We start from the raw sequence: 56752 nt of genomic DNA, 5'->3' as shown, positions 1-56752 counted from the left end.
CAGGTGACGTCCACTTTCACTGGAGCGGTTACGTCAACGGCCGGCCCCGGCGTCGAACTTTTTGACGTTCCCGTGCGGTTCGACGTTGGCGGTATCCGCTGGAACCATTCGCCGCTCACTTTCACGGTGGAGGGGCCGGCGAGAGTCAGCTGGCACTGCCGCTGGACCGGCCACGATGACCACGACGCCGCCGTGACCCTGGACGTGAACGGCGTACTCGACGCCGACGGCACGGTGCAGTTCTCGCTGCAACTGGCGTCGGACGCGCCTCTGGAAGTGCCCGATGTCGGCCTGCAGCTCGGGTTTCATGAGGCAACAGTGCCGTTCGCCATGGGCCTGGGCATCCCCGGTGGCCGGAGACCCGAAAGCATCGACTGGACCTGGGACGTTGCGGACAGGAATCAGGACGCATTATGGCTGGGCGGGGTGAACGCCGGAGTCCAGCTGGCACTCCGGGACGAGCACTACGAACGCCCGCTCAACACCAACTTCTACAAGGAAAAACCACTGGTGGAGCCGGTGTCGTGGGCCAACCGCCAGGCAGGGGAAGGGGTGGTTCGTGGTGGTGTGGGCCTGCGGACCGGCGAGGGTAAGGTGACGGTGCGCGCCTACAGTGGCGCCCGGACCCTGCAGCCCGCCCAGCCGCTCCATTTCGATTTCAGGCTCCTGCTGACGCCGTTCAAGGTGATCGAACCCGGCAAGCACCTGTCCAAGCGCTATTTCCATGAGCCGGCCGGGCCTGCGCACATCAAAGCCGCCGGAGCCACTGTGGTGAACATCCACCACGCCACGGCCCCCGCTCCGTACATCAACGACCCTCTGTTAACGGAGGACTCGCTCCGGGCGTACATCGCTAAATGCCACGAGCAAGGGCTCAAAGCCAAGGTCTACAACACAGTGCGTGAACTCACCTTCCATAGCCCCGAACTGCTTCCATTGCTGCAGCTGGACCATGAGATTTTCAGCGACGGGCCAGGCAAGGGCCATATGTGGCTGCAGGAGCACGCAGGCAGCGGCTACGTCTCGGCGTGGTTCGCCCCCAATGTGGACGACATCGCCGTGGTCACCACGGGCCAGTCCCGCTGGGAGAACTTCTACGTGCGCAGCCTCGCCGAACTTGCCAAGGGGGAGGACGGCATTGACGGCATCTACCTGGACGACATCGCCTATGACCGCCACGCAATGCTCCGGGTCCGCAAAGTCCTGGAGAGAGCCTGCCTGGACCGGGGGACCGAGGGCCCGGAAATAGACCTCCATTCCGCCAACCAATTCACGGCCCACGACGGTTACGCCTCTTCGGCCAACCTGTACATGGAGCAGTTGCCCTATGTGGACCGGCTGTGGCTGGGGGAGTACTTCGACTACGACGGCACAGGCCCGGACTATTGGCTGGTGGAACTGTCCGGGATCCCGTTCGGCCTCATGGGCGAAATGCTCGAAGGCGGCGGCAATCCCTGGCGCGGCATGGTGTTCGGCATGACGGGCAGGGCTCCGGCCGTGGACAACCGTGCCTTGTGGGAGTTCTGGGCAGAGCACGGGCTCGAGCAAGCGCAGATGCATGGCTTCTGGGATTCCCAGGCGCCGGTGAGGACCAACCATCCCGATGTCCTGGCCACCACGTGGATTTCCGGGGACAAGGCAGTGGTGGCGTTGGCTTCCTGGGCCGAGGAGACTGTGCACGTGAGCTTGAACTTCGACGCCGGATCGGCCCACCTCGCGTCCCTGCCCATCGAGGCCCCGGCGATCCGTGGCTTCCAATCCGCAGCGAGCCATGGGCCCGCCGAAACAATGACCATCGAGCCGCAGCGCGGCGTCCTCTTGACGATCGGATTCTGACGTGCCAAGCACCGCAACCTCCACCCTCACCGTCACCACCATCGCCCTGACCATGGCCGAACTCGGTCCGCTGAACCCGCTTCCCGTTGTCGCAGCCGAACTCGACCAGCCCTACACCGTGGGAGACGGCGTGCCGGAGGCACTCCAGGCCTCGACCCGCTATGGAGTCGTGCCGAACGTGTACCCGTACCTCATGCAGGACGGCTACAGCCGCGACGCCGCACCCAGGGAGGTGCCCGCCGTCGTGCTTGAAAACAGCAAGCTCAAGGTGACGGTCCTGCCGTCGCTGGGTGGCCGTATCTGGGAGATCTTCGACAAGGCGACCGGCAAGCAGCTCCTGCACACCCACGATGCTCCGCAGCTGGCCAACATCGCACTGCGTAAGGCCTGGTTCGCCGGCGGTTTGGAGTGGAACATCGGCACCCGCGGGCACTCGCCCACCAGTTGCGACCCCCTGCACACGGCGATCGTCCACACCCCGGACGGCAAACACGTCCTGCGCATGTGGGAGTACGAGCGGCTCCGGGAGGTTGTGTTTCAGGTGGACATCTGGCTGCCGGTGGATTCTCCCGTGGTGTTCGCCGCGGTCCGGATCCGAAACCCAAACGACCACGATGTGCCGATGTATTGGTGGAGCAACGCCGCCATCCCGGAAACTGACCGTACCCGCGTGATCGCCCCGGCGCAGGAAGCGTTCGGCAGCGACTACGCCACCGACATCACCCGCGTCCGGCCCACCGCCCACGAGGGCTATGACGGCACCTGGCTGGTCAACAACCCGCATGCGGCGGATTTCTTCTTCGACATCGACCCCTCCGAGCGCCGCTGGGTGGTGGCAGGGGACGACGACGGCGACGGGCTGGCGATGCTGTCCACGGGGCTCCTGCGGGGAAAGAAGCTCTTCGTGTGGGGCCAGGGCCAAGGCGGCAAACGTTGGCAGGAATGGCTGAGCCCGGGAGCCGGTCCCTATGCGGAGATCCAGGCCGGCCTGGCGCAGACCCAGTTCGAGCATTTGGTGATGCCGGCGGGGGCGGAGTGGGCGTGGGTTGAGGCGTATGGCAACGGACATCTGGATGCCGGGACCTCGCACGGCACCGATTGGGATGCTGCCGTCGCCCACGCCGGGGAACGTCTGGAGGACCTCCTTGCCCACGCCGAACTTGAGGCAATGCTCCCTGCAGCGACCAGCAACGCAGACGTGCCGCCGTCGAAAATGCTGTTGCTGGGAAGCGGCTGGGGTGTTGTGGAGCGGGCGCGGCGCCGGCGCCTGGGCCGGGAATGGGTGGATGAGAGCGGGACGCCGTTCGTGGACGAAAGCATCACAGGGGATCAGGAACCGTGGCTCGGGCTGCTGAAGGGACAAGCGTTCGACGGCGCCCCCAGTTACGTTGCGGGGGTGGACTGGGAAGAGTTGCTCGCAACGCAGGACAACCCTGAGGGGCTTTTCCAGCTGGCCACCATGCGCCATGCCAGGCAGGACCTTGCCGGCGCCGAGGAAGGCTACCGGGAGGTCCTGGAAGCCAAGGGTGTCCGGCGTCGGACCCGGGCTTTGGCGCACCGCGGACTGGGCTTGGTCCTGCTGGCGTCGGGGCAGGGCGAAGAAGGCCTCGCCGAACTCCGGACAGCCGTTGAAACCGATTCGACTGCCACTGCCTTGCTTCTGGAAGCGGTGACGCTGAGCATCCGGCACGGCGACCCCGTCATGGCGCTGGACCTGGTGGAGTCGGCACCCAGCGGGGGACCCGCCGTCGGGCGCTTGCGGTTCCTCAGGGCGCTGGCGCTCGCCAGGGGCGGGCACGGAGCCGAGGCCGCAGCAATCCTGCGTGAGGGCCTCGAGGTCCCGGATCTCCGTGAGGGAGAGGATGCCATCGCGGCACTCTGGCAGGAAGTGTGCCCGGAGGAGCCGGTGCCTGCGGCCTACCAATTCGGGATGCATTAGCACGGAAAGCTTGTGGATATCCAGATGCTTGGTTAAACCAAACAAGGTAAGTTGGCAGGGTGATTCCCTCCTTGAAACCTGCCATTGACCGCGCCCCCGGAGTCTCCAAAGAGATCGAGGACGCAGCGTGGTATGTGCTCGGTCCGGCGCTTCACGGCAAACCCTCGGCGCTGGACGGCCGCACACTCACCTGGACTGCGGATGCTGCTGCCGAGCTGCTGGAAAGGCTCGAGCGCGGCGTTGAGGATTCCAAGGCGCCCATGATGACCAACCTGCGGCAAAACCTGGAAGGCGCCTCCCGGGAAGCCAAGCTGTTGGCCGTGGAATTGTTGTTCCTCCAGTCGTTGCCGCTGGCCCACGAGGTCAAATCGCTCAGGGTCAAACGCGCCCGCGTGGCCGAGGCGGCGTCCTGGGTTGAGCCACCCATCGAGCTTCCGGAAGAGCTGTACCAGGGCATGACGGACCACGGCGTGATCCGTGACCGCACTGCCGAGTTCAACTGGACCATCTGGGACCACCTGAAATGGCTGTGCCGCTTCGTCGCCCACGTGGACAGCCAGAGCACGGAGACCATCAACCGGGCACTGAGCGACCCGCACGCATTCCACGAACTCGCAGCCGCCACCCCGGACGACCAACCTGCCCTGCGCCGCAGCATCGAGTACCTGGTGTGGCCCAGCTACTTCGAGCCCGTGGTGGCCGATGTGGAACGCCAGGAAATCCGGGACGCCTTTGCTTCGTTGGTGGGCGGTGCCAAGGGTGACACGGACGAGGACATCACCGCCGACATCCACCGCATCCGCCTGCACCTGGACGAGCAAGCCGGGCAGCGCATCGACTGGTACGCCCGCCAGTTGGTCAGCCAGTGGCGCAAGGTGGGGGACCCGGGGCGCCGGTCATGGCTGTTGCGCACCCACCACGACAACGCGGAACTGCTCGCCTCCTGGGTTGCCGAGGAAAAGGCCACCCTGGATGTCCAGCACCTGCGTACTTTGACCGCGGGAGTCACCGCCGGGGTAGTGCAGCACGCAGTGGACGAGGACTACAAACACCTCGGCTATGTGGAACGCGAAGACACCAAAACGGCTGTGTTCGCCTTCCTCACGGTCATGAAACCGGGCGACCTGACCTTGTACCAGCACGCCGGCCGCGTGCGTGTGGGAGTGGTCCTTGGCGAGCCCGAGCACGACGAGGACAACCGCCGCATCCGCCGCAAGGTCCGCTGGTTCGATGACAGCTACGCCATTCCGGAACTGCCACGCCACGCGCAGCGGCAGCTGTCCACCCCCGGCATCCTCGTGGACGTCACCAGGGTCATACAGGCACTCCAGGAACTGCTCCCCGTGGAGGCCGAAACCGACGGTGAGGACGAGGCCCCGCCGACGGTCGCCGTCGAGGTCGTCCAGCAAGGGTTCCGGCCGCTCACGGAAGAATTCGCGGCCTCGCTGCACATGGACCTGGAGCCGCTTCAGGAGATCGCGGAACTGCTCGAGGAGAACCGCCAGCTGGTCCTTTACGGCCCTCCGGGTACCGGCAAGACCTACCTCGCCAAGCACTTGGCTGCGGAGCTTGCCGGCGACCATACGGACGAGCGCGTGAAGCTGGTGCAGTTCCACCCTTCGTACGCCTACGAGGACTTCTTTGAAGGGTACCGGCCCGACAAGACCGACGACGGCCAGGTCTCCTTCAAGCTCGTGGCCGGACCCTTGAGGCGGCTCGCGGAGGAGGCCGCCAAGCCGGAGAACGCCCACAAACCGTACTTCCTGATCATCGACGAAATGAACCGTGCCAACCTGGCCAAGGTCTTCGGCGAGCTGTACTTCCTGCTGGAGTACCGGGACGACCGCATCTACCTGCAGTACAGCCCGAATGAGCCCTTCAGCCTGCCGGACAACCTGTACATCATTGGCACCATGAACACCGCTGACCGCTCCATCGCCATGATGGACGCGGCCATCCGACGCCGCTTCGCTTTCATTGAACTGCACCCGAAGGTTGAACCGGTCCGCGGCTCGCTGCGCCGTTTCCTGGAAGCCCGCGGCTTGGACACGCTGAACGCGGACCTGCTGGATGCCCTCAACGACGCGATCGACGACTGGGACCGCGACCTCATGATCGGACCGTCGTACTTCATGAAGAACGCCGCGCAGAACCCCGCCGGCCTGCGCCGCATCTGGAAGTACGAGCTCATGCCACTGCTGGAGGAGCACTACCACGGGCAACTGAACCGCGCCCAGTTGGAAGAACGCTTCGGCCTTGACCAGTTGCTGGGACGTCTTGGCGACCGCTAACGCCATCCCCCCGAGGCCGGCAAGGGCACCGGCCAGTGCCAGGAAACCCACCACCGGGCCCCGGCATATCGTCATGGACGAGCTCTCCGGCGGGGTGGTGGAAAAACTCGATCCCGAGTCCGCGGCCTTCATCAACACCAGTGGGCTGGCCAAGGCCTCGCCGATGGGCATGGGCCTGTACCGCATTGAACCCGCGGGCAAGGTGGGCTCCGTGCGGACCGCCACCATCCAGTTGGAGGTCCGTCCCAAAGACCGGCTGGGCCTGAACCGCCTGCTGTTCCTGCTCAGCTACGCCGGCGACCAAGGCTTCCGCGACCACTCCGTGGAAGCTGTGGAGCACCCGGATCTGTGGAGTGCGCTCGCCGAGTCCCTGGCCCAGCTGGCGGACAAAGCCCTGAGCCGGGGAGTGCTGCAGGGCTACCTCAACGTGGAGGAATCGTTGCGGACCGTCAAGGGCCGGATCCGCATCTCGGACCAGATCTCCCGGCGGCCTGGAATGCTGGTGCCACTGGAGGTCTCCTACGACGAATTCACCGAGGACATCGCCGAAAACCGCATCCTCCGAGCCGCCTTGGAACGCATGGGACAGGTTCCGGGGGTCCGGCCCGACGTCTTGAGCCGCCTGCGGCAGCTTAAGGGAAAGCTCGACGCCGTCACCCGCCTCCAGCCCGGTGCGCCGCTGCCGCCGTGGCGGGCCAGCCGCATGAATCTTCGTTTCCATGCAGCGCTTCGATTGGCCGAAGTCATCCTGCGCAACGGCTCCGCGGAGGCGGGCCAAGGCAAACAGCGCACGGCATCGTTCGTGGTGGACATGGCACAGGTGTTCGAAGAGTTCGTGGGGACCGCCCTCCGGAGCGCCATGAGCGCTTATCCGGGGGAGATGCGACTCCAGTACGGCGCCCTGCTCAACGAAGCCGTCCGGGATTCCGACCGGTTGACCGTGCGGCCTGATGCCGTGCATTTCCTGGGCGGCCGCCCCGTGGTGGTGTACGACTCAAAGTACAAAGCGGCGTCCGACGCCGGGGCTTCCCTCAGCGCGGACCACTACCAGTTGCTGGCCTACTGCACGGCCCTGCGGGTTCCCACGGCCTGGCTGGTGTACGCGGGAGCCGGGGAAGTGAAACTGCGGCGCATCCTGAACACCGACATCGACATCGTCGAGTATCCGCTGGACCTGTCCCGGCCGCCGTCGGAAATCCTGGCAGCCGTGGCTGACCTCGCGGAACAGTCGTGGGGCGAAGTAGTACGCCAGGCTGTGGCGGGACGCTCGGCGTCGGACTAGCCTGAGAAGTACACCGTTCGCCGATAGGAGGCACTATGGCCGGCAAGAAGTCGTGGCGGGATATGAGCAAGGGGCAGCGCGTATCCGTGGTGCTCAGTGGTGCAGTGAACCTGGCGTTGCTGGTTGCCGCCCAGCGCAGCCTCGGCCGGACTCCCGACTCACAAATCCGGGGCAAGAAGGCGCTGTGGCGTGCGGCGTCGTTCATCAACTTCTTTGGCCCGGTCAGCTACTTCCTGTTTGGCCGGCGTCGCGAATCCGGGCTGGTAGGCGGTACACCCGCCACACGGTAGGGCTACGCGGGCATTTTCACGGTGAAGGTGGTTCCCTGTCCGGGCACACTTTCCAGGGTGATGGTTCCGCCGTGGGCTTCGACAATGGCTTTGCTGATGGGCAGGCCCAGCCCGACACCGGGTATGGCGCTTTTACGGACACTTCCGGCGCGGAAGAATTTGGTGAAGGCCTCAGCCTGTTCTTCTTCGCTCATGCCCATGCCAGTGTCGCTGACCCGGCAGAAGATAAAGTCGTCATCCTCCCAGGCGGCGACTTCAACATCGCCGCCGTCGGGGGAGTATTTGATGGCATTGGAGACCAAATTGTCCAGTACCTGGGCCAGTCGGGAAGAGTCCACGCGGGCTTCGAGGGCCTCGGGAAGGTCCATCGAGAGCTTTATGCCGGCTTTTGCTGCACGGGGTTCGGCGGAGGTGACACTGCCGCGCACCAGTTCAGCGACGTCTGCCGTGTGCCGTTGAATGACGATTTGGCCTGACCGCACAGCCAACAGGTCGGACACCAGGGTGAGCAGCCGCTCCGCATTGCGCTTGACGATGTCGAGTTGCTTGCGCGAATGGCTGTCCAAAGTGTTGGCGTCGTCCAGGATCAGCTCGACGTAGCCCAGGATGGATGTCAGCGGGGTGCGGAACTCGTGGGAGACGTTGGCGACGAACTCGTCCTTGGCTGCCAAAGCGTTTACGAGGTCGGTGACGTCGCTGAAAACAACCACGGAGCCGGCGAACTTGCCGTCGTCGTCGAGCATGGGGCGGGCGCTGGTGGTGAAGGCCCGCTGCTCGGGGCCAGTACCAAGCCACACCAATTGGTCGGTGAAGCGTTCGCCCAGGACAGCCCGCCGTACCGGCCGCCGATCCGGGGGGAGGGGCGTCGTCCTGTCCGTGTCGAAGACCAACAGCTCGGACTCGTTGGGATCGGCATTGTCCGCCGGGGTGGCCAAGGCGTGGCTCTGGCGCTGGCGCCGGTTCATGAGGATGTCGTGCCCGTCGCCGTCAACAGCCACCACCCCCAGGGGCAGGGCTTCCATGACCGTGTTCAGCAACCGTTCCTGCTTGGTGCTGATGTCCAGGGCTTCCTTCAAAGCCTCATCTTTTTGCTCGAGCGCCCGCTGCTGACGGACCATGCTCAGGGTCAGGACACTCACTGAGACTCCGATGCCAAGGATCAGGATCGGGAAGAGCAATGGTTTGGTGAGTGCCTGCTCGCTGACCTGGTCATGGACGAACACCGGGATCCAGACAATACCCAGCGGACCCAAAAAGGACAGTGCTATTGCCAGCCGCGGGTACAGCCCGGAAGCACACAGCCAGATGACGGGCAACACCACCAGCACGCTGAGGCCCGTGAGCGCTTCCTGCCCTCCCTCACGGCCGAAGCCGATGGACACCATGTCCAGGATCGGGATGGAGAGGAAGCTGGCAAAGGGCAACCTGTGCCAGGGAATCGCAATGCACAGGCCCAAAAGAAGGGCCTGGCTCAGCAGGAAGACCAGGAACAGCGGGTTCTCAAGGGTGGCGGGGAAAAACAGCCACACCAGAATGGCCGAGATACAGACACACACCGATAACGGCAATTGGCTGAGGACAACCCGCATCCGCAGGGTATGTTCATGGAACGAGCGCTGAAAAACCAGCAATTTCTTCTTTTCACCAATATCCCACGCTGAGGGTTGGGTCATGGCACAACCACCACGCGTGCGGAAGAAATTCGGTTCATGAGATCAGCCTAACCATAACGGATATACTTCTGAGGTTATCGAAGGGGCTGAGGGGCAGCGATGAGTGAAGTACGTGTGGGGCTGGTTATCGAAGATGACCAGGATATTCGCGAATTGGTACGGGTGGTTCTCTCCCAGGCGGGCTTTGACGTTCACACTGCGTCGACGGGTTCGGCGGGCGTGACCTCTGCCCGTGAATTGAATCCGGACGTTATCACCCTGGACCTTGGCCTTCCTGACATTGATGGTTTCGAGGTTGCACGGCAGATCCGCAAGTCCTCGGATGCTTACATCATCATGCTCACGGCCCGTGCCGAGGAACTCGATACGCTCATGGGCTTGGAAGCCGGTGGCGACGACTACCTCACCAAGCCTTTCCGGCCGCGCGAGTTGCGCGCCCGCGTGGAGGCCATGATGCGGAGGCCGCGTTCGTCGTCGGACGTCAAGAGCGCGCCGGAAGCAGCCGATCCCGAGCTGGTGCACAACGGCCTGGTCGTTTCCGCCGGTTCACGTACCGCGACGCTGAACGGCACCGAGCTGAAGCTCACCCGCACGGAATTCGACCTCCTGCTGGCGCTGCTGGAAACCGGCCGGATCGTGCGGACCAAGGCCGATCTTGCACGTCGCCTCCGCAATGAACCGTACGACGTCGGCAGTTACGTCAGTGATGCGGACGAACGCGCCGTCGAGGTGCACATGGGCAATCTGCGCAAGAAGCTCGGTGACAGCATCCAAAACCCGCGCTGGCTGGAGACTGTCCGCGGTGTTGGCTACAGGCTCGCGCCCTCGATCCAGAGCAACTAAACCCGGGTGGGTTCGGCCTGGACGACCGGGTGGTCCGTCCCGGGCAGCGAGCGCCCGGGGCCGTCGTCGAAGAATTCCGCATTGGCCCGGACGTAGTCTGACCATTCGTCGGGGACGTCATCTGAGAAGTAGATGGCTTCCACAGGGCACACGGGATCGCACGCCCCGCAGTCCACGCATTCGGACGGGTGGATGTAGAGGGAACGCGCGCCCTCGTAGATGCAATCGACAGGGCATTCATTGATGCACGCCTTGTCTTTCACATCCACGCAGGGCTGCGCGATCACGTAACTCATACTTGTCTACACACCCGTGTAGACGGTCTTGCCCCACGTGAAGAAGTCCAGGGCGGACCGACCCTGTTCGCGGAACGTGTTGGTGGAGGAGTCCTTGACCCCGCCAAACGGTACGTTGAGATCCAAACCTGCGGTGGGCCGGTTGACCTTGACTACGCCGGCCTGTGCGCGTGCGGCGAAGTCGGTTGCCAGCGCAAGTGAGTCCGTGCAGATGCCTGCTGTCAGTCCATAGCGGGAGTCGTTAATGGCGGCCAGGCCCGCTTCGTAGTCGCGTACCTCGAGCACAGCCACTACGGGACCGAAGATCTCCTCGGTCACTGCTGCGTCGTCAAAGGGCAGGTCGGTGAGCACCGCCGCGGGGAAGAACAACGCGCCGGTCGGGTCGCCGTCGTAGTTTCCGTGCAGGAGGGTGGCGCCCCGTTCGACGGCGGTACGCACCGCTGCCTGGTCCTGCTCGAATTGCTGCCTGCTCACCACTGCGCCCATCCGGGTGCCCTCCGAGAGCCCGTCGCCGGTACTGTACGCGACCGCTTCGGCCACCAGCGCGTCAAGGAACGCCGCACGGATCCCCGGGGTCACGTACACCCGGGAGGTTGCCGTGCAGGCCTGGCCAGTCAGCCCGAACGCTCCGGCGGCCACTACTTGCGCGGCCTTGCGGGGATCGGCGTCGTCCAGCACCAGCACGCCGTTCTTGCCGCCCATTTCCAGCTGCACCCGGGCCCGCCGGGCGTTCAGGATCTCCTGCAAACCCAGGCCCACGTTGGTGGAACCGGTGAAGGACAGCCCGGCGATACGGGGATCGCGCGCAAGGGCGTCACCCACAACGCGGCCCTTGCCATGGACCACGTTGAACACGCCCGCGGGGAGGCCTGCGTCCTGCAGGGCACGGGCCAGGTGCGCTGCGGACAGCGGAGTCAGCTCTGCCGGCTTGATGACCACGGTGTTGCCGCTGATCAGGGCCGGGGCGCTCTTCCAGGCGGGAATGGCGATAGGGAAGTTCCACGGGGTAATCAGGCCAACAACGCCCAGTGCCTCGCGGCGGGTGGTGATGGTGGTGTCCGGGAGTCCGCTGGGCAGGACTTCGCCGGTGGCTGCCCAGCCGAGGGAGCCGAAGAAGCGCAGGACGTCCGAGGCACGTTTCACTTCGCCCATCGCTTCTGCCAGGGTCTTGCCTTCCTCGCGAACCAGGTCCTCGGCGATAGCCGCCTGACGTTCGATCAACAGATTCCCTGCGGCAATGAGGATGCCCCCGCGGGACGGGGCAGGCAGAGCGGCCCAGCCCGGCTGGGCAGCAGCGGCAGCTGTGATGGCGGCATCCACGTCCTCGGCGGTGCCGCTGGGGGAGAGGGCGGCCAACTCGCCGGGCCGCGCCGGGTTCATCCGTTCCGTGTCCGCTGACCCAAGCCATTGGCCATTGATGAGGTGTTGGGCGGTGAGGGTAGTGATGTTGGTGTCCAAAGTTGTGGAAGTCATGGTGGTCCTTAAAGGGTTAGAGGCTTCGGATCAGGCCGCCGTCGCACCTGAGTGCGACTCCGGTGATGTACGACGCCGGCGCGCTGCATAGAAAGGCGGCGGCGGCGCCGAACTCGGCGGGTTCTCCATACCGGCGGGCGGGAATGGTCTTGCGGGATTCGAGCTGGATGTCCTCCAGGGTGGTGCCGCGGCGCTTGGCAGCGGCTTGGTCCAGCTGTGTCACGCGGTCGGTGGCAATACGACCGGGTAGGAGCAGGTTCACGGTGACCTCGTCCAACGCGACCTCGGCAGCGAGGGTCTTGAGGTAGCCGGCCAAGGCAGCGCGTCCGGTGTTGGAAACGGCCAGGTTGGGCAGGGGAGCAGTCACTCCGCTGGAGCCGATCGCGAGGATGCGGCCCCAGCGGCGTTCCCGCATGCCGGGCAGCACCCGCGAAACGAGCGCATGGTGTGGCTTGACCAGGAGGTCGAACGCAGCGGCCATGTCCTCCGAGGTCAGGGTTGCGGCCGCGCCCGGCTTGGGTCCGGGCCCGTTGAGGACCAGGATGTCGATCGGCCCGAGGTTGGCTACGGTTTGGTCCACGGCGGATTCGATGCCCTCCGGTGTGCCGAGGTCCGCTTCGATCGCGACCGCGTCAAAGCCGCTGCTTCCCAACGATCCGATGCCCAACGTTCCCGTCCCGTAGGCTGCCTGAAGTTCGGCAACAATCTCCTTGGCACGGTCCCGGCGTCGCCCGACCACCGCCACCCGAACGCCTTCGGCAGCGAGCGCCCGCGCCACGGCCAGTCCCAGTCCGCCAGTGGATGCGGCCACGAGTGCTGTCTTTCCTGCAATTCCGAGGTCCATCAGAAACTCCCTGCCGTTGCACGGGCATCCAATGCAGACGCCGCTTCCTTCAAGTGGACTGCCATTGAGCCCCGCAGGGCTTCGGGGAACAGTGCAGCCGGTGCCCGGACCCCGGAGTCCTTGATGAGTCCGCGCTCGCGGAGGCATTCCTTGCGGATGGCGAGGGCTACCTTGGCTTGCTGTTCGAAGTTGATGAGCGGCAGGTAGGGCTGAAGTTCGCGTTCGGCGGCTTCGTATCCGCTGTCCTGCCACGCCCGGACGCACGCTATGAGGGCTTCGGGGTAGGAGAAGCCGGTCATTGCGCCGGAGGCGCCTGCCATGAGTTCGTCCAGGAGGCCCAGGCCGCCCAGCCCGCCGAAGATGGAAACCCCGACGGCGGCGCTCAGGTCGGCGATGGCCACGCTGGTCGGCGGGGCCTCGGCTTTGACGGCGATGACGTATGCACAGGCATTCACCACTGAAGCCAAGGTTGCCGTGGAGATGGAGACGCCGCTGGCCAGCGGGTAGTCCTGGAGGACCACCTTGGCCCCGGTTGCCCGATGGATGGCGTCGAGGTGGGCGATCACCGCTTCTGCCCGGGCGGAGTTGGCTTGCACCATGACCGCCGCCAGGCGTGGTCCGGCAACTGCCTGCGCTGCCATGACCTCTTCGATGGCTGGCCGCGTGGCGAGCACGGTCACACCCACTACCAAGGGGAGGGCAGTGGACTCGACCACGGTTTCCAGGAGGTCCCGGCGTTCCTGCGGAGTGAGGGCGGCTGCTTCGCCGAACACGCCAAGTACCGTGAGGCCGGTTGCCCCGATGCTCTCGTAGTGCTCCACGAGTTCGGCGAGGCTGTCCAGGTCCACGTCAAGGGTGCTGCCTTGGAACGGCGTGGCCACGACGCCCCAGACGCCGGCCGGCAAACTGTTCCGGGAAGCGTTTTTGGGCGCAGAAGACTGCGGCATGGTTGGTTCCTTTCGGTGCTGAAGTGCTGAAGTGCTGGAATTGCTAAAGGGCGGAGGCTGACGGGGTCAGCGGCCAGGCCACACGGGTTGGCGCTTCTCCTGGAACGCCCGGACACCTTCAGCGGAGTCTTCGCTGTCGAGCGCGGCCATGAGGGCGGGCAAGCGAAGACCGCGCGCCTCCTTGGCCGTCAAATGCGATGTCTGCGTGACCATTTGTTTGACGGCCCGGACGGACGTGGGGGCGCAGGCCAGGATCTTGTCCACCCAGCGTTGTACCGCGGCATCGAGTTCATCGGCGGGAACCACCTCGTTGACCAAGCCCATGGACTGCATCTCCGCGGCATCGGCTTTTCGCCCGGTCAATAACATGCCCATGGCCTGCGTGTACGGGACCCTACGCACCAACTGGTGGATGCCGCCGTCGAGCGCCAAACGCCCAACACGGGGCTCCGTAAGGCCGAATTTTGCGCTGGATGCGGCGACCACGATGTCGGCACCTAGGACGATTTCCATACCGCCGCCCAGGGCATAGCCGTTGACGCGGGCAATAACCGGAACATCCAGGGTGGTGCGGAGGCTGAGGCCGCCGAAGCCGTTGGGGTCCAGGCCCGCCCAGTATTCCAGTCCAGTCTTGTCCACGGCGTCGGCGGACATGTCGGCGCCGACGCAGAAGGCACGGGAACCGGAACCGGTGACCACCACGGCCCGCACAGACGAATCGCTCTCCAGCTGTGCCCAGATCTCATTGAGCCGTGCGTGCGCGGCGCCGTCCACGGCGTTCAGGACGTGCTGGCGGTCGATTGTCACCGTTGCGACGCCGTCGGTGATGTCCAGGGCGACCTCGTCCACCCTTTCTTCCACAATGATGCTCATCGGAGGACTCCCAGCTGCTGCAGGCGTACGATGGTTTCCTTGTCGAAGCCGTTTTCCAGCAGTACCTCCACGTTGTGTTCTCCCAGGCGCGGTGCCACCCGACGGATGGACGGGGGAGTGGCGGAGAGCCGGATGGGTGCGTTCAACATCTTCACGGTGCCCACGGAAGGATGTTCGGCCTCGACGATCATGCCGTTGGCTTCAGTCTGGGCGTCTGCGAGGGCCTGCTCCAGGGTGTGGACGGGAGCGTTGAGCACCCCTTGTTCTTCCAGTTTTGCCGTCCAGTATTCGGTGGTGTTGGTGGCAAAGTGTTCACGGAAGATGGCCTGGAGGGCAGGCTTGTTCTTGAACTGCTGCTCCAGGGTTGCGAAGCCCGGCCGTTCGGTGAGGTCCTCATCGAGGTCCAGTGCATCGGAAATCCGGGCCAGGGGATCGGGCGTGAAGCCGCCCACCATGCACACGGCGCCGTCGGTCGTTTCGAAGACGCCGCTGAGGGGCATGGCTCCCCAGTTGACCTCGTAGCCGCGGTTGAGCTGCATGCAGGCCTCCTGCATCTGCAGGTGCAGCATGGAGTCGTACATGGTCACTTCCACCTTCTGGCCGAGGCCGGAGGATTCGCGGGTGCGCAGGGCCAGCAGGATGCCCTGCATGAGATGCATGCCGGTGATGTAGTCGCACAGGGTGGTGGGGTAGATGGCAGGCTTGGTGTCCTCGGACTCGCGCCGCCACATCACGCCGGAGTAGGCCTGCGCGATTGCGTCCTGTCCGCCTTTGTGGGAGTAGGGTCCTTCAGGGCCGAAGCCTGTGCCGGAAGCCCAGATGATGCCAGGGTTCTTTGCGCGCAGCTCCTCATAGCCGAAGCCCATGCGTTCCATGACGCCGGAGCGGAAGTTGCTGACCACGACGTCGGCGTCGGCCATGAGCCGGTGGAGGACTTCGCGGCCTTCCTCGGTTCGGGTGTCAACGGAGACGCTGCGCTTGTTGCGGTTGATGGAGAGGAAGATCGGATTGTCCTGGCCGTCCTGGTCCGGGAAGGAATTGCGGGAGATGTCGCCGGCGCCAGGACGTTCCACCTTGATGATGTCCGCGCCGTAGTCGCCCAGGAGTTGGGTGCAGGACGGACCCATGAACACCTGGGTGAAGTCGACGATCTTGATGCCCTCCAGCGGGAGGGCTGTTGGTTCCGGAGCCGCGGCGGCGCGGGCCGCCGTCGTGCTTTCCGTATTTTCTGCAGTCATGAGGCTCATGCCGTCACCACAGCATCCGCATCGATGGTGGCATTCGACGACGGGATGTCACCCGGGTCGGCACCTTGCCGGCGCATGCCCAATTGGATGTCCGCTGCCGCGACATCGCGGACCAGGATGTTGCTCTGGACGGCGAGGGCTGCTGCCACACCGACAGCCTGGCCCATGGCCATGCAAGGCGGAATTTCGCGCGACATCTTCTGGGCTTCGGGGGTGGCGGAGTAGTGGCGGCCGGCCACCAGGAGCTGGTCGACTTCCTTGGGCAACAGCGAGCGGTACGGGTAGTAGTAGTCGCGGCCGCGGGCCACGGTGTCGGCAAAGTGGCGGCGCTGGGTGACATCGTCCTTGGTCATGACGTACTCGCCTTGGAGAAGCCGGGTTTGCCGGACACCCATCTGGGAGGCGACATCCAGCATGTATGCGTTTTCGAAGCCGGGGAGGTTGGCCCGGACGTAATCCACGGCCTCGGAGATCCGGTCGCGGGCGGCGAACTCGGCCGCGGTCATGTCTGCCGGGTCCACGCCGTCGAAGCCGGTCATGTGCGGGGCGTTGCACCACACGACGCCTTCAATGGGCGTCTTGAGCCACCAAAGTTCCCAAGCGCCGCCGAGGATGCGCTTGATCTTGCGGTTGATGGCTCGGGCTTCCTTGGGGTTGGCCTGTTCGAAGGCTTCGGCTGCGTTGGTGTCCACGTTGCCGAGGCGGAAGACGAGGGTGGTGAGGTAGTTGTCCTTCGCGTAGCTGGCGCCGGCACGGGAGGCGACGTCGATGTCGCCGGTGGTGTCGATCACGACGTCGGCCATGAAGGCCTGCGGACCCAGTTTCGTTTCGCAGATGACGCCCTTGATCACGCCGTTGTCCACGATGGGGCGGGAGAACCAGGAGTGGAGGCGGAGGTCCACGCCGGCCTCGCGGACGAGGTCGTTGGAGACGCGCTTCCAGCCGTCGGGGTCGAACGCCGCGGCGTAGCAGATGGGCTTCGGGTTGGTGTGGGAGTGGAAGTCGAAGGTGCCGTAGCGTCCCCACTTGTTCCAGAGTTCCTCGGAGGTCTTGCGGTCATCGGCCGGCGGGACAATGGCCAGGCCCAGTTTCTGCAGGCGTTCGACGTACTCGGAGACGATGCCGGTGACGGTGATTTCCTGGCCGTTGATCATGTCGTCGAGCACCAGGACCATGCCGCCGGAGGCGAGTCCACCCAGGGATGAGTAGCGTTCCAGCAGCGTGACTTTCGCGCCGGAGCGGGCTGCGGTGACGGCAGCGGCCACACCTGCTGGGCCACCGCCAACCACCAGCACATCGGAACGGGAGATAACAGGGGCGGTGAGGTCCGCCGTCGTGGTGCTGAGTTCAAGCGAGTTCATAGTGAAGTCCTTACTTGCCGACGAAGATGCCGTTGGAGCGGCGCGCGGCGATGTAGAAAACGATGCTGAGGATGGACAGGACGGCCACGTAGACCGGGAAGATCCAGGTGAGGTTCAGAGATTGGAACCAGACCAGGAGGTAGGAGGCGGTGCCGCCGAAGACAGCCACGCCGATGCCGTAACCGAGGGCGACGCCGGTACCGCGGATGTTCTTGGGCATCAGGGAGGAGCTGACCACGTTGTAGAGGGTCATGTTGAGCACCAGGATGATCGAGCCGCCCAGGAGGACCGCTGCGAAGCCGCCGATGCCGGGCTGTACGTAGAGCAGCATGAGGAAGACGGACGGGATGGCCAGGATGCGGGTCACGAGGAACCAGCGGGACATTGCCTTGCCATCTGCGAGCTTGCCGATGACCCAGCTGCCCACCACCAGGATGACGCCGAGCACCGTGGTGAGGGCGAAGACGGCGGTGGGGTCTTCCTTGAACCCGCTGCGGGCTGCGCTGGGGAGTCCTACGTTCCACGCGTAGTTGTAGGCCTGTGCCGCGCCCACGACGAACACGATCGCCAAGACAGAGAGCCAGTGCTTGCCGACGCCCCTCCACACCGCGCGGGGAGTGTTCGTGGCCATTTCCTCTTCTTTGAGGGTCTCCGGAAGGGAGCGCCGCAGGTAGAGGACCACGAAACCGAACAGCGCGCCGATGATGAACGGAACGCGCCAGCCCCATTCGCCCATGGCGGCGCCGCCGATGACCAGGCTGCAGAGGAAGCTGACGAGGGAGGCCATGAGGATGCCGATGTTGACGTAGAAGGACATGATGCCGGCTACATAGCCTTCGCGGCCCTCGGGTGCCAGTTCAACGGCGTGGGAGGTGGAAAGCGGGGCTTCGATGCCGGTGGAGATGCCTTGGAGGACGCGGCAGGCCACCAGGATGATGCCGGCCGCTGGGCCGATGGTGGCGTAGCTCGGTGTGATCGCAATGACCAGGGTGGTTCCGGCCATGAGCATGATGGACAGGAGCATCACACGGCGCCGGCCAATGCGGTCTGCCAGCGTTCCAAGAAGGATGCCGCCGAGGGGCCGGAAAGCGAATCCGACGGCGAACACGGCCAGGGCGTTCAGCGTGGCTGACAGCGGTTCAGTGTTGGGGAAGAAGTTCGGCCCAATGAAGGCTGACAGGAGGCCGAAGACCATCCAGTCGTACCATTCCAGGGCGTTGCCGAGGCCCAGGCCCAGGAGGCCCTTGCGGACTTCGGGGCTGAACCTGCTGCGGTCAGGCGTGGTGGCTTTTGATGAGGGGACGGCATTGTCCGTTTGGATGTCCAGCATGGGATTTTCCTTACGCTTACGCCCCGGAGGGCGTGAAAGGGTATGACGCAGGAACGCCCGTTGAAGGAGGCGTCGGATGCGAAAGTGGCAAGGAGTGTCAGCGGCCACGATGATCGTGTCCGGACAGTTAAGGGAAAACGCCCAGGCCGCCTGAGGGCGGCTGCGTTACCACGCGTGTGGTGCGTTGACCCAGATGGCTACGCATACCTCTTCGTAGCTGTTCTTGTACCAGTGTGGGATCTCTGAGGAGTAGGTGATTGAGTCGCCCTCTTCAAGGCTGTAGCAGACGCCGTCCAAATAGACGTCCTTACGGCCGGAGATGATGTAGCAGAACTCTTCACCGCTGTGGGTAAAAGGGGTCGCGCTGGTGTCGTGCCCTGGGGGCGTACTGATCCACTGCGCTTCGATGCTTCCGTCCCGGTTGGGGGTGAGCAGTTCGTGGACCGCCTCACCCACCGATTCCCGGGTGACGTTTTTCAAGTTACGCCGTTCGGACCTTCTGACCACGGGTGACCTGGACTCGTCCTGGCCAATAAAGAACCTCCCTACGGGGGTGTCCAGACCGTGGGCCAGCTGCGCCAACGTGGTGAAGGAAGGGTTTGCCATGCCGCGTTCGATCTGGCTGACGATCGCTTGGCTCAGGCCGGTGATGTCCGAGAGTTGGGCCAGGGTCAGGCCCTTTGCCTTGCGCATGGTGCGCACCTTGTTCCCGACGGTTGCCAGCATTTCGCTGGTGGCCGCTGGGGCAGGAGTCTCGGTGGTCATTGCCGCGTCCTTCGTTGGGTGAGCTGACTCACACAACTATAGTGAAGATCTTTAGCGAGTCAATGGTTTTCTTCATTAAGGTGAAGAAATTTACCAAATCGGGGATTCCAGCTCGCGGGTCGTCCCGAAAACGCACTGGTCAATCTCGTTCACCTGCGGCCTAAGTTCAAGCAGATGATCGGCGTTCGGCAGCAGGCGGATGCTGATTTCCAGCTCCGTCGCCAAACGTTCCATGCAGACGGCGCCCACCATGTGGCTGGACGTTTTCAGGCTAAGGACGGCATCCATTGCGTCGTCGATGTCCACGTTGTCCAAGGCCCGATGCAGACGTGATACCCGCCAAGGCAGCAACGATACGTAGTTGCGGACGAAGGCGTCGATGATGGCCGGGTCTCCGCCGAGCTCGGCCTGGAGTCCAGCGAGGACGGTGAGATCCACCAGGGCGTCTGTGCACTCGTCATACTCAGACACCAAATCCCTCCCGCCTCGGAACAATAGATTCACGATTCAACAGTAGGACCCGTGGAACTGCCTCAGTGCCAATAATCCAAAGCTTGATGCAATCTTGAGCGGACTCAGAGGCAGTCTTGATTCCCGGACCGGAAAGTAGCTGGGAACAGAAGAAATCCCGGACCTGGAGAACCTCCAGCCGCGAATCAAGGAGAGGGAGACAGCATGGACAGTGGTGCCCGCCCGTCACCTGGGCTGATGGTGATCATCGTCTTTTGCATGACCGTCCTGCTGGGTATCGGCGGGACGGCGGCCTACTCTTTGTGGGAACAGGGCGCGCACAGTGCGGGCTCCGATCATCCCGTTGAGTCGGCCCCCTCCACTACTTCCAAGCCGTAACTGGCCGGGGATTCGAGGAAAGCCGTCAACCGGTTTTCGAGAATGGACACGTCCTTCATTTCGCATTCCCAGACCGTCAGGACCTCCCAGCCGGAAGCGCAAAGTACCGCCCGCTGTTGAGCGTCCCGTTCCCGGGTCCTGGTGCGCTTGGCCTCCCAGAACGCCGCGTTCGCTGCAGGAGCATGCCGGCCAACCTTGCAGTCATGGAAGTGCCAGAAGCAGCCGTTGACGAAAATGACCTTGCGGCGGCCGGCGAACACCAGATCGGGACGGCCGGGGAGCTTCGTCGCACCGGACTGCCCGTGCAGACGGTACCTGTAACCCTTGGCGTGCAGCAGCCTGCGGACCAGCAGCTCCGGCTTGGTGTTCTTGCCCCGGATTCTGGCCATGTTGCGGCTGCGCTGTTCCGGCGTCAGCAGATCCCGGCTCCCGCCCATAAGACCACCCTACCCAGGGAGTTTTGTACAGATAATGGGCTTATGTAGCACTTTTAGGAGCATTATCTGAACAAAAACCCGCGAGGGGGTGGCGTGAACACTCGGCCGTCCACCCCAGCGGCGTGACCTGGACCTTCATGCGCCTCCGACACGCCGGGCAATAGCGCGGCGGCTCCATCACCAACTGCTGTCGGCAGCTTTGGTGAGCGTCCGACGTCGGGCCCTCACCTCCGCAGTGGCCGCAAAAGGCGGCGTTCACAGCGTCTTCTGGAGTTCCTTGATGGGCATGTTCAGCTCCACCAGGAGGTTGAGGTCGGCGTCGGCGGGGCGGCCCAGGGTGGTGAGGTAGTTCCCGACAATCACGGCATTGATACCGCCGAGCAGGCCGTCGCGGGTCCCCAGGTCGCCGAGGGTCAGCTCGCGGCCGCCGGCGTAGCGCAGGACGGTCCGTGGCATCGCCAGTCGGAACGCCGCGATGGCGCGAAGGGCGTCCTTGCCGTCCATGATCCCCTGGTTCTCCAAGGGGGTTCCCGGACGGGGGTTGAGGAAGTTCAGGGGAACTTCGTGCGGCTCCAGGGCCGCGAGCTGGGCAGCCAGTTCGGCCCGCTGTTCCAGGGATTCCCCCATGCCGATCAAGGCACCACAGCACAGTTCCATGCCGGCGGCCTTGACCATGGCGCAGGTTTCCAGCCGTTCCTCGTAACTGTGGGTCGTGACCACCTCGGGGAAGTAGCTGCGGGCTGTCTCCAGGTTGTGGTTGTACCGGTGGACGCCCCACTCCGCCAGCTGGTCCACCTGGCGCTGGGTGAGCATACCCAAGGAGCAGGCGATATTGATGTCTACTTCCTCGTTGATGCGCTCGATCGCGAACTTGATCTGGTTCATGAGCTTGATGTCCGGGCCACGGACGGCGGCGACGATACAGAATTCGGTGGCACCCGTTGCGGCTGTTTCCTTGGCTGCTTTGACCAGTTCCGGGATATCGAGCCACACGCCGCGGACGGGGGAGTCGAACAGCCCGGATTGGCTGCAGAAGTGGCAGTCTTCGGGACAGCCGCCGGTCTTGATGGAGATGATGCCTTCCACTTCCACGTCCTCGCCGCAGTGCCGCAAGCGGACCTCGTGCGCGAGGCCAAGAGCCGCGGGGATGGCGTCGTCCGGGAGTCGCAAGATTTCGATCAGTTGGTCTTCCTCCAGGCCTTTACCGCGTTCCAAGACCTGTTCACGGGCGGTTTCGAGGATGGCGTAGCGGGCAAGTTCATGGGGCGTATGGGTCATGTCCTCGACGGTATCGGCGCAGGTGAGCGGCCGTTTTGTGGGGTGCGTACAAAGGGTGATCCGGCTTTTTGGCGCCGACGGCACGGGACGGGTGATGCAGAAGTTACAGCTGCGAAACATGGCCGTGACTGAATTGACGCGCTGCGTGACTAGCGTCGTGGACGAAGCACCCTCCCCGGACGAAAGCGACCGACGCATGAGCGACGACAAGACGAGTACCGCAATACTGGAGCCGACGACGGCGGCAAGCACCGCCGTCGGAACCGGCGCCACCGGCACATCGCCGCAAGGCAACGCCGACGCATTGAGTGCAGCGAAGGAGAGCCTGGAGGACTACACGCTCCGGTTCGCTCCGCGTTCCTACCGCAAGTGGAGTGCCGGCGTGGTGGCGACGAGTGCCCTGGGTGGCATCGCCTACTTGGCCGACTTCTCCATCGGTGCGAACATCGGGATCTCCTATGGAACGGTGAATGCGATCTTCGGCATCATCGTGGCCGCCGTGATCATCTTCGCAACCGGCTTCCCTCTGGCCTACTACGCTGCCCGCTACAACATCGACCTGGACCTCATCACCCGCGGCTCGGGCTTCGGCTACTACGGCTCGGTGGTCACCAACATCATCTTTGCGACGTTCACGTTCATTTTCTTCGCCCTTGAAGGTTCCATCATGGCCCAGGGCCTGCAACTGGGACTGGGCATCCCGCAGTGGATCGGCTACGCCGTGTCCACCATCATCATCATTCCCCTGGTGATCTACGGCATGAAGACCCTCGCCACCCTGCAGGTGTGGACCACTCCTTTGTGGCTGCTGCTGATGGTTGTTCCGGTGGGCTACCTGCTGTTGTCCCACCCTGAAAGCATCGATGCGTTCTTCGCGTTCACCGGAGCTTCGGGTGACGGCGGCCCGAACCTGGCCTCGGTGATGCTGGCGGCCGGTGTCTGCCTGTCCCTCATGGCCCAGATCGCCGAACAGATCGACTACCTCCGCTTCATGCCGCCCAAGACCGCTGAGAACAAGGGCGCCTGGTGGCGCGCGGTGATCCTCGCCGGCCCGGGCTGGGTCATCTTCGGTGCCATCAAGCAGATCATTGGCCTGTTCATCGCCATCTACCTCATCGCCAAGCTCGATCCCGCAGCCGCAGTCCACGCCAATGAACCCGTCCACCAGTTCCTGGGCGTCTATGAAGAGATGATGCCGGCCTGGTTGGCCATGACCCTGGCCGTGGTGCTGGTGGTCATCTCGCAGATCAAGATCAACGTCACCAACGCCTACTCGGGTTCGCTGGCCTGGACGAACTCCTTTACGCGTATCACCAAGAGCTACCCTGGCCGGATGGTGTTCGTGGTGGTCAACCTGGTGATCGCGCTGATCCTCATGGAGTCGAACATGTTCGACTTCCTCAACACCATCCTTGGCTTCTACGCCAACTGCGCCATGGCATGGGTTGTCACTGTGGCTTCGGACATCGCGATCAACAAGTACCTGCTGAAGATCTCGCCCAAGGTTCCAGAGTTCCGCCGCGGCATGCTCTACGCCGTGAACCCCGTGGGCTTCGTGTCGATGCTGGTTTCGGCCGGTGTCTCCATCGCAGTGTTCTTCGGGGCGTTCGGCGTCTCGGTCCAGCCGTATTCGCCCATCTTCGCCGTGGGCCTGGCACTGGTGCTGCCGCCCATCCTGGCGGTTGCCACCCGTGGCCGCTACTACCTGCGCCGCACGGACGATGGCATTGACCTTCCGATGTTCGACGCCGACGGAAACCCCAGCGACGCGAAGCTGCTGTGCCACGTGACGGGCATCGAGTTCGAACGTCCCGACATGCTTCGCTCGGCCCAGGACGGGCCCGACGGCGAACCGCAGTACATCTCGTCCCTCGCCTTGTCCACGGACAAGTCGGGCGGCCTGGTGCTCCCGGCGCAGAAGTAGCCCCCCATTCCCAACTAGGGGACAGCACATGTCCTACTGACGGGTCATTGGGACAAGAGCTGTCCCCTAGATGGGTGCACGCAGGACGCCCCGGTTCCCTTGGATGGGAGCCGGGGCGTTTCGCTGTGTTCGTTTGGTGCTGGAGGCCTACTTGTCGAAGGCGTCCTTGGCTGCATCCTTGACGTTTTCGCCAGCCTGCTTGGCCTTGGCGGCTGCCTGGTCAGCTGCACCTTCGGCCTGCAGTTTCTCGTTGTTGGTGGCGTCGCCCAAGGCTTCCTTGGCCTTGCCGGTGACTTCCTGTGCCTTGTTGCTGATCTTGTCTCCGAGTCCCATGGGATCTCCTTCGATGTAGTACCAACGCTGACAATTGCTAGGCTATCGAGCAATTCTGGGTACTTCCTGAATGTGCGCTGCTCAGGGCTTGAGGACCACTTTGATGCATCCATCTTGCTTCTTTTGGAACTTCTCGTAGAGTGCCGGCGCCTCGTCCAGGCCCCCGGTATGGGTGACCAGATGCATGACTCCCAGCGGATCGGCGTCGTCCTCCACCAGGGGGAGCAGGTCGTCGATCCAGCTGCGCACATTGCATTGACCCATGCGGAGCTGGATCTGCTTATCGAACATGGTCATCAGCGGCATGGGATCGGCCTGGCCTCCGTAGACGCCGCTAAGGGAGAGTGTGCCACCGCGACGTACTGTGTCGACGGCGGTATGGAGGGCCGCGAGCCGGTCTACGCTCATGGTCTCCATGGCCACCTGCGCCGGCTTGTCCGGTAGGAGGGACACTGCCTTATGCAGGAAGGAAGCCACCGGCGAACCGTGTGCTTCCATCCCGACGGCATCCACCACAGAGTCAGGTCCCCGGCCGAGCGTTTCCTCCCGGATCTGGCTGGCGACATCAGAACTGTAGTCCATGGTCTCCACGCCGTGGGACTCCGCCATCGCCCGGCGTTCGGGGACCGGATCGACTCCGATGACCCGGAAGCCCTTCTGGAGGCCGATCCTGGTGGCAAACTGGCCAACAGGTCCCAAGCCCAGCACCGCGAGGGTCCCACCCTCAGGAACATTGGCGTACTCCACGGCCTGCCACGCGGTGGGGAGGATGTCGGACAGGAAGAGGTAGCGTTCGTCGGGCGCATCCGAGTCGATTTTCACGGGGCCGTAATCCGCGAACGGCACCCGCAGGTACTGGGCTTGGCCTCCCGGGACGGAGCCATACAGTTCTGAATAGCCAAACAGCGCCGCGCCGGATCCCTTGGCCTTGACCTGCGTGGTTTCGCATTGGGACTGAAGCCCGCGGTTGCACATGTAGCAGTGCCCGCAGGAGATGTTGAAGGGGACCACAACCCTGTCGCCCTTTTTGAGGCGGTGCACTTCCGGGCCTACTTCTTCGACGATTCCCATGGGCTCGTGCCCAATGACGTCGCCCTTGTGCATATAGGGGCCGAGGACCTCATACAAGTGGAGGTCCGAGCCGCAGATGGCGGTGGAAGTGATGCGGACAATCGCGTCCGTGGGTTCCTGGATGGAGGGTTCGGGTACGTCGTCGACGCTGAGCGTGCGCCGGCCTTGCCATGTCACTGCTTTCACGTGTGGATCTCCCTGCTGTTGATGCCGGGGCCGGTCCCGCTCTGCTGGAGACCTTTCCAGCGAAGCAGAGATCATGTCCTCTTACAAGGCCGCCGACCCTAGACTCGATCCCGGGTGGTGCCTAGATTGAGGCCATGAGCAACGAACCCAACAAGACCGACGCGGCACCTTCGGAACCGTCCGAACCTGGGGCGACTGACGCCGTCGAACATGACAAGGGAACCGGCGACTTCACCACCGAACTGGACCCCACGTTCATCCCTGATGAGACCGGTGAAACCCCGGAAGAAAAGCGTGCCCGTGAACACCCGGAAGAGACGGGCAGCTAAAACTAGTAAGTAACCTGATAACTAGCTACCATACAAGAAGAGGCGGGACCGGAATCGTTTTGGAATGACCCGATTGGGGTACACCTCGGACACCAAGCACAGCGCGGGCTGCGAGCGGCGCCCACGGAAGTCCGCTCACCAGGGAGGTAATCCTCGTGGACACAGGACAACTGGTACTGATCATCGTCGTGGCCGTGGTGGTCATCGCAGCCGTGATCATCGCGGTGGTTGTTGGACGCCGTAAGAAGGCCGAGGTCAATCGTCGCCGGGCGGGGGAGTTGCGCGAGAAGGCCCAAGAGGAAGCCATCGGCGCTCACCAAGCCAAGGCTGAGGCTGCCCAGGCCGAGGCAAACGCCCTCCAGGCCGAAGCCGAAGCGAACCGGCTCCGGAAAGAAGCTGAACGGCACTCCGAAAAAGCCGAGGAAGCGCACGGACGCGTCGAGGAGCACCTCCGCCATGCCGACAAGCTTGACCCGAATGCCACGGCAGACCGATCCGCCGACGACGGTCACGGCACCCATGCCGGCCGCGGCCACATGGGGCGCGACGACGCCGACCGCACCAGTGACGCCGACCGCGTCAACGTCGCGGAGGGTGAGCGGCTGACGCGTGACCGCAGCAGGCGTGACGGCTCGACGCGAGAGGGTGACAGGAACCTGTAGTTTCAACGACGAAGCGGAGGTAAGGAAGTGAGTATCGTGGTGAGGCGGACAGGCCAGTCAATCCGTGCGACTGATTCGAAGATCAACCGTCATGCAGTGGACGTTGTCCTGGGTCACCTAGGCGAGATCGGACCCGCAGTGGCGGCCCTGCGTCGGGAATCGTCGCGGCTTGCCGAATGGGGCGAGGAACTGGCCAGGGCCAGGCTTCGTGGCGGCCGGGTGTTCGCCGCCGGAAGCGACGGTTCCGCCCATGAAGCACAACGCTTCGCCTCTGAACTCACCGCCCACGATGCCGCCCATGATCACGGTGGGAACCCCGGCTCCTTTAAGGCCATCGTGGCCAACAAGGATGCCGGGGAGACCATCAGCAGCCAGATTCCGTCGGTGGTCAAGCGTGGAGACATTGTGGTGCTGCTGGCTGCCAAGGGAATCACGGATGACCTCCGCGACGCCGCTGCCGCAGCCAAATCCGCAGGCGCCAAGGTGTGGGCACTGACCGGACGGGAGTCCAAGGACCTGGCGCAATCCGTCAATGAAGCAATCAACATCAACACGGACCCGCCGCACGCCGAGGAGGCGCACCTGGTGGCAGTCCTTGCCCTGTGCGAATGCTTCGACGAGTCAATGAGGGAACTGACGAAGTAGGGTGTGATCTGCACCTCACCCGGAATAGTTGCAGACGCGGCACAGTTACGCATGGTGAACCTGATTCATCCTGAAAGGAATCGCGCATGCTGTTTTCCCCCTTGGCCCTTGGCGAGCTGGAGCTTTCCAACCGATTGGTGATGGCCCCGTTGACTCGCCTGCGCGCAGGCCAGGATGGCGTTCCGAACGATCTGATCGCTGAGCACTACCGCCAGCGCGCCTCCCTGGGCCTGATCGTGAGCGAAGGAACCTACCCTGCCCGTGCCGGTCAGTCCTACCCCGGCCAGCCCGGTCTCGTCACAGATGAGCAGGTCGCTGGCTGGAAGAAGGTCACTGACGCAGTCCACGCCGAGGGTGGCCGCATGTTCGCCCAGATCATGCACGGCGGACGCGTGTCGCACGCCGACATCACCGGTGGCCACGAAATTGTCGGCCCCAGCGCCGTCGCCATCGATGGCGAGGTCCGCACCCCCAACGGCAAGCAGGCCTACCCGGTGCCGCGCGAACTGCGCACCGACGAACTGCCCGGAGTGATCCAGGAAATCGTCACCGCCTCCAAGAATGCGATTGAGGCAGGCTTCGACGGCGTTGAACTCCACTCCGCCAACGGCTACCTCCTGCATGAATTCCTTGCCCCGAACTCCAATGTCCGTACCGACAGCTACGGTGGTTCCCCGGAAAACCGTGCACGGTTCGTCATCGAGACGGTCAACGCCGTGGTGGAGGCCTTGGGCGCCAACCGTGTGGGTATCCGGATTTCCCCGGAGCACAACGTCCAGGGAATCGCCGAAACGGATGCCGCTGATGTCCGGGCCACGTACGAGGTTCTGGTGGACTCCATTGCACCACTCAACCTGGCGTACCTGAGCATCCTGCACCACGAGCCCAAGGGATCCCTGGTCCAGGACCTCCGTGAACGTTTCAACGGAACTTTCCTGGTGAACACCGGCTTCAGCGAGATCACCACCCGCGACGACGCCTTCGCCATCATCGAAGAAGGCCTCGCTGACGCCGTCGTGGTTGGCCGCCCGGCCATCGCCAACCCCGATCTGGCCCGTCGCTGGCGTGACAGCCTGCCGCTGAACGAGCCCAACCCGGCCACGTTCTACGCTGACGGCGCCGAGGGCTACACGGACTACCCGTTCTACGCGAACTAACAGCAGCAAAAGCACGACGTCGGCGCGCCTTTTCCCGAATGGCGACTGCCGACGTCGTGCTTTAACCTCCCAAGCCGGGCGGAATGTGACGTCGTCTCCTTACCGGCCGACGGCCAGCGTTCCTATAGGATTTGTGGCATGTCTGAACCTTCGCCGGCAGTTGCCCGCCCCGGCTTTCCTGTCAGTCGCCAAGTTCTGGCGGACCACGTGTATGAAGCGTTGCTCGAATGGCTCATGGATGGCCGTTTGAAACCGGGAGCTGCCGTCAGCATCGACGGGATGGCGCGGGAACTGGATGTCTCGCCGACACCAGTGCGGGAGGCGCTGGCCCGGCTGGAGCACACGGGCATGGTTCGTCGCGTCGCACTCAAGGGGTACCGGGTTGCTCCGGTTTTCACTCGCGAGGACTTTGCTGAACTCATGGAAGCGCGGCTTTCGATTGAACCAGTGAATGCCAGGCTGGCATGTTCGCGGATGACGCAGGAGGGCCTCGATGCCCTGAAGCAGGCTGTGGAGGACTTGAAGACGGCTCCGAGGGGTGGAACGTTCGCCGAATACCGGAGCTATCTCGAGGCGGACGAACGGTTTCACCAGCTCATCGCCGCCCAGGCCAACAACCAATTCCTCCTGGCGGCATACAACACCCTGGGCGGGCAGGTCCAGCGTTTCCGCTTGTTCGGGGGAGTGGGCATTACTGATGCCGAGCAGGCGATCTCCGAGCATCAAGCCGTGCTGGACGCCCTGACGGGCGGCGATCCGGAAAAGGCGGCACAGGCAATGGTCGCCCACGTGGAGAACGTCCGGGGGCGGGCAATGGCTGACGCGCCCGAGGAATAGTCATCTGCCAAGCAAGGCTCGCCGGACACACCGGCGGGCCTTTTTTGTGACCCTCTTCACGAACATATGTAAGACATATAGGATGCAGGAAGTTTCCGAAAAGGCTTGACAGTTCCTTCGTGTTCGTAAATCCTATAGGAAACAGGATTCCACGAAGGAGTGATCATCATGGCGTATACCGCCGAGAATTGGCCCATCACCGCGGCCCTCCTGCAGTTCCCCGGCACCGACCACACGGGCAAGGACATCAACGACGCCGATGCTTCCGTCTGGGCCGACGTCCTCCAGGAAGTCAAGGACGCGGGTTTCGCCAACGCAGACCTCACCGACAGCTGGGTGCGTCCGGGCGATCTCAGCAAGGAACGCCTCGCAGAGTTCAAGCAGACCGCCGAGCACGTAGGCATCGGGACGCCGGTCATCTCAGCCATCCGCCGCAGCGTCATCCACACCACGGATTGGGCCGGGAACCTCGCCTACAGCCACCGGACCATCGACGCCGCCGCCGAACTCGGCTGCGAGGTGGTCTCGATCGGCCTCCACCAGGCCATTACGCCGGAGCAGCAGAAACAGCTGTGGTTCTGGACCGTGGAGGGATACAAGGACCCCGTGGGGGACAAGGAAGCATGGGGCAACGCCGTCTCCCGCATCCGTGAGCTCGGCCAGCACGCTGCCGAGGCCGGGATCCTGCTGTCCCTGGAGATGTATGAGGACACGTACCTCGGCACCTCCGACTCTTCCGTCCAATTGGTACAGGACATCGGCCTGGACAACGTTGGCCTCAACCCGGACCTTGGCAACCTCATCCGACTTCACCGGCCCATCGAGGACTGGCGCGAAATGGTGGCCAAGACCCTGCCATATTCCAACTACTGGCACATGAAGAACTACATCCGCGATGAGGACGTAGCCCGCGACAGCTACATCACCATGCCCGCCCCCATGGAAAGCGGACTCATCAACTACCGTGAAGCCTTCAAGTTTGCGCTGTCCGTGGGCTTCCAGGGCATCCTCTGCACCGAACACTACGGTGGCGACGGGCTCAGCGTGACGGCCAGCAACCAGGAGTACCTCCGCCGCCACGTCCTGCCCAAGACCGAGGGCTACGCGCTGGGCACAAGCCAGGTCGCACAGGGTCGCCAGCAGCCGGCTGCAGAGTTGGCAGGAGCGGTGAAGTGACGCGGATTTTCGATAATGCGGCGGACTTTGCCGACGAAGCCCTGGATGGTTTCGTTGCAGCCAACCGCTCGTACGTAGCCAGGGTGGACGGCGGCGTGGTGCGCTCCACTGAGGTACCTGCAGGCCAGGTAGCGCTGGTGGTTGGTGGAGGGTCCGGACATTACCCGGCCTTTGCCGGGCTCGTCGGTCCGGGCCTGGCTGCAGGCTCGGCGTGCGGGAACATGTTCGCCTCTCCCGCAGCAGGCCAGGTGTACCGCGTGGCCAAGGCCGCCAATGCAGGCGGCGGTGTGCTGCTGAGCTACGGTAACTACGCCGGCGACGTCCTGCACTTCGGCCAGGCGCAGCTTCGGCTCAATGCCGAGGGCATCGAAACCCGCACCGTCACCGTTACGGATGACATTGCCAGCGCTCCGATCGAACAGCTGGAAAAGCGCCGCGGCATTGCCGGAGACCTCACCGTTTTCAAGATCGCAGGAGCCGCCGCAGAAGCGGGACTGGACCTTGACGGCGTCGAGCGTTTGGCCATCAAGACCAACTACCGCACGCGCTCCCTCGGCGTGGCCTTTGACGGCTGCACGCTGCCGGGCGCCAAGGACCCGCTGTTCCACGTTCCCGCGGGGCAGATGTCCCTCGGCTTGGGCATTCACGGCGAACCCGGGATCTCTGAACACCCCATGCCCACGGCATCCGAACTCGCCGAACTCCTGGTGTCGAAGCTGCTGGCTGACAAGCCCGAGGACGCAGGAGACCGCGTGGTGGCCATCGTCAACGGGCTTGGAACCGTCAAGTACGACGAACTCTTCCTGCTGTTCGGCAAGATCGAGAAGCTCCTGGCAGCTGCCGGGCTGACGGTCGTCGAGCCCGAGTGCGGGGAGCTGGTGACCAGCCTGGACATGTCAGGCCTGTCGCTGACGCTCCTGTGGCTGGACGAGGAACTGGAACAGTACTGGTCCGCGCCCGCCGACACCCCCGCTTTCCGCAAGGGCAGCATGGCACCCCGCGCGGCGCGCACCACGGCGTTGACCGACGCCGCCGAAGCCTCCGACGTCGAGCAGACCACCCGGGCCGCGGCGGAACTTGGGGAGCAGGCCGTGGCGATCCTCGCCCAGGTGAGGGACGTCGTCGTCGAGCATGAAGAAGAACTCGGCAAACTGGACGCCATTGCCGGCGATGGCGACCACGGTATCGGCATGCGCCGCGGGGTCGACGCAGCCGCTGCTGCTGGGAAAGCCGCCGGCGGTTCGTCGGTGGCGCGGGTGCTGGCCAGTGCCGGCGAGGCCTGGAGCGAGCGTGCCGGCGGCACCTCGGGAGCCTTGTGGGGTTCGGCCGTCATTGCGGCCGGGCAAGCGCTCGGAAACCGGGACTTCTACAACGCCGAGGACGCAGCCGCTGCGGTGAAAGCCTTCGCCGGTGCCATCACCGAACTCGGCAAAGCGGAGCCGGGCGACAAAACCATGGTGGACGCGCTCCTTCCGTTCCGCGATGCCTTCCTGGCAGAGCTCGACGGCGGTGCTCCCGTTGACAGGGCGCTGGCAGTTGCGGCTGCGGCGGCCGAGTCCGCTGCCGCGAAAACCGCGGAGCTCCGGCCACTGAAGGGCCGGGCACGTCCCCTTGCCGAGAAGAGCCTCGGCCACGCGGATCCCGGCGCTGTGTCCTTCGGACTGATCGCCGCACGGATCTCGCAGTTCATCGATTCACAACTTGCCGCTGCAACCACCGCTGCACCGGCTGGAAACGGAGCCTAAGAATGAGCAACACCCAAGGCTGGCGCATCGTCGTCGGCAATGACGAGGCCGGCGTGGAATACAAGAATGCCCTCCTGGCGCTGTTGGAAGCTGACCCGCGTGTTGCGTCGGTGACCGACGTCGGCGTGGGCCCGGACGATTCCACGGCCTACCCGCACGTCGCCGTCGATGCCGCCCGCAAGGTGGCCGAAGGCGAAGCAGACCGGGCGCTGCTGATCTGCGGCACGGGACTTGGCGTAGCCATCGCGGCAAACAAGGTTCCCGGCATCCGCGCCGTCACGGCCCACGATTCCTACTCCGTGGAACGTTCCGTCCTGAGCAACAATGCCCAGGTCCTGACCCTCGGCCAGCGCGTCATCGGACTGGAATTGGCCAAAAAGCTGGTGGGCGAATGGCTTGGACACCGTTTTGACGAGAATTCCGCCTCCGCCGCAAAGGTGGACGCCATCTGCTCTTACGAACCCGACTACACAAAGGCGGTCTGATCAATGACTACACCAGAAAACCAAGCCCGGAAGATCGCCGTCGTCGGCTCCGGCTACATGGGCGGCGGCATCGCCCAGGTCCTGGCGCTCGGTGGCGCCCGCGTTGCCCTGGCCGACGTTTCTGCCGAGGTAGCGCAGAAGAACTACGAGCGTTTGCTGGAAGAGTCGGAGCAGTTCATCGCCGACGGCCTCTTCCCGGAGGGTTCCACGGAGATCCTCAAGCAGAACCTGTGGGCTGCAAAGGACATCGAGGAAGCCGTTGCGGACGCTGACTTCATCGAGGAGTGCGTTCCCGAGGTCCTGGAAATCAAGCACCAGACCCTCGCCCGGATCAGTGCGGCAGCCCGCCCGGACGCCCTGATCGGCTCCAACACGTCCACCATCTCCATTGCTGCCCTGGCCGAGGCCGTCACCAACCCGGAACGCTTCCTGGGCGTGCACTTTTCCAACCCCTCGCCGTTCATTCCCGGCGTCGAGGTCATCCCGCACGCGGGCACCTCGGCCGCTACGGTCTCGGCGTCCTGTGACTTGGTCCACGCCGCCGGCAAGCAGACCGCCGTCGTCAAGGATGTCACCGGTTTCGTGCTGAACCGCCTGCAGTACGCGTTGTTCCACGAGGCGGCGCAGCTGGTGGAGCAAGGAATCGCAACAGCGGACGACGTCGACACCCTGGTCCGTACGACGTTCGGCTTCCGCCTGCCGTTCTTCGGGCCGTTCGCCATCGCCGACATGGCTGGACTGGATGTCTACAACTTCTGCTACAAGTCGCTGCAGACCGGCTTCCCGGAGCGTTTTGCGACGCCGAAGATCCTCTCCGACCTGGTCGAGGCCGGCAAGCTCGGCACGAAGACCGGCGCGGGCTTCCTCAACGTTCCCGCCGAGCGGACCCCGGAACTCATCGCCTACCGCAACAAGGCCTACGTCGCCATGCAGAAGCTCATTGAAGAGCTCGGCCCGGCACCCATCAACTAACAGGAGAAACACATGACTTTCCCCGCATCACGGACGGCAATCGTTACCGGAGCTGTCTCCGAACGTGGCATTGGCCGCGCGACCGTCAACTACTTGGCCGCCCAGGGCTGGAACATCGGTATCATCGACCTCGATGATGCCGCCTGCAAGGCCGCTGCCAAGGAAATCGCCGCAGAATACGGAGTCCAGGCACACGGCGTAGGCGCCAACGTAGCCAGCGAAGCCGAGGTCCGCGCAGCCATCGACGAGTTGGAAAACGAGCTGCCGCAGATTGTGGCCTTGGCCAACGTTGCCGGCGTCAGCTCGCCCATCGGGTACCTGGAACTCGAACCCGCCGAATGGGAGCGGGTCCTGAGCATCAACCTCAACGGTGTCCATTACGCCACCCGGCGCGTGGCTGAGTCAATGGTTAAGAACCGCGTAGGCCGCATCGTCAACATCTCCTCCGTTTCGGCGCAGCGCGGCGGTGGTACCTTCTCGAAGACCCCGTACTCGGTTGCCAAGGCAGGCGTTATTGGCCTCACCCGCGCGACAGCCCGCGAGCTGGGGGAGTACGACATCACCGTCAACGCGATTTCGCCCGGCCCCATCGACACCGACATCATGGGCGGCACGTTGAGCGAGGAGCGCAAGGACGAACTGGTCAAGGACCTCGTGGTGAACCGCGTCGGCTCCACCCGTGACATCGCCGCAGCCATCGCCTTCCTCATCAGCGAGGACTCCGGATACATCTCCGGCCAGACGCTGAATGTGGACGGCGGGTTGTACATGCACTAGGGCCTTCGTCGATGAAGACCTGGACCCGAGAACGGAAGATCTACCTTGCCGTGGGCGTGCTCGCCTGCGCCGTGGGCCTGGTGCTCATTCTCTTCCCGCGCTGATAACCCGCTTTGGTTATCCCCAACTGACTACTCAAAGAGGAGTTTCAATGTCCGTCGCATCAACTTCCACCAAGGAGTTGCTGGATTCGCCGGTTTTGAAGTCGGCAATATCCAAGGCTTCATTCAGGCTGATGCCCATGCTGGTCATTCTGTACGTGGTGGCCTTCCTTGACCGCACCAACGTTGGTTTTGCCGAAGCCGCCCTTGGGGTGGACAAGGGCATCACTGCCGGGGCCTACGCGCTCGGTGCCGGTATCTTCTTCATCGGCTACGCGTTGTTCGAGATCCCCAGCAACCTTCTGCTCACCAAGTTTGGTGCCAAAATGTGGCTGGCACGCATCGCCGTCACGTGGGGCATCGTGTCGGCCTGCTTCGCGTTCGTGCAAGGCGAAGTCTCGTTCATCATCCTCCGCTTCCTGCTTGGCGTGACCGAGGCCGGATTGTTCCCGGGCGTGATCATGTTCCTGGCGGCCTGGTTCCCCAACAAGGTACGCGTGAAGATGTTCGCCATCTTCTACCTGGCACAGCCGTTCTCGCAGATGATCGGTGCGCCGCTGTCCGGTTGGCTGATCAACATCGGCGACCAGGTTCCGGGCGTAGCTGGTTGGCAGGTCATGTTCTTCGTTGAAGGCATGCTGGCTGTGCTGGCCGGTATTGCGGCCTTCTTCTTCCTGATCAACAGCCCGCAGGACGCGAAGTTCCTGAGCAAGGAAGAAAAGGGAGCCCTCACCGATGTCATGGCCCTCGAGGACACGGTGAAGGAAGAATCCGGTCCCCGCGGCGTCCTGGCCTCGATGCGGAACGGCAAGGTCTGGTACTTCACCATCATCTACTTCTGCCTGCAGATCGCGGTGTACGGCGTGACGTTCTACCTTCCGCAGCAGGTGTCCCAGCTGACCGGCCAAAAGGTTGGACTCGCCGTCGGACTCCTGACCGCCATCCCGTGGTTCTTCGGCATCTTTGCCTGCTTCTTCATTGGAAAGGCAGCAAACACGGTCCTGCGCCGGCGTCGCTGGGGTACGGCGTTGTTCGTCTCCACGGGCCTGTGCATCTTCGGTTCCGCTTGGGCCGGGGCCAACCACCAGCCGACGCTTGGCATCATCTTCATCACCCTGGCGGTGTGCAGCTTCCTCGCGATCGGTCCCATCGCCTGGTCCTACCCGACGGCGTTCCTCACCGGAACGGCCGCAGCGGCCGGTATCGGCCTCATCAACTCCCTGGGTAACCTGGGTGGTTTCGTCGCACCGATCCTGCGCACCTCGGTCAACGAGATGACTGCGTCGGACACCGGAACCATGGGTGTGTACGCCCTGGGTGTTCTGCCCTTCCTCGCAGCCATCATGATGTTCGGAACGCGCGCCTTCACCAACAAAGCCGATGAGCTGCTGGACAAGTGATGCTGTTGGACACTGACGCCTTGTATGTAGGAGTCAGCACCAAGATGTACATGGGCTACGCGCAATCGTTGGCGTGGCTGGAGCAGTTGGTGAAAGAAGTGGACGCCCGTCCGGCCCTCGCGGCCGGGCGGGTGGTCCCGTTTGTCATCCCTTCCTTCCCGGTTCTTCCTGCGGCGGCAGACCTTGTGGCGGAGTCGCCGCTGCTTCTGGGGGCGCAGAACTGCGGGTGGTCGGACGGTCCGTGGACCGGTGAGGTGGCTCCGTCGATGCTCGCCGAACTCGGCGTCGGGTTGGTGGAAATCGGGCACGCCGAACGCCGGCGGTGGTTCGGCGAGTCTGACGCGATGATCGCGCGCAAAGTGGACGCCGCCGTCGAATCCGGCGTGACGCCGTTGCTGTGCGTGGGGGAGAACGAGGAGTCAGCCCCGGAGGTCGCCGCCGAAATTGTCTTCGAACAGATCAGCGCCGCGGTGTCCGGTGACTGGTCCTTGGCCGCGAGGCTCGTTATTGCCTATGAGCCTGTGTGGGCGATCGGCGCACCCGAACCTGCCTCGGCAGGGTATGTCTCAGCGGTGGTTGGCGCGCTGCGCGCTGCCCTGGGGCAGCACGGCTTGTCGGGGCTGCCGGTGATCTACGGGGGCTCAGCGAAGCCGGGCCTCCTGCCGCAGCTTTCGGGCGTTTCCGGGCTCTTCCTGGGCCGCTTCGCGCACGAGGCCGCGAACTTCGGCCGGGTCCTGGACGAAGCCCTCGCCCTCCCCAACCAAGCAGCCCAACCAGGGGACAGCTAACGTCGCTATGGGCCGCCAATGGAGCACTAACTGTCCCCTAGTTGGGTGAGGCGCGTTGGCAGAGGGCCACAAAACCGCCCAGGTTTTCCAATCCCTCCGGATGCGTCGGGAGGTAGTTGGTCAGCTCAGGCGAACGGACGACGACGGCACGCCACTGGCCGCGCGACACCGCCACGTTGATGCGGTTGCGGGAGAGCAGGAACTCCATGCCCCTGGGAACCTCACCTGCAGCGGAGGCAGCCATGGCCACGATCACCACAGGAGCTTCCTGGCCTTGGAACTTGTCCACGGTGCCGACGCGGACTTTGTTCAGACCGACTGAGTGCAGTAGATGCTTGATGAGCTGGACCTGCGCGTTGTAGGGAGCTACCACCAGGATGTCGGCCTCGTCGAGGGAACGGCTTTGCGGTGATTGGGAGGGGTCCAGCCACGTGAGGCCCAAGTGCGCCTGTACTTGCCGCACCACTTCGGCCGCTTCCTCGGGCGAGCTGGTGGAGTTGCCGGTGTGCTGGACGTAGACACACGAGATTCCAGGTTCTGCACCGTCCAGCCGGCGATGCGAGGCTGCGGGAGCCGCCTCCAACCGGGAGTCATAGGACAGCTCCGAGACAGCACCGCAAAGTTCCGGATGCATGCGCCATGACAGGGCCAGGAAGTAGCCGAGCTCCGACGGCAAGGTGTTGTGGCCGTCGGACAACCAGCCCAGCGCGGACTCGTCAACCGGCTCGGGATGCGTCCCCTGGGTGACCTGCGGAAGCTGTTGGGGATCACCCAGGAGCAGGAGCCGCTTGGCCGCCCGCGAGACGGCCATGGTGTTGGCCAGGGAGAACTGGCCGGCTTCATCGATAACCAGCAGGTCCAGCGATCCTTCCGGCACTTCCTTGCCCACCATTGCCCAGGCGGTGCCGCCGATCAGGGCGCCCCCGGGCATGGACAGGGCCTCGCTGACGTCCGCCTTGCCGCAGCCGCTCCAGGGCACGGGGTCGTTGTGCCTGACCTCCTTGGCGACCCGCTGAGGGTCCACGCCGGCTTTCTCGACGGCGGCACACAGCATGTGTTCCACCACGGCATGGGATTGCGCCACCACACCGACTTTCCAGCCATCAGCCACGAGCCGGGCCAACACGTGCGCCCCCACATAGGTCTTTCCGCTGCCCGGAGGCCCCTGAACCGCAAGGTAGGAGTGGTCAAGGTCTTTGACGGCCACCGTAATGGCATCGACGTATCCGTCCGGCCCTGGTCCAACCTCGGGAAGCGCAGAAAGACTGCGTAGTCTGGGCGGTTGCCGACGGACCAGGTCAAGTGCAGGGTCCTTCGGCCACTCCGGGAGGGCAGCCCGGAGCCGCGTGGCCAGGGCTGCCAACGCTGCCCGTTGGCCGTTCGTGGGAATCGGGCTGTCCGGGGTCAGTGCCATGGGCAGTTGGCTGAACTCGGTGGAATCCTTGCGCAGGCCTTCGGCGATGGTGACGAATTCAAAGTCCCCGTCGTCGCCAACCTCGCTGACTTTCGTATTTCCCCAGCCGGCACGGCCAAGCACCGACGATTCCTTGGCCAGCAACGCATCCGGCAGCGGGGGACCGTACATTCTGAAATACGTCTTGCCCGGGTCCAGGCCCGCACCGTCCCCCGACCGTCCGAGCAGTTTGACCATCCGGACCGGGTTGCTGCGGGGGGTGGGTTTGGCCCAATCCTGCAGCAGCTCCGCGTGGTCCACAACGAAAATGTCCCTGGAGTCATCCCACTGCGAAGTGGGTTTCTCGAGACGGTCGAAGTGCCCCCACCAGTGTTGCTTGTCCTCGCGCCGGTGGTAGCCCACCCCTGCTGCGACAATTCCAATGGCCCGTGCATCAAGGCTGGAGCGTTCGTCTTCGGAAAGCTGCGCCAAGTACTCGAATAGGGCTGTCTCCTCGGGGGCAGCCTCGTAACCGGCCGCGTCCTTATCGCCGTTCCCGCGGTCATCGGGTTCTTCACTGGGCGAGCCCGGCACGATGGAGCGTTCAGCGGCCCGGGCCAGCAACCAGTTGCGCAACTCCAGCGTGGAGAGGCAGTCATACTCGTTGTAGTCCCGAATGCTCTCGAGAATCCCGGTGGCCAGGGCGGCCTTGCCACTGTCCCGGGCCGTGCAGTAGTCGGCGTAGGCAACCACGGAGGCACCGGCGTCGGTCACGTCACCGGAACGCAAGTGCTGTCCCATGTACAGGGGTTCCAGCTTCTTGATGCTGTAGGAGTTCGAAGAGACCCGGATACTGTGCCGAACGGTGTCATAGAGATCCACCAGGACGCCTTGCTTGAGGAGGTCATCGACGGCGGTTTCGCCCATCACATGCGTCAGGGACAGGTTGCGCAGGGCGGTCTTTTCGTAGGCCGCGTAGTGGTAGATGTGCATGCCCGGGTACTGTGCACGGCGCTTGGCGACGTAGTCCAGGAAGTCGACGAAGGCCTTGCCTTCTTCAGCCCGGGAGTGCGCCCAGAAAGGACGGAATACCGGTGACGCCCCCGGTTCAACGGGGTTCTCCATGACGCCGAACAGGTATTCCAAGCCCCATTTTCCCGTGACCGGGTCCTGCCACAGGGGATCGCCCTCGAAGTCGAAGAAGATGTCGCCAGGGTCAGGTTCGGGAAGCCTGCCCAGCGTGTTGTCGGCCAGGACGTTGTAACTGACGGATTTGGACTCGCCTGCCTGATCCGTATAGCTGACCGTGCCATCAGGGGACCCGACGCCGGTCTGTAGCCGGGCTTGTTCGCGCAGTCGAAGCTGGGTGTGGTCGCCCTCGGCCGGCATGGCGGCCAGTTGGTCGATGGTGGTGACTCCGGCTTCCATTAGCTTTTTGCGCCGGCTGATCCGCATGCCTGCCACCATGAGCAGGTCCCGGTGCAGAAGGACCTGCTCCGCGCAGTAATCACAACGGCCACAAGCTGTGAAGCGGGGATCTCCCCACTCCGCAGCTCCGGACTCCGCCATGTGGGTCGCGGCCAGATCCAGGAACCGCTCGCGACGTTCCTTGAACACCGGCAAGATCTGGGAGAGAGGGTGGTCACTGTGCACCCGGTTCCCCAGCACCAGGGTGACTGTGGGATCCGGTGTGATGCCGGCCTTCAGGAGTTGGTCCCCGTAAGCGGCAAGCTGAAGGAGCGCCGTAACCTTGGCATGCCGGGCCAGCTTGGTATCGAAGACCGCATACTGGCCGCCAGGCTTCTTTACCAGGAAATCCGAGCGACCATGGAAGGTGCCATCAAAGAAGGCGGCCTGGAACACCACATCCGCTCCGGCAACCAAGGCGTTGATGGATTCCGCATGCTTGGCCCTCAGGGTGGCGCGGTCCATTGCGGAGGCGGGTTCGACGTCGTAAACGCCTTTGCCTGTAGCCGGGTCCCATGGCCCAAACTCAGCCACGAACTCGTCCAGGACCTTGTGCTCGTGGACATCTCCAAGCTCGGCAGTGCGTTCCAGCATGGCATCAGTGGGGAAGTCAGGCCGTGGTGTGCGGCCAAGCTTTTCATCAAGTTTCCGCAGCAACTGGTATTCACACGTAGCGGCGATAACGAGATCGCTGGCAGAGAAGACCAGGTCCTGCGGGGCGCCAGCCAACCCCGGATCGAGAAAGAACACCGAGGGCCACCTGCCTTCCTTGCTGTGAATACCCTTGTTAGCCAAGCTATCAGCGGGCCCCGACAATTTAGCGTGCCGCAGCTTTAGACTGCCCCCATGACTGAATCGACCCATGCCACGGACGCAGCCTTTGAAGCCGCCTACCAAGCCGCACAAAAAAGCCTCAGCGAGGGCGGAATCCCCATCGGGGCAGCCTTGGCCCGCGACGGAAAAGTCATCGCAAGCGGACACAACGAGCGCGTCCAGCATGGCGACCCGATAGCCCACGGCGAAATGTCCGCGCTGCGTGCCGCGGGACGGCAGAAGAGCTACCGCGACACCACGTTGTACACCACCCTGGCACCTTGTGCGATGTGCACGGGAACCATCATCCAGTTCAAGATCCCCCGCGTGGTGGTGGGGGAGGCCGCGACCTTCCCCGGTGAGTTCGACCTCCTGCGTGCCCGCGGCGTTGAGGTGATTGTCCTGGACGATCAACGTTGCGTGGACATGATGCGCACCTTCCAGCAAGAGCACCCTGAACTGTGGGCCGAGGACATTGCCGAGGACTGAATTCCTTCTGTTCACGGCTACCTGCCGGGCGTAATCTGGCATCATCGGCGCCGGTGCCGAAGGACCCCCATCCGCAGCATTTCCGAGGACCCCGCAGCTCCCGCGTCGATGAACCCAATCGATGAAGGAGGACCCATGAGTGTCGTACGTGAATTCATGACGACCGATGCCAAGTGCGTCGTCGAGGACCAGACTCTTGAAGTAGCCGCCCGCATGATGCGGGATATGGACTGTGGTTCACTTCCCATCTGCGGCAACGACGGCAAACTGACCGGCGTCATCACCGACCGCGACATTGTGGTCAAGTGTATTGCCGAAGGAAAGGACGCCCGAGAGGTCCTGGCCAGGGAACTCGCCCAGGGCAAGCCGTACTGGATCGACGCAGATGCCAACGTGGACGAGGCCATACGGATGATGGAAGAACACCAGGTCCGCCGGCTTCCCGTCATCAGCAACCACGCCATGGTGGGCATCATCAGCCAGGGGGATATTGCCCGCAACTACACCGAGCAACGCGTCGGTGAAATGGTGGAGCACATCTCCGCCAAGGAGCACATGGCCCACTAGGATCCAGTCGCCAACATCCAGCCGCCGCGAAGCGCTCCGTGGAGGAACGCCTCGCGGCCCGTTCCTCCGCACCAACGCAGCCGCCCACACATGCCCCGACCTGAAACTGTCGGCCCAGTGAGGCAAACTGTCATGGTGACTTCACATCTCCAACACCAGTCAGCTGATTCCGCCATCCACGCACAGATCGCCGAAGAACTAGGCGTCAAAGCCTGGCAGGTCAAGGCGGCGGTGGAACTGCTCGACGCCGGATCCACCGTCCCCTTCATCGCCCGCTACCGCAAGGAAGCCACCGGGACGCTCGATGACACCCAGCTCCGCGACCTTGAAGAACGGCTCCGCTACCTTCGCGAGCTCGAAGAGCGGCGGAAGGCCGTCCTCGAGGCGATTGCCGCCCAAGGAAAGCTGACCCCGGAACTGGAAGCCGCCGTCGTCGGGGCCGATACCAAGGCCAGGCTGGAAGACATCTACCTGCCCTTCAAATCGAAGCGCCGCACCAAGGCCCAGATCGCCCGCGAAGCCGGGCTCGAGCCGCTGGCAGACGTCCTTCTCGCCAACCCGCAGCTGGACCCGGCCACCGAAGCCGCGAAGTACCTGAATACAGAGCACTCCATTGACGACGCAGCCACAGCGCTCGCCGGTGCCCGTGCCATCCTGGTGGAGCGCGTGGGCCAGGATGCCGACCTCGCCGAGGACCTGCGCGAACGCCTGTGGAAGCAAGGGCGCATGGTGTCCCGGGTCAAGAAGGGCATGGAAGCCGAGGGCCAGAAGTTCAAGGACTACTTCGAGTTCACGCAGGTGCCTTCCGGCATGCCTTCGCACCGCGTCCTTGCCCTGCTGCGCGGCGAAAAGGACGGCGTCCTTGAGCTCGACCTCGCCGAGGCAGACCCGGCCGACGACGCCGCCCTGGCCGCCGCCCGTGGCAAGTACGAGAACGCTGTGGCCAAGTGCCTTGGGGTTTCGAACCAGGGGCGCCCGGCCGACACGTGGCTGACGCAGACAGCGCAGCTCGCCTGGCGCGGGCGTATTCTGGACCGTCTCACCACGGACCTTCGTGGCCGCATGTTTGCCGATGCCGAAGACGAGGCCGTGCGTGTTTTCGCCGCCAACCTTCGTGACGTCCTCCTCGCGGCGCCGGCGGGCAACCGCGCAACGCTCGGCCTGGATCCGGGCCTGCGCACCGGCGTCAAGGTCGCTGTGGTGGACGGGACTGGCAAGGTAGTCGCCACCGACACCATCTACCCGCACGCTCCGGCGAAGAAGTGGGATGAAGCGTTGGCCACGCTTGGACGGCTCGCCAAGCAGCACAACATTGAACTCGTGGCCATTGGCAACGGAACCGCGTCCCGTGAAACGGACAAACTGGCCACCGAACTCATCAAATCCCTGGAAGCGTCAGGATCGAAGGGAATCCAGAAACTCGTGGTGTCCGAGGCCGGAGCATCCGTCTACTCCGCCTCAGCGCTCGCGGCATCCGAACTCCCGGGCATGGACGTGTCCCTCCGCGGTGCCGTGTCGATTGCCCGCCGGCTGCAGGACCCCTTGGCCGAGTTGGTGAAGATCGAACCCAAGTCCATCGGCGTCGGGCAGTACCAGCACGATGTCACGGCTGCGAAGCTCGACCGTTCCCTGGATGCCGTGGTGGAGGACTGTGTCAACGCGGTGGGTGTGGATGTGAACACGGCCTCGCCTGCGTTGTTGAGCCGCGTGGCAGGCGTCGGGCCGCTGCTCAGCGAGAACATCGTGGCCTACCGGAATGAGAACGGTCCCTTTGTCAAACGCAGCGATCTGAAGAAGGTGCCGCGCCTCGGTGCCAAAGCGTTCGAGCAGTGCGCCGGCTTCCTTCGGATCACCGGCGGAGCGGAGCCGCTGGACGCCTCCAGCGTTCACCCCGAGGCCTACTCCGTGGCCCGCAAGATCCTTGTGGCGGCCGGTGGTGGCCCGGCCACTGCCCTGGACCCGCAGGCATTCGTTGACGGTACGTTCGGCCTCCCGACGGTCAAGGACATCATGTCCGAGCTGGAGAAGCCCGGACGTGATCCGCGGCCCGCGTTCAAGGCGGCATCGTTCTCGGAAGGCATCGAAAAGATCTCCGACCTCAAACCCGGCATGATCCTGGAGGGCACAGTCACCAACGTGGCCGCGTTCGGTGCCTTCGTCGACGTCGGGGTGCACCAGGACGGCCTCGTGCACGTCTCGGCACTGTCCAACAAGTTCGTCTCCGACCCCCGGGAAATCGTGAAGTCCGGCCAGGTGGTGCGGGTCAAGGTGCTGGAATCCGATCCCGAACGTAAGCGCATCTCGCTGACGTTGAGGCTCGACGACGAACCCGGCACTGCGGGCGGCCGCACCTCAGGCGGCCGTACTTCGGCTGGTCCGCGTGAGGGGGATCGTCGCGGAAACCAAGGAAGGCCGCAGCAGGGCAACCCGCGACAGGGTGGGCCCCGCCAAGGTAAGCCGCAGCAGTCGCCGGCCGCTCCGGCCAACACAGCCATGGCCGAAGCCCTGCGCCGGGCCGGGCTCGGCAAGTAGGGAACCCCGCCGTACTACAAGCAACGCGGGGTCACTTATGGCCCATCCAGGGGTGGATTTTGGGCCATAAGTGACCCCGCGTTGCTTCTGGGCAGCCAACGTCTTATCCGCTCGAACGCTTCCTTCCTGATGGGTTCCGGCGACAGGAAGATGTCGTGGAAGGCGTTGGGCAGCCGGCTCACTGTGACGGTGTCCGCCAAGGACAACGATCGGTGGGCCACAGCGTCCACATTGAGGGCTACGTCTGCGGTGAGGGCATCGGCGGACCACTTCGGCTGCAGGTAGCTCTTATCCGAAAGCATCACAAGCACTGGCACGTCGATGCCCAGGCCTGCGGCCACCCTGGCCTGTCCGCGGAATACTGCGTCCAGGAAGGCGGGCGTGAGTGGGAATCCGCGATCGGGACGCCAATCGAGGTTGTAGTCCCATTCACCGTCCAGGGCCGCCGAGACTGCCCGGGTGTAGATCCCCGGATCCACGGGAGGCAGCGGTGTCAATGGATGGAGTTTGGCGTGCAAGCCCACTAAGGGTGCAATGGCTCGGCGTCCGAGTTCGGTGGCTTGGAACTCCAACCACGGGCTGTTGAGGATCAGTGCGGAGGCCACCCCGGGGTGACGGGAAGCCCACAGGCTCAGGGTGAGGCCGCCGGTGGAGTGGCCGAGGAGGATGAGCGGCCGGTTCTGGGTCCCGGAGCGGCCCATGGCCTCCAAAGCTGCGGCGATATCGGCGTCGTATTCGGCGAGGTTGGTCACGAAGCCCGGGACCAGGCCCGGCCTGAGGCTGCGGCCATAGTTGTGCAGGTCCAGGGCGTGGAACCGTGCGCCTGCCCGGTGCCAGAACTCGGCGAGGTGGCGTTGAAAGAAGTAGTCGGACCAGCCGTGAACGTAGAGGACATCGGCGTCGAGGCCAACGCCCTCAGAAGAGTCAGCAACCCATTCCGGGCCGGTGCCAAGGTACCTCACCAAGGTGGCGACAGCACCGCCGTCGAGCTCCAAAGTCTGTTGCTCGAAACCCTCGCCAAGAATGTCCGGTACCCACGGCTGCGTCATGGATCCGATCGTAGCGGTTCACTGGTGCCGGAGCTTTTTTCCTTCTGCCATGGCCAGCGGCCGGTGATCTCCAGCTCCAGCGAAAAGCTGAGGAAGGTCCGGATGAGCACGATGATCGCCAGGACGCCGACGCTCTCGAAGGTGGGGGTTACGGCGACGGTACGAATGATGTCGGCGGCCACCAGGAGCTCCAAACCCAGCAAGATGGAGCGTCCCAGCAATTGTCGATAGGCGCGGTACGGCGTGAACGGTTCCAGTCCCGGGGCGCGTTGGGGTTGGTAGCCACGGAGGGCCATGGGAATGGAGACCAGCGCTCCAATCACCATGACGGCCACGCCCGCAGCGTCCATGTACCTGCCAACGGACTCGATGATGTGCTGGAAATCCATAGCCCTCCCTGTGTTGGTGGAACGCTCCGCTACAGCGCCGGTGCGGGGACCGGGAAGAACACCCGGGGATCCTGCAGCAGCGCGGGGTAGTCGAAATCAGAGCGCTTGATGACGTTGGTGACCTCGAAGTTGCGGGCGAACCGGCCATCGACCGTGATGGGACGGCCATGGATCAACCCGACGGCGAAGGTGCTGCCGCCGTCGAACGGGACCGCGATCTCTGTCTTGCCGGGAAGGGTGCTGAAGGCCTTCTCCTGGGCCTGGCGCTTGCGCGTGGGCTTCTTTTCCTGCGGCTTGACGGGACGCTTCTTGGGGCCGCCGACTTGCCGCCGCGACTTCTCCTCGGCGTAAACGAACTGGTATTCCTCATCCGTTGAAGGAGCAGCCGAACGTGCCTTGCCATGGGGCGGCATGCTCACGGTGGTGAGCTCTTCGGGCCTAAGGTCCCCGACGGCGGAGCGCAGGATGAACAGGCGGTCCTCTTCGGGATCCTCCGGGTGGAATTCGTGGTTGGGCTCGGGCCACACGTATTCCAGCTTCTCCTCGGTGCCCGGGAAGAGCTGCGCGTAGTGCTTGGGACCCTTGCTGATCAGCTTGGAACGGTGGCTGATGTGCAGGTCCTCGTGTCCCAACCAAGGCGGCATGATGATCCTGGAGGCGTAGTCCGGGTGGGCCGCCTGCGGAGCGAACTCGGCAATGTTGCTGCGCGTGTTGTCCGGGTGGCCCCGTTCCATCCATTCGTCGGCCATGGCCAAGCCGTAGAGGGTGAGGGCCGGAACGTGCCCCATCCACATACGGACGGCCGGGTGGGACTGCCAACCATACTCCGGGATCACCAACGCGCGGAGGACCTGGAGGGCTTCGACGCGCTGTTTGCCGAGCCTTGAAGTGTCGAGTGCCGCGGCGCTCTCACGGAAATCGGCAAAGGGGAGGAAAGTCTGCATCCTTTCAGTCTGAGGGTGCCGGGCGTGAGAACCAAGTTGAGTGCTCCGGGACACGTGCCCGTGTTCGGGCCTAGAGTTATCGGGTGGAAACTATTGGCGAGAAAACAACCACCACGGCACCCCCGGTTGCCGAACTGCACCTGCACATTGAAGGGACTCTCCAGCCAGAGCTGATCTTTGCCCTGGCCGAACGCAACGGCATGGAACTGCCGTACGAAGATATTGAAGAACTGCGCGGGAAGTACGAATTCTCGGATCTGCAATCCTTCCTGGACCTCTACTACGCCAACATGGCTGTCCTGCAGACTGAGCAGGATTTCACCGACATGACCCGCGCCTACCTGGAGCGGGCAGCCGCCGGGGGAGTCCGGCACGCGGAGATCATGATGGATCCCCAAGCCCACATCTCACGGGGCGTGGCGCTGGAGACCTGCGTCAACGGAGTGGCCAACGCCCTGGCAACCTCCGAAGAGGACTTTGGCGTCTCTACCCTCCTGATTGCCGCGTTCCTGCGGGACATGTCCGAGGAATCTGCCCTTGAGGTGCTGGAACAGCTCCTTGCCATGCATGCTCCCATCGCGGGCATCGGCCTGGACTCAGCAGAGGTGGGCAACCCGCCGTCGAAATTCGAGCGCCTGTACCAGCGTGCCGGCGAGGCGGGGCTTCGAAGGATCGCCCACGCCGGCGAGGAAGGGCCCGCCTCGTACATCGCGGAGGCGCTGGATCTGCTGCACGTTGAGCGGATCGATCACGGCATCCGGTGCATGGAGGACACCGATGTGGTGCAGCGGCTGGTCGCCGAGCAGGTGCCGCTGACCGTTTGTCCGTTGTCCAACGTCCGGCTGCGCGCCGTGGACAAGCTGGAGGACCACCCGCTGCCGGAAATGCTGGCCATTGGCCTGAACGTTTGCGTCAATTCCGACGACCCCGCCTACTTTGGCGGCTACGTGGACGATAACTATGAGCGGCTGGTGGAGGTCTTGAAGTTCTCGGTGCCCGAGCAGGCTACGCTCGCGGCCAACTCCATCCGCTCGTCCTTTGCTTCGGACGCACGAAAAGCAGAGCTCCTGGACGAGGTGACCGAATGGGTCAAAACATCGGTGACGGGCGCCTGAACCGCTGCAGCCGATACCCGTACATCACTTGCGCCGCTTGTGATGTCACACTCAGTCACGACACACGCTGTTTACCTGCTGCAGTCGCGGGAATTAACAATTCATTGGCAAACTGCAAGGGAATATCCCCCGTAGAAGGAGAAGCATGGGCGCGAACACCGCCGAGAACACCAACCTTCGTCTGAAGGCCGTCCTGGACATCCTCGCAGAGGGCGTGTGGTCCGGGACAACGCTGAACGCCGGCGAAGTGCTGGCCGAAGCGACTGCACGCGTTCCTTTCAACGACCACGAGGCCGAGCTGCTCAGCGGCGGCATCCCGCGCGGCCACAAGACCCTCACCACTGCCTCGGCCAAGCTGGTCAAGGCAGGCTGGCTGGTCAAGGGACGTTCGGGCTGGACCATCCCCGAAGACGGCCTTCGGGCGACTGTCGCGTTCGCGGATGTTGCAGCTTTCGCCGCAGCGCTCGACGCCGGAACACCGGTACCTGCCGACGTTCCGGTTCCGACTGCCCCGCCCGCGAAGGCCAAGGCCAAGCGCGTAGCCGCTCCCAGGCGTGCCGCCGCGAAGAAGGAAACGGCGCCGAAGGTCGCGGCCAGCGAGGTGGCGGAGCCCAAGGCAGCCGCAGCCAAGGTATCGGCTCCGAAGGCAGCTGCCGCCACGAAGAAGCCTGCCAGCCGGAAGGCTCCCGCCAAGGCAGCGGCAACCACCGCCGTCGAGACCGTGCCGCAGCCGGACACCGTCGCGATTGCCGGTGACTTCAACAAAATCCTCGGCGCTCCCGAGGATTGGGCACCGCAGTATGACGAGGCGCAGATGACCTTCAGCCCCTTGGCGCAGGTGTGGACACTCACCGCCGAACTGCCGGCCGGTTTCTACACCTACAAGATCGCGCTGAACCGCTCGTGGGACGAGAACTATGGCGCGTTTGGCGCCCGTGACGGTGCGAACCACGAGTTGAACCACGACGGCGGACCCGTCACCATCACGTATAGCCACGCCACGCGGGACATCGTGGTGAGCTGATTTCGTTGGCCCCACTTTTTAAGTGGCGCAGCGCTGCCCTTGTTCGTCACTTACTCCGTTATGCGGGGGAGGGGACGGGCAAGGGCAGCGTTGGTTAAGGTTGGTCCATGAACTCTGCGGGGAAGCGACTCACTGCACGTGTCACTGGCGTCGTCCAAGGGGTGGGATTCCGCTATTGGACGGCCCGGAAGGCCGACGAATTGGGCTTGGCGGGCACCGTCCGCAACAACACTGATGGCTCGGTGGAGCTGGTGGCCGAGGGATCCGCAGGCGACGTTGACCGCATGGCTAGGTGGCTTCAGTCTTCCCAGGCACCGGGTCGCGTCGAAAGCGTTGACATCGACATCTCCGAAGGTGCCGGAGGCTTCACAGGATTCCGGATCGTCGGCTAGGGCCCGGCGAGACCTTAGGCGCCGGGTGAGACCGTCATGAGTCCGGATTCCTTCGCAGCCAGGAGCAGCTCTTCGTCGTAGGCCACCAGGGAGTCCGCCTGGAGTCTGATGGCGGTTGCCAGGTGGATGGCGTCGGCGCTGCGGAGTTGCCTGGGCAACGCGGAGGCATACATCAGATCCGAGCGCGTGACATCCACCAGGTTGATGCCCGCAAGGACATCGTTGACAAGGTCAAAGGGAAGCTTGCGGCGGCGTGCCGCGCAGTGAAGCTCGGTGTACAAAAGCATTGAGGCAACGAGGTGCCCTCCGGAAACTGTCGCATCGTAGAGGTGCGCGGCCAGGGTCTCGGATTCCTGCTCCTGCACAACGAGCTTCAAGATGGCGGAGGTGTCCGCGCAGACGATCACCGATCGCCGCGGAGGTCGGCCAATATCGCGGCAGTGGTCATATCGCTTTCGACGCGGGGCAGGAACCGGAAGTCCACGGGTGAGCCTGACGCCGGGCGAACGCTACCGGCCTGCAGCAGACGTTCAAACGGGGACGCGGAGGGCGGAATGAGCGTAGCGGCAACCTCGCCATTGTTCGTGACGTCGATGACCTCGCCATTTCTGACGCGTTCAAGGATCTTGCTGCTCTGATTGCGCAGCTCGCGATGCGGAATAGTTGTCATGTCGAACCTCCGTAGCAATCGTAGCACTGAAGCCGCGTGGCAGACTTTTGACAGAAATATATAGACTGGTCTATTTTTTTCACATGCCTTCTTCCTACCCCAAAGGACTCGCGACCCGGCAGCGTCTGGTCGAGTCCATGCTCGCCCTCATCCAGCTGAACGGCTACCACGGGACCGGGCTGAACACCGTGTTGTCGCAATCCGGGGCGCCGAAAGGCTCCTTGTACTTCCATTTCCCCGAAGGAAAAACCCAACTCGGAATTGCTGCTGTTGAATTGGCCGGCGAACAATCCGGCCAACTGGTCAGTGAGGCAACCGCGTCATCCTCATCACCGGAAGATGTCGTGGACACGCTCGTTGGTGAACTCAAGGGCATCCTCGAGAGAAGCGACTATCAGGCCGGATGTCCGGTCTCATCCGTTGCCTTGGACGCGGCCTCGGAGAACGAAGTACTTCGGGAGGCCTGCAGCCAGGTGTATGACGCTTGGATCAACGCAGTGTCCAGCTATCTTTCAACGTTTGGGCTTGGAACGGATCAAGCGCATCCTCTGGCAACATCCATGATCAGCCTGGTGGAGGGCTCCCTCATTCTGTCCCGTGCCCACAAATCAACCCAGCCATTGGACGCCGCCGCCGGCACGCTAAAAGTGCTGATGAATGCGATTCACAAGGAGGCAAGCGCATGAGCTCCCGCCATGCTTTGGTATTCGGAGCCACTGGCCATATTGGAAAATGGCTGGTCCGTGAACTCCTGATGCAGGACGTGACCGTGACGGCTGCGGTACGAACCGGGCATTCCTTCCAGAAATTGACCGATTGGCTGGCGAAACACGGTGCGGACGGAAGCCTGACGCACGTCCTGGTGGACTTCAACCGCGAAAACCTGGGCCGGGATCCGGCGTCGAGCGTCTTCCGTACGGTGACCGAAGTCCACAACCTCGCAGGGGCGTTCGCCTTTGGCATGACCGCCGAAGCGGCCTACGCCGCGAACGTCAGCAGTGCTGAGGGCGTGGTCCGCTTCGCCGCGGAACTTCCGGCGTTGACCAGGCTGGTGCACCTTTCGGGTTACCGGGTGGGTGGCCAGGACCCGTCCGGGGTGCCGTGGAGCGAATCCCGTCGCGCCAAGCTCTACCATCGTTTAGGCGCGTATGAGGGGTCGAAAGTAGAAGCCGACGCTGTCGTGCAAGCAACAGCGACGTCCCTGGGCATCCCTTTCACCATGGTCAACCCGGCCACGGTGATCGGCGATTCGGTGAACGGAGAATCCGGGCAGGTGGTTGGCCTCGCAACCACCGTCTTGGACCTTTTCCATGGAAAGCTGCCGGCGCTGCCCGGAAATGACCGTACGTTCCTCCCGGTGGTCACCGCCGACTATTTGGCCTCCTTTATGGCGCTGATTCCCGCTAAGGCCGAGGCCGAAAACGCCTCGTACTGGGTGCTCGATGAAGCCACGCCGCCGCTTCCACAGCTGCTGGCAATGCTCGGGCAGCACCTCAACGTCAAGGTTCCGCGGCTGAGGATCCCCAGCGGCCTGCTGAAGAGACTGCCCGCCAAACTCACGGGGGCAGATCCGGAAACGTTGACGTTCTTGTCTGAGGACCGCTATCCGACGACGGCGGCTCTCGCCTTGGCGGAGGCGTCCGGATTGCACCACCCGCCGGTGGAAGTTGCCCTGAAGCGCTGGGCTGACTACCTGGTGGCGACCGAACCCGCCGCGAGGGAAGGCCGTGTCGCCTCGATGTAGTGCTCAAGTGTCCGAAGTGCCGGCTGGGACGAAGAGTCGCGGACCGCATCTGCGCCAACGGCGTTCGCTACAGCCAAGGCGTGTGCGTGCTCAAGTCCATCTTGCAAGGCCAGTACCAAGGCTGCGCAGAAGGCATCGCCCGCCCCAATGGTGTTGGCGATGTCCGTGACGCGGACGGCGGGGGCTTCTGCCACCCGTTCGCCGTCCACGAAGATCGCCGAACCCTCACCGCCGTAGGTCACGGCTACCAGCGGGGCGTTCTTCAGTGCCGGGATGAGCTCGTACTCGGTCTCATTGACGATCACCAGGTCGCAACGTTCCAGCAGTTCCGGAATGATCGGTGCGGCGGGGGCTGCGTTCAGCGCGAAGAAGCCCTTGCTGGCCCGTGCTGCTTCCAGCACCACGTGCTGGTCCACCTCCAGCTGGCACAGAACGGCCTCGTGCTCCTCGAACGTGACACCGTCCAGCGACACCGCGGCGTTGGCACCCGGGCACACCACGATCTGGTTTTCGCCGTCGCTGTCCACCAGTACCAGTGCCGTCCCGGTTGCCTCGTTCACCCGGGCGACGCTGCTGATGTCGACGCCGGCGGCGGCCATTGCGTCCAGAAGTGACCGCCCGGCGTCGTCCTGGCCTACCGCCCCCACCATGCGTGAGCTGCCTGCGAGTCGGGCCGCGGCGACGGCTTGGTTGGCGCCTTTGCCGCCGGGCTGCTGGCGGAGGACGGCGCCACCCACCGTTTCGCCGGGGGAGGGGAGGCGGCTGGCTGTGGCCGTGATGTCGAGGTTGATGCTGCCGACGACTGTGAGGTTCGACGGCGAAGCGGGCGCGGCAGAATGAACGGTATTGCTCATGGGAAATCCTTTGGGGTGGGTCAGCTGTGCGTGAGCTTCAGGAGGACTGGATGACGGAGAGGTGCCCTGCCTTGGCGGCAACGAGGCATTTAGCCAGGTAGAACGGTGAGCCCTTCCGCCGGACGTACTGGGTGAGGACCAGAACGGGATCGGACGGACGCAACCCGAGCAGTTTGGCGCGGCTGGGGCCAGCGGTGCTGAGGCTGATTTCGCACTCACCCGGGCCCAAGGGCGAGCCCGGCAGTCCGCTGAGAACTTCAAGGAGCGTAGCTGCCGAAAGGGTGGGTGCTTCGGCGGCTTCTTGAAGGGCTGACGCCTCGGGGATGTCCTGGGCGACGTTTTCCTGCAGGTGTGCCACGGGTTCGCCATCGCGTATGAGCACGCTTTCCCAGAACCACACGTCCTGATCGGGCTCAACGCCAATGCCCGGAGCTACGAATTCGGAGGCCGGTTGCTTGATGGCGGCGACGCGTTTGACCTGGATGTCCTGGTCGGGACCACCGAGGAGCTGGTCGAAGGGCCGGATGTGTTCAATGCCAATGCGGGGGAGCGAGTCGGCCACGAACCTGCCAACGCCCCGGCGTGCCCGGGTGAGTCCGTCTTCTTCCAGCAGCATCAGCGCTTCCCGGATCACGGTGCGGCTGACGTCCATCATGGTGCCGAGTTCGGTCTCCGTGGGGAGCAGGGAACCCGGTGGCAGGATCTTGGTCCTGATGGCTTCGGCGATGCGGGAGTACGCGGCGACGCGGAGGGGCTGACCCGGCTGGGTTGCGATGGGTCGGGACAGGAACTGGACGGCATTGTCGGTCAAGGGTGCCTCACTTGGAATGGGTTACCGACACTGTACCCGAAGAGTGTGACAGGTTGCACAAGCTCGTAATACATGCTTGTATAACAACTCACATCTCGCGGCGCCGCCCTGCGCCCTCGGACAAAGGAGTTTGATGTGAACATCCCCAACGCCACAGGCCAGCAGACGGTAGATCCGTTGGCCCCATCCTCGGAAGACCCCAACACCACCTCGGACGAGGGCCGGATCCACGGCAAAGCCGCAGCCATGCTGATTTCCACGCTGGTGCTGGCTGTGCTGGCATTCCAGCTCAACGCCAGCATGATCACGCCCGCCCTTCCGCACATCGGCTCCTTCTTTGGCGAGACCCCCGAAGCCGTCGCGCAGGTGCAGTCGATGTTCTTCCTGGCCGGCGCCATCTCCGGGCCCGTGATTGGCCGTTGGAGCGACTTCATCGGGCGCCGCAATGCGCTGCTTCTGGTGTTGGTGATCATGGGAGCCGGAACAGTGCTCTGCATCTTCGCCCCCACGCTGCCACTGCTGGTCACCGGCCGCTTCATGCAGGGTGTCTCCAGTGCCATCTTCGCGCTGTCCTACATTGTGCTGAATGAGTACCTTCCGGCGCGGCTCTTCGGTACATCCATCGGCATCATCGCCGCCATCAACGGAGGCGTTGGCGGCGTGGATGGCTACTTCGGCGGACTCATGGCCGAGACCTTGGGTTTCCAGTCGATCTTCGTCGCCGTGCTGGTACTGGCCGCGATCGCCGTCGTCTGCGTCATCAAAGTGGTGCCGGGCGGTAAGTCGGCGGTCGCTCCGGGCCGCATGGACTGGTGGGGAGCGGGTTCGCTCTCCGTGTTCCTGGTCTTCATTACCTACTTTGTTTCCACAGGGTCCTCCGCTGGCTGGACCTCGCCGTCCGCCCTCGGTCTGCTCGCCGGCAGCATCGCGTCCTTCACTGCTTTCTGGCTCATCGAAAAGAAGCGCGACACTCCCTTGGTAGCCGTGCACCACCTCCGTTCGCGCCAGGTGTGGCCGGTCATCGCGACCACCGTGCTGACCCTCGCCGGAATCTTCGCAATCATCAACTTCACCGTGGTGCTGCTCAGCCAGGACAAGGTGAACGGCTTCGGCCTGCCGGCCTCGGTGGCGGCGCTGCTGTTCCTCACCCCTGCCGCGCTGATCGGCGTGTTCGCCGCTCCGCTGGCCGGTTGGATCGCCGACCGCCGCGGCTGGATCAAGACCGTCCGTGTCGGCACTGCCAGCAGCCTTGCCTGTGCCATGGTCGCGGCTTTGTTCGCCAACAACCAGATCGCGGTACTCATCGCCATTGCCGCGCTGGGCATCTTCTACAATGGCTTCTTCCTCACCGCCATTAATGGACTGTCCGTGCTGCTCTCGCCCAAGGAAGCACCCGCCGCACTACCGGGAATCAACGGTGCCTCCTTCGGTATCGGGGCGAGTCTCGGCGTCGTGGTCGTTGCACCGTTCGCCGGGCAGGGCACCGCAGCCGGGTACTCCGCGGCCCTCTGGATCTCGGTGTCCATCACCGCCGTCGCGTTCATCGTGAGCCTGTTCATCGCCGCGCCGAAGGGCGAAAAGATCTAAAGCACGACGCCGGTCCGCCGGTTTCGCGCGCACCCACCCTTACCCTCACCACCGCTCCACCTGAAACGAGAGACCATGACCAAGCCTGCCCCCTTCTTCCTCGACTGCGACACCGGCATCGATGACGCCCTTGCCCTTGCCTACCTCCTGGCCTCCCCGAGGGCCGAACTCGTGGGCATCGGCACCGTGAGCGGCAACGTCAGTGCGGCAGGCGGCGCGCGGAACACCCTGGACCTGCTGAAGCTGGCCGGCCATCCGGACATCCCCGTCGCAGTGGGCGCGCACGATCCCCAGGTGGGCACTTTCCATGGCGGTGCCCCGCATGTCCACGGCGACAACGGGATCGGCGGTGTTGACCTGGCTCCGTCGGACCGTGAGCCCGTGGAAGCCACAGCCGCGGAGCTCCTTGTCCAGCTGGCACATCGGCACGCCGGTGAGCTGCGGCTGGTGGCGATCGGTCCGCTGACCAACATCGCCCAGGCATTGCGGTTGGAACCGAAGCTGCCGGAACTCATCGCCGAGGTGACCATCATGGGCGGGGCCGCGCTGGCGCCCGGGAACATCACACCCGTGGCAGAGGCGAACATCGCCAATGATCCCGAGGCCGCGGCAGAGGTCCTCGCTGCCGACTGGGACATCACTCTGGTACCGCTGGATGTCACCATGACCAACGTCCTGGAAGAGAGCCACCGCCAGGAACTGCTGGCACACCAGCACCCTGTTTCCCAGGCGCTGGGCGACATGTTGGGCTACTACTTCGGCTTCTACGTGGATATCTTTGGCCGGGCGTGCTCTGCTATGCACGACCCCCTTGCCGCAGCCATTGCCGTCAGGGGAGTGGAGCTGGATGTTGCTCCGAAGGTCAGAGTAAAGGTGGACACCACTGATGGGCCGGGCCGCGGCCAGACGGTCTGCGACCTCCGTGGTCAATACGTCGGCTTCCCGGACCAGCGTGGCGCGCGGTGCCGGGTAGTGCTGTCCATCGGGGAAGAATTCGCGCCGCACTTGCTGGGAACCATGCAGGCGGCGTGGCTGAGCGAAGACCAGATGTCCGCGCCCGTCGCCTAACCCTCCCCCCACCCAACTAGGGGACAGATAACGTTGCTCTGGCACTCGGGAGCGACGTTATCTGTCCCCTACTTGGGTTAGGCGTACATGAGCGAGCCGGGAGTGGTGAGCTGCTCGCCGGTTTCGAGCCAGGTCTTCAAGCCGGACAAGATCATGGGCCAGCCGCCGTAGAGCTGGTCGTTGGCACCTTCGCGGAGTTGGTCGTGGGTCACTGTGAGATGGCAGGAATCTCCCACCGGCTCGATCTCCCATGTGATCCGGGACGTCCCTTCGGCCTTCACGTCCTCGCCCCACAAAGCGGTCATGGTCTGGACCAGCCGGCGTGGGGGATCGACCTCGATGTTCTCGCCCTCGCCCAGCGGCGCGTCAGCTTTGGGGTTGCGCATTTCGAAGCGGCTGCCCGGCGTCCAGTCGGAGGTTAACGTGTTGCCGAACTGGTACTTGCTCCGGATCTCGCTGTTGGTGATGGCTTCCCAGAGCAGTTCCGGCGTGGTCTTGATGTAAATTTCGAAGATCTTTTCCATGGGACTTTCCAATCTGGATTTGAGGTCGCTGAGGGCAGCGGCCCATGGTTCTGCGTACTTGCTCACCCAACGGTCGTGGATGAGGCGGATGGGGACCGGGTTCAGGAAGTGCAGCTTTTCACGCCCACGACGCCGGACCACCACCAGTCCTGCATCTTCCAGCAGCTTGAGGTGCTTTGCGATGCCGAAACGGGTCATCTCGAACCTGGCTCCGAGGGCGGTGGCTGACTGGCCGTCCTTAAGGAACAACTCATCCAGGAGTTCCCTGCGAGTGGGGTCTGCCAGAGCCTTGAACACGGCGTCCATGGCTTCAGAATAGGTGACTGTTTGGTCACGTGTCAACGGATTTTGGTGGGTTGCTCCGCGAGAAGGCTCCGCGAGATCGTGGAAATGCGGCGAGATCGCTGGTTCTTTGCAGGGGTGTTCGCAGGCTTCCCACGAGTTCGGCGGAGGGCTTATGCTGCTCCGAAAGTTTCCGAATTTTCATCGAAACAAACAAGCGCGCTTTGCGGCTGATTTGCGATTCCACACCCGTTCACTCCTAGCATTCGCCTGAAAGCCGCGCGCAAGCCCTGATTTGGGGCGATTATGTTACTCGCGAGTTTCCGATACTGGGCTGTTGTTATTGCTGAAACTTTACGATAGTTTCTCTCTGTGATGTGCGTCGCACTGTAAATCGGGGCGACGAAGCCTGAGTGAAGGACAATGATGACCATCCACCCTGAGGACGTGCGGACCGCAGAAACGCGGCTGCAGCAACTGCATCAGCGACTAGGCGGTATCGCCTACGGCGGGGACTACAACCCCGAGCAATGGCCACGCGAGGTGTGGCTGGAAGATGCCAAGCTCATGCAGCAAGCCGGGGTGAATCTGGTGAC

At 63.8% G+C, this 56752-nt stretch carries 55 protein-coding genes (2 of these 55 cut by a window edge); 30 read left to right on the top strand and 25 right to left on the bottom strand.

All coding sequences use genetic code 11. From position 1 onward, the window contains the following. The 5 genes from PQ627_RS15415 to PQ627_RS15395 all read left to right on the top strand — a co-directional run. Nucleotides 1–1836, top strand: partial view of a glycoside hydrolase domain-containing protein gene (locus PQ627_RS15415; protein WP_274262377.1) — the 3' portion only. The gene continues 1098 nt to the left of window position 1, outside the view; 1836 of the gene's 2934 nt are visible here — the last part of the coding sequence; its start codon lies beyond the left edge, outside the window; its stop codon occupies nucleotides 1834–1836. Nucleotide 1837: 1 nt separating this feature from the next. Further along, nucleotides 1838–3775, top strand: a complete 1938-nt coding sequence (locus PQ627_RS15410) for a DUF5107 domain-containing protein (protein WP_274262376.1) — start codon at nucleotides 1838–1840, stop codon at nucleotides 3773–3775. Between the two features lie 59 nt (nucleotides 3776–3834). Next, nucleotides 3835–6066 carry an McrB family protein gene (locus PQ627_RS15405; RefSeq protein WP_274262375.1) on the top strand — a complete coding sequence of 744 codons (2232 nt, stop codon included), beginning with the start codon at nucleotides 3835–3837 and terminating at the stop codon, nucleotides 6064–6066. 73 nt (nucleotides 6067–6139) lie between these two features. Then, nucleotides 6140–7348, top strand: coding sequence for a 5-methylcytosine restriction system specificity protein McrC (locus tag PQ627_RS15400; RefSeq protein WP_274262374.1), 1209 nt, complete (start codon nucleotides 6140–6142; stop codon nucleotides 7346–7348). Nucleotides 7349–7383: 35 nt separating this feature from the next. Further along, nucleotides 7384–7638: a PLDc N-terminal domain-containing protein gene (locus PQ627_RS15395; protein WP_144663263.1), complete on the top strand. Its 255-nt coding sequence runs from the start codon at nucleotides 7384–7386 to the stop codon at nucleotides 7636–7638. A 2-nt stretch (nucleotides 7639–7640) separates the two neighbouring features. On the opposite strand, the gene PQ627_RS15390 is transcribed toward PQ627_RS15395, so the two are convergent. After that, nucleotides 7641–9311 carry a sensor histidine kinase gene (locus PQ627_RS15390; RefSeq protein ID WP_274262373.1) on the bottom strand — a complete coding sequence of 557 codons (1671 nt, stop codon included), beginning with the start codon at nucleotides 9309–9311 and terminating at the stop codon, nucleotides 7641–7643. 99 nt (nucleotides 9312–9410) lie between these two features. On the opposite strand from PQ627_RS15390, the gene PQ627_RS15385 reads away from it, so the two are divergent. Beyond that, nucleotides 9411–10154, top strand: a complete 744-nt coding sequence (locus PQ627_RS15385) for a response regulator transcription factor (RefSeq protein ID WP_274262372.1) — start codon at nucleotides 9411–9413, stop codon at nucleotides 10152–10154. Here PQ627_RS15385 and fdxA read toward each other — a convergent pair. The 13 genes from fdxA to bioB all read right to left on the bottom strand — a co-directional run bounded on the left by fdxA (nucleotide 10151) and on the right by bioB (nucleotide 21854). Then, on the bottom strand, nucleotides 10151–10450 hold the full coding sequence (gene fdxA / locus PQ627_RS15380) for a ferredoxin (protein ID WP_274262371.1): 300 nt from the start codon (nucleotides 10448–10450) through the stop codon (nucleotides 10151–10153). The two genes, PQ627_RS15385 and fdxA, sit on opposite strands and share 4 nt — an antisense overlap. 6 nt (nucleotides 10451–10456) lie before the next feature. Continuing rightward, nucleotides 10457–11923 (bottom strand): aldehyde dehydrogenase family protein, encoded by a 1467-nt coding sequence (locus PQ627_RS15375; RefSeq protein WP_274262370.1) that lies wholly within the window; start codon nucleotides 11921–11923, stop codon nucleotides 10457–10459. Between the two features lie 16 nt (nucleotides 11924–11939). After that, nucleotides 11940–12767 carry an SDR family oxidoreductase gene (locus PQ627_RS15370; protein WP_144663268.1) on the bottom strand — a complete coding sequence of 276 codons (828 nt, stop codon included), beginning with the start codon at nucleotides 12765–12767 and terminating at the stop codon, nucleotides 11940–11942. Beyond that, entirely contained in the window at nucleotides 12767–13714 is a 948-nt protein-coding gene (locus PQ627_RS15365) for a dihydrodipicolinate synthase family protein (RefSeq protein ID WP_274262369.1), read from the bottom strand. Before PQ627_RS15365 ends, PQ627_RS15370 begins: the two co-directional genes overlap by 1 nt. A 66-nt stretch (nucleotides 13715–13780) precedes the next feature. After that, nucleotides 13781–14587, bottom strand: a complete 807-nt coding sequence (locus PQ627_RS15360) for an enoyl-CoA hydratase-related protein (protein ID WP_274262368.1) — start codon at nucleotides 14585–14587, stop codon at nucleotides 13781–13783. Then, nucleotides 14584–15825, bottom strand: coding sequence for a CaiB/BaiF CoA transferase family protein (locus tag PQ627_RS15355; protein ID WP_397321071.1), 1242 nt, complete (start codon nucleotides 15823–15825; stop codon nucleotides 14584–14586). Before PQ627_RS15355 ends, PQ627_RS15360 begins: the two co-directional genes overlap by 4 nt. Nucleotides 15826–15830: 5 nt before the next feature. Then, nucleotides 15831–17195, bottom strand: coding sequence for an FAD-dependent oxidoreductase (locus PQ627_RS15350; protein WP_274262367.1), 1365 nt, complete (start codon nucleotides 17193–17195; stop codon nucleotides 15831–15833). Between the two features lie 10 nt (nucleotides 17196–17205). Further along, nucleotides 17206–18525, bottom strand: a complete 1320-nt coding sequence (locus PQ627_RS15345) for an MFS transporter (RefSeq protein WP_274262366.1) — start codon at nucleotides 18523–18525, stop codon at nucleotides 17206–17208. Between the two features lie 165 nt (nucleotides 18526–18690). After that, nucleotides 18691–19290: a helix-turn-helix domain-containing protein gene (locus PQ627_RS15340; RefSeq protein ID WP_274262365.1), complete on the bottom strand. Its 600-nt coding sequence runs from the start codon at nucleotides 19288–19290 to the stop codon at nucleotides 18691–18693. A gap of 90 nt (nucleotides 19291–19380) precedes the next feature. Beyond that, nucleotides 19381–19761 carry an Hpt domain-containing protein gene (locus PQ627_RS15335; RefSeq protein ID WP_274262364.1) on the bottom strand — a complete coding sequence of 127 codons (381 nt, stop codon included), beginning with the start codon at nucleotides 19759–19761 and terminating at the stop codon, nucleotides 19381–19383. 335 nt (nucleotides 19762–20096) lie between these two features. Then, entirely contained in the window at nucleotides 20097–20576 is a 480-nt protein-coding gene (locus PQ627_RS15330) for a very short patch repair endonuclease (protein WP_274262363.1), read from the bottom strand. A 40-nt stretch (nucleotides 20577–20616) separates the two neighbouring features. After that, a complete protein-coding gene (gene bsaP, locus PQ627_RS20030; protein ID WP_443192762.1) occupies nucleotides 20617–20835 on the bottom strand; it encodes a biotin synthase auxiliary protein BsaP in 219 nt (72 codons plus the stop codon). Next, entirely contained in the window at nucleotides 20832–21854 is a 1023-nt protein-coding gene (bioB, locus tag PQ627_RS15325) for a biotin synthase BioB (protein ID WP_274262362.1), read from the bottom strand. Before bioB ends, bsaP begins: the two co-directional genes overlap by 4 nt. A gap of 196 nt (nucleotides 21855–22050) precedes the next feature. On the opposite strand from bioB, the gene PQ627_RS15320 reads away from it, so the two are divergent. Then, nucleotides 22051–23778, top strand: a complete 1728-nt coding sequence (locus tag PQ627_RS15320) for a purine-cytosine permease family protein (RefSeq protein WP_274262395.1) — start codon at nucleotides 22051–22053, stop codon at nucleotides 23776–23778. Nucleotides 23779–23925: 147 nt separating this feature from the next. Here PQ627_RS15320 and PQ627_RS15315 read toward each other — a convergent pair whose 3' ends face one another. Next, nucleotides 23926–24111, bottom strand: a complete 186-nt coding sequence (locus tag PQ627_RS15315) for a CsbD family protein (protein WP_274262361.1) — start codon at nucleotides 24109–24111, stop codon at nucleotides 23926–23928. An 81-nt stretch (nucleotides 24112–24192) separates the two neighbouring features. Then, nucleotides 24193–25368, bottom strand: coding sequence for a zinc-dependent alcohol dehydrogenase (locus PQ627_RS15310; protein ID WP_274262360.1), 1176 nt, complete (start codon nucleotides 25366–25368; stop codon nucleotides 24193–24195). A gap of 134 nt (nucleotides 25369–25502) precedes the next feature. Between PQ627_RS15310 and PQ627_RS15305 the strand changes: the two genes are divergently transcribed. From PQ627_RS15305 to PQ627_RS15250, 12 genes are all read left to right on the top strand, one after another. After that, entirely contained in the window at nucleotides 25503–25697 is a 195-nt protein-coding gene (locus PQ627_RS15305) for a hypothetical protein (protein ID WP_274262359.1), read from the top strand. Nucleotides 25698–25852: 155 nt separating this feature from the next. Then, nucleotides 25853–26359: a hypothetical protein gene (locus PQ627_RS15300; protein WP_274262358.1), complete on the top strand. Its 507-nt coding sequence runs from the start codon at nucleotides 25853–25855 to the stop codon at nucleotides 26357–26359. Nucleotides 26360–26419: 60 nt separating this feature from the next. Further along, complete coding sequence (locus tag PQ627_RS15295; RefSeq protein WP_400371946.1) at nucleotides 26420–27004, top strand: SIS domain-containing protein; 585 nt, start codon at nucleotides 26420–26422, stop codon at nucleotides 27002–27004. An 86-nt stretch (nucleotides 27005–27090) separates the two neighbouring features. After that, complete coding sequence (locus tag PQ627_RS15290) at nucleotides 27091–28161, top strand: alkene reductase (RefSeq protein WP_274262356.1); 1071 nt, start codon at nucleotides 27091–27093, stop codon at nucleotides 28159–28161. 138 nt (nucleotides 28162–28299) lie between these two features. Further along, on the top strand, nucleotides 28300–28998 hold the full coding sequence (locus PQ627_RS15285) for a GntR family transcriptional regulator (RefSeq protein WP_144662479.1): 699 nt from the start codon (nucleotides 28300–28302) through the stop codon (nucleotides 28996–28998). 168 nt (nucleotides 28999–29166) lie between these two features. Beyond that, nucleotides 29167–30174: a sugar phosphate isomerase/epimerase family protein gene (locus PQ627_RS15280; protein WP_274262355.1), complete on the top strand. Its 1008-nt coding sequence runs from the start codon at nucleotides 29167–29169 to the stop codon at nucleotides 30172–30174. Beyond that, complete coding sequence (dhaL, locus tag PQ627_RS15275; RefSeq protein WP_274262354.1) at nucleotides 30171–31919, top strand: dihydroxyacetone kinase subunit DhaL; 1749 nt, start codon at nucleotides 30171–30173, stop codon at nucleotides 31917–31919. Before PQ627_RS15280 ends, dhaL begins: the two co-directional genes overlap by 4 nt. Nucleotides 31920–31921: 2 nt before the next feature. Next, nucleotides 31922–32404, top strand: coding sequence for a ribose-5-phosphate isomerase (locus PQ627_RS15270; protein WP_144662477.1), 483 nt, complete (start codon nucleotides 31922–31924; stop codon nucleotides 32402–32404). A gap of 3 nt (nucleotides 32405–32407) precedes the next feature. Then, on the top strand, nucleotides 32408–33376 hold the full coding sequence (locus PQ627_RS15265) for a 3-hydroxyacyl-CoA dehydrogenase family protein (protein ID WP_274262353.1): 969 nt from the start codon (nucleotides 32408–32410) through the stop codon (nucleotides 33374–33376). 12 nt (nucleotides 33377–33388) lie between these two features. Next, on the top strand, nucleotides 33389–34153 hold the full coding sequence (locus tag PQ627_RS15260; protein ID WP_274262352.1) for an SDR family NAD(P)-dependent oxidoreductase: 765 nt from the start codon (nucleotides 33389–33391) through the stop codon (nucleotides 34151–34153). A gap of 151 nt (nucleotides 34154–34304) precedes the next feature. Next, entirely contained in the window at nucleotides 34305–35654 is a 1350-nt protein-coding gene (locus PQ627_RS15255; RefSeq protein ID WP_144662474.1) for an MFS transporter, read from the top strand. Next, a complete protein-coding gene (locus PQ627_RS15250; RefSeq protein ID WP_274262351.1) occupies nucleotides 35654–36442 on the top strand; it encodes a triose-phosphate isomerase family protein in 789 nt (262 codons plus the stop codon). Before PQ627_RS15255 ends, PQ627_RS15250 begins: the two co-directional genes overlap by 1 nt. A gap of 37 nt (nucleotides 36443–36479) precedes the next feature. Here the strand turns inward: PQ627_RS15250 and PQ627_RS15245 are convergent, their stop codons facing one another. Further along, nucleotides 36480–40052: a bifunctional RecB family nuclease/DEAD/DEAH box helicase gene (locus PQ627_RS15245; RefSeq protein ID WP_274262350.1), complete on the bottom strand. Its 3573-nt coding sequence runs from the start codon at nucleotides 40050–40052 to the stop codon at nucleotides 36480–36482. 96 nt (nucleotides 40053–40148) lie between these two features. Here PQ627_RS15245 and PQ627_RS15240 point away from each other — a divergent pair, with 96 nt between their 5' ends. The 3 genes from PQ627_RS15240 (at nucleotide 40149) to PQ627_RS15230 (ending at nucleotide 43703) form a co-directional block, all read left to right on the top strand. Beyond that, complete coding sequence (locus tag PQ627_RS15240; protein ID WP_274262349.1) at nucleotides 40149–40604, top strand: nucleoside deaminase; 456 nt, start codon at nucleotides 40149–40151, stop codon at nucleotides 40602–40604. 135 nt (nucleotides 40605–40739) lie between these two features. Then, nucleotides 40740–41171 (top strand): CBS domain-containing protein, encoded by a 432-nt coding sequence (locus PQ627_RS15235; protein ID WP_262277669.1) that lies wholly within the window; start codon nucleotides 40740–40742, stop codon nucleotides 41169–41171. Between the two features lie 132 nt (nucleotides 41172–41303). Next, nucleotides 41304–43703 carry a Tex family protein gene (locus PQ627_RS15230; protein ID WP_274262347.1) on the top strand — a complete coding sequence of 800 codons (2400 nt, stop codon included), beginning with the start codon at nucleotides 41304–41306 and terminating at the stop codon, nucleotides 43701–43703. Between the two features lie 35 nt (nucleotides 43704–43738). Here PQ627_RS15230 and PQ627_RS15225 read toward each other — a convergent pair whose 3' ends face one another. The 3 genes from PQ627_RS15225 to PQ627_RS15215 are packed head-to-tail and all read right to left on the bottom strand — an operon-like array spanning nucleotide 43739 to nucleotide 46085. Beyond that, on the bottom strand, nucleotides 43739–44752 hold the full coding sequence (locus PQ627_RS15225; protein ID WP_274262345.1) for an alpha/beta hydrolase: 1014 nt from the start codon (nucleotides 44750–44752) through the stop codon (nucleotides 43739–43741). Further along, the gene (locus PQ627_RS15220) at nucleotides 44749–45141 is read right to left on the bottom strand and encodes a DUF1622 domain-containing protein (protein ID WP_274262344.1); all 393 of its coding nucleotides are present in this window, start codon (nucleotides 45139–45141) and stop codon (nucleotides 44749–44751) included. Before PQ627_RS15220 ends, PQ627_RS15225 begins: the two co-directional genes overlap by 4 nt. A 29-nt stretch (nucleotides 45142–45170) precedes the next feature. Beyond that, a complete protein-coding gene (locus PQ627_RS15215) occupies nucleotides 45171–46085 on the bottom strand; it encodes an MSMEG_6728 family protein (RefSeq protein ID WP_274262343.1) in 915 nt (304 codons plus the stop codon). A gap of 83 nt (nucleotides 46086–46168) precedes the next feature. On the opposite strand from PQ627_RS15215, the gene PQ627_RS15210 reads away from it, so the two are divergent. From PQ627_RS15210 to PQ627_RS15200, 3 genes are all read left to right on the top strand, one after another. Beyond that, nucleotides 46169–47200, top strand: a complete 1032-nt coding sequence (locus PQ627_RS15210) for an adenosine deaminase (RefSeq protein WP_274262342.1) — start codon at nucleotides 46169–46171, stop codon at nucleotides 47198–47200. 145 nt (nucleotides 47201–47345) lie between these two features. Beyond that, on the top strand, nucleotides 47346–48224 hold the full coding sequence (locus PQ627_RS15205; RefSeq protein WP_274262341.1) for a pullulanase X25 domain-containing protein: 879 nt from the start codon (nucleotides 47346–47348) through the stop codon (nucleotides 48222–48224). Between the two features lie 107 nt (nucleotides 48225–48331). Continuing rightward, nucleotides 48332–48616 carry an acylphosphatase gene (locus PQ627_RS15200; RefSeq protein WP_274262340.1) on the top strand — a complete coding sequence of 95 codons (285 nt, stop codon included), beginning with the start codon at nucleotides 48332–48334 and terminating at the stop codon, nucleotides 48614–48616. Between the two features lie 14 nt (nucleotides 48617–48630). Here PQ627_RS15200 and PQ627_RS15195 read toward each other — a convergent pair whose 3' ends face one another. Beyond that, nucleotides 48631–49023: a type II toxin-antitoxin system VapC family toxin gene (locus PQ627_RS15195; protein ID WP_274262339.1), complete on the bottom strand. Its 393-nt coding sequence runs from the start codon at nucleotides 49021–49023 to the stop codon at nucleotides 48631–48633. After that, on the bottom strand, nucleotides 49020–49286 hold the full coding sequence (locus PQ627_RS15190; protein WP_144662461.1) for a type II toxin-antitoxin system Phd/YefM family antitoxin: 267 nt from the start codon (nucleotides 49284–49286) through the stop codon (nucleotides 49020–49022). Before PQ627_RS15190 ends, PQ627_RS15195 begins: the two co-directional genes overlap by 4 nt. An 83-nt stretch (nucleotides 49287–49369) precedes the next feature. Here PQ627_RS15190 and PQ627_RS15185 point away from each other — a divergent pair, with 83 nt between their 5' ends. Beyond that, nucleotides 49370–49972: a TetR/AcrR family transcriptional regulator gene (locus tag PQ627_RS15185; protein WP_274262338.1), complete on the top strand. Its 603-nt coding sequence runs from the start codon at nucleotides 49370–49372 to the stop codon at nucleotides 49970–49972. Further along, on the top strand, nucleotides 49969–51030 hold the full coding sequence (locus PQ627_RS15180; RefSeq protein ID WP_274262337.1) for an SDR family oxidoreductase: 1062 nt from the start codon (nucleotides 49969–49971) through the stop codon (nucleotides 51028–51030). Before PQ627_RS15185 ends, PQ627_RS15180 begins: the two co-directional genes overlap by 4 nt. Here PQ627_RS15180 and PQ627_RS15175 read toward each other — a convergent pair. Continuing rightward, nucleotides 50976–51884, bottom strand: a complete 909-nt coding sequence (locus PQ627_RS15175; RefSeq protein WP_274262336.1) for a ribokinase — start codon at nucleotides 51882–51884, stop codon at nucleotides 50976–50978. The two genes, PQ627_RS15180 and PQ627_RS15175, sit on opposite strands and share 55 nt — an antisense overlap. 37 nt (nucleotides 51885–51921) lie before the next feature. Beyond that, entirely contained in the window at nucleotides 51922–52695 is a 774-nt protein-coding gene (locus PQ627_RS15170; protein WP_274262335.1) for a GntR family transcriptional regulator, read from the bottom strand. Nucleotides 52696–52830: 135 nt separating this feature from the next. Here PQ627_RS15170 and PQ627_RS15165 point away from each other — a divergent pair, with 135 nt between their 5' ends. Beyond that, nucleotides 52831–54282, top strand: a complete 1452-nt coding sequence (locus tag PQ627_RS15165) for an MFS transporter (RefSeq protein WP_274262334.1) — start codon at nucleotides 52831–52833, stop codon at nucleotides 54280–54282. Nucleotides 54283–54357: 75 nt separating this feature from the next. Then, nucleotides 54358–55350 carry a nucleoside hydrolase gene (locus tag PQ627_RS15160; protein WP_274262333.1) on the top strand — a complete coding sequence of 331 codons (993 nt, stop codon included), beginning with the start codon at nucleotides 54358–54360 and terminating at the stop codon, nucleotides 55348–55350. Between the two features lie 77 nt (nucleotides 55351–55427). Here PQ627_RS15160 and PQ627_RS15155 read toward each other — a convergent pair whose 3' ends face one another. After that, nucleotides 55428–56180 carry an ArsR/SmtB family transcription factor gene (locus tag PQ627_RS15155; RefSeq protein WP_274262332.1) on the bottom strand — a complete coding sequence of 251 codons (753 nt, stop codon included), beginning with the start codon at nucleotides 56178–56180 and terminating at the stop codon, nucleotides 55428–55430. Nucleotides 56181–56582: 402 nt separating this feature from the next. Here PQ627_RS15155 and PQ627_RS15150 point away from each other — a divergent pair, with 402 nt between their 5' ends. Further along, nucleotides 56583–56752 carry the 5' portion of a beta-galactosidase gene (locus tag PQ627_RS15150; RefSeq protein ID WP_274262331.1) on the top strand. Its footprint extends 1888 nt past the window's final position, so the window shows 170 of its 2058 coding nt (coding positions 1–170); it begins with the start codon at nucleotides 56583–56585; its stop codon lies beyond the right edge, outside the window.

This window comes from Paenarthrobacter sp. AB444, from assembly GCF_028736865.1.
Lineage (GTDB): Bacteria > Actinomycetota > Actinomycetes > Actinomycetales > Micrococcaceae > Arthrobacter > Arthrobacter nicotinovorans_B.
Note: the sequence above shows the minus strand (reverse complement) of the source record. Positions and strands in the feature narration are given on the sequence as shown.

What these genes read in the sequence shown, in the direction of transcription:
- PQ627_RS15400 (WP_274262374.1), top strand. Translation starts at nt 6,140, where the DNA reads ATGGACGAGCTCTCCGGCGGGGTGGTGGAAAAACTCGATCCCGAGTCC.
- PQ627_RS15395 (WP_144663263.1), top strand. Translation starts at nt 7,384, where the DNA reads ATGGCCGGCAAGAAGTCGTGGCGGGATATGAGCAAGGGGCAGCGCGTA.
- PQ627_RS15390 (WP_274262373.1), bottom strand. Translation starts at nt 9,311, where the DNA reads ATGACCCAACCCTCAGCGTGGGATATTGGTGAAAAGAAGAAATTGCTG.
- PQ627_RS15385 (WP_274262372.1), top strand. Translation starts at nt 9,411, where the DNA reads ATGAGTGAAGTACGTGTGGGGCTGGTTATCGAAGATGACCAGGATATT.
- fdxA (WP_274262371.1), bottom strand. Translation starts at nt 10,450, where the DNA reads ATGAGTTACGTGATCGCGCAGCCCTGCGTGGATGTGAAAGACAAGGCG.
- PQ627_RS15375 (WP_274262370.1), bottom strand. Translation starts at nt 11,923, where the DNA reads ATGACTTCCACAACTTTGGACACCAACATCACTACCCTCACCGCCCAA.
- PQ627_RS15370 (WP_144663268.1), bottom strand. Translation starts at nt 12,767, where the DNA reads ATGGACCTCGGAATTGCAGGAAAGACAGCACTCGTGGCCGCATCCACT.
- PQ627_RS15365 (WP_274262369.1), bottom strand. Translation starts at nt 13,714, where the DNA reads ATGCCGCAGTCTTCTGCGCCCAAAAACGCTTCCCGGAACAGTTTGCCG.
- PQ627_RS15360 (WP_274262368.1), bottom strand. Translation starts at nt 14,587, where the DNA reads ATGAGCATCATTGTGGAAGAAAGGGTGGACGAGGTCGCCCTGGACATC.
- PQ627_RS15355 (WP_397321071.1), bottom strand. Translation starts at nt 15,825, where the DNA reads ATGACTGCAGAAAATACGGAAAGCACGACGGCGGCCCGCGCCGCCGCG.
- PQ627_RS15350 (WP_274262367.1), bottom strand. Translation starts at nt 17,195, where the DNA reads ATGAACTCGCTTGAACTCAGCACCACGACGGCGGACCTCACCGCCCCT.
- PQ627_RS15345 (WP_274262366.1), bottom strand. Translation starts at nt 18,525, where the DNA reads ATGCTGGACATCCAAACGGACAATGCCGTCCCCTCATCAAAAGCCACC.
- PQ627_RS15340 (WP_274262365.1), bottom strand. Translation starts at nt 19,290, where the DNA reads ATGACCACCGAGACTCCTGCCCCAGCGGCCACCAGCGAAATGCTGGCA.
- PQ627_RS15330 (WP_274262363.1), bottom strand. Translation starts at nt 20,576, where the DNA reads ATGGGCGGGAGCCGGGATCTGCTGACGCCGGAACAGCGCAGCCGCAAC.
- bioB (WP_274262362.1), bottom strand. Translation starts at nt 21,854, where the DNA reads ATGACCCATACGCCCCATGAACTTGCCCGCTACGCCATCCTCGAAACC.
- PQ627_RS15320 (WP_274262395.1), top strand. Translation starts at nt 22,051, where the DNA reads ATGAGCGACGACAAGACGAGTACCGCAATACTGGAGCCGACGACGGCG.
- PQ627_RS15315 (WP_274262361.1), bottom strand. Translation starts at nt 24,111, where the DNA reads ATGGGACTCGGAGACAAGATCAGCAACAAGGCACAGGAAGTCACCGGC.
- PQ627_RS15305 (WP_274262359.1), top strand. Translation starts at nt 25,503, where the DNA reads ATGAGCAACGAACCCAACAAGACCGACGCGGCACCTTCGGAACCGTCC.
- PQ627_RS15290 (WP_274262356.1), top strand. Translation starts at nt 27,091, where the DNA reads ATGCTGTTTTCCCCCTTGGCCCTTGGCGAGCTGGAGCTTTCCAACCGA.
- PQ627_RS15285 (WP_144662479.1), top strand. Translation starts at nt 28,300, where the DNA reads ATGTCTGAACCTTCGCCGGCAGTTGCCCGCCCCGGCTTTCCTGTCAGT.
- PQ627_RS15280 (WP_274262355.1), top strand. Translation starts at nt 29,167, where the DNA reads ATGGCGTATACCGCCGAGAATTGGCCCATCACCGCGGCCCTCCTGCAG.
- PQ627_RS15270 (WP_144662477.1), top strand. Translation starts at nt 31,922, where the DNA reads ATGAGCAACACCCAAGGCTGGCGCATCGTCGTCGGCAATGACGAGGCC.
- PQ627_RS15265 (WP_274262353.1), top strand. Translation starts at nt 32,408, where the DNA reads ATGACTACACCAGAAAACCAAGCCCGGAAGATCGCCGTCGTCGGCTCC.
- PQ627_RS15260 (WP_274262352.1), top strand. Translation starts at nt 33,389, where the DNA reads ATGACTTTCCCCGCATCACGGACGGCAATCGTTACCGGAGCTGTCTCC.
- PQ627_RS15255 (WP_144662474.1), top strand. Translation starts at nt 34,305, where the DNA reads ATGTCCGTCGCATCAACTTCCACCAAGGAGTTGCTGGATTCGCCGGTT.
- PQ627_RS15250 (WP_274262351.1), top strand. Translation starts at nt 35,654, where the DNA reads ATGCTGTTGGACACTGACGCCTTGTATGTAGGAGTCAGCACCAAGATG.
- PQ627_RS15240 (WP_274262349.1), top strand. Translation starts at nt 40,149, where the DNA reads ATGACTGAATCGACCCATGCCACGGACGCAGCCTTTGAAGCCGCCTAC.
- PQ627_RS15235 (WP_262277669.1), top strand. Translation starts at nt 40,740, where the DNA reads ATGAGTGTCGTACGTGAATTCATGACGACCGATGCCAAGTGCGTCGTC.
- PQ627_RS15230 (WP_274262347.1), top strand. Translation starts at nt 41,304, where the DNA reads ATGGTGACTTCACATCTCCAACACCAGTCAGCTGATTCCGCCATCCAC.
- PQ627_RS15225 (WP_274262345.1), bottom strand. Translation starts at nt 44,752, where the DNA reads ATGACGCAGCCGTGGGTACCGGACATTCTTGGCGAGGGTTTCGAGCAA.
- PQ627_RS15220 (WP_274262344.1), bottom strand. Translation starts at nt 45,141, where the DNA reads ATGGATTTCCAGCACATCATCGAGTCCGTTGGCAGGTACATGGACGCT.
- PQ627_RS15215 (WP_274262343.1), bottom strand. Translation starts at nt 46,085, where the DNA reads ATGCAGACTTTCCTCCCCTTTGCCGATTTCCGTGAGAGCGCCGCGGCA.
- PQ627_RS15205 (WP_274262341.1), top strand. Translation starts at nt 47,346, where the DNA reads ATGGGCGCGAACACCGCCGAGAACACCAACCTTCGTCTGAAGGCCGTC.
- PQ627_RS15200 (WP_274262340.1), top strand. Translation starts at nt 48,332, where the DNA reads ATGAACTCTGCGGGGAAGCGACTCACTGCACGTGTCACTGGCGTCGTC.
- PQ627_RS15190 (WP_144662461.1), bottom strand. Translation starts at nt 49,286, where the DNA reads ATGACAACTATTCCGCATCGCGAGCTGCGCAATCAGAGCAGCAAGATC.
- PQ627_RS15185 (WP_274262338.1), top strand. Translation starts at nt 49,370, where the DNA reads ATGCCTTCTTCCTACCCCAAAGGACTCGCGACCCGGCAGCGTCTGGTC.
- PQ627_RS15180 (WP_274262337.1), top strand. Translation starts at nt 49,969, where the DNA reads ATGAGCTCCCGCCATGCTTTGGTATTCGGAGCCACTGGCCATATTGGA.
- PQ627_RS15175 (WP_274262336.1), bottom strand. Translation starts at nt 51,884, where the DNA reads ATGAGCAATACCGTTCATTCTGCCGCGCCCGCTTCGCCGTCGAACCTC.
- PQ627_RS15160 (WP_274262333.1), top strand. Translation starts at nt 54,358, where the DNA reads ATGACCAAGCCTGCCCCCTTCTTCCTCGACTGCGACACCGGCATCGAT.
- PQ627_RS15155 (WP_274262332.1), bottom strand. Translation starts at nt 56,180, where the DNA reads ATGGACGCCGTGTTCAAGGCTCTGGCAGACCCCACTCGCAGGGAACTC.